This is a genomic window from Sulfitobacter sediminilitoris (assembly GCF_010667575.1).
Taxonomy (GTDB): domain Bacteria; phylum Pseudomonadota; class Alphaproteobacteria; order Rhodobacterales; family Rhodobacteraceae; genus Sulfitobacter; species Sulfitobacter sediminilitoris.
On sequence record NZ_JAABNT010000008.1, the window covers coordinates 1 to 56,450 of the forward strand.

Here is a 56,450-nt window from a genome sequence, read left to right on the forward strand (position 1 = left end):
TCTCAACTCGACCCAATTTCAAACTCAATCGTGCCGCCGCTCTTGCTGAGTGGCGCGGTCTCGGCGTGAATTAATGGACAGTGCCACTGTCCTTGCAGAGACGAGTTCGAATTGGTCTGACAGCACCCATCTGTGCCGTACCTTTCAAGACACCCGCGCATCGCATCGAGGTTCAGATTGACCAAATGCCTCTGGCACTTCGAACTCAACAAATCTGGCAAGTGCCACGGCACAAAAAAAGCGCCCAAGGGGCGCTCTAATCCACTTTATTTGGGGCAGGGTTACCCGCCCCAGCTGCGCACAACACCGCAGTCCATGTGAACGAAGTTGGAACCGGAATAACGTCCGACGCCGCCGCCCTGACAGGCAATTGCAGCCTTTGCCATTTGGTTCACCGACCGCGTGGAAAGCCGCAGATCAGCCGCTTGACCGCGCATATGAAGGGAATTCTTCGCCACACCACGAGAGCGGGAGCGCAGCATCGCGTTTGTTTTTGGGCTCCGGTAGCCGGACAGCAGCATGTAGGGTTCATTCACGTCGAGCAGGTTATGAGCAGCTGCCATGATGTCCACAGTGCGCAGATCGATGCTTTTGACACCGTCAGTGCGCCAGTCGCGCATGAAATAGTTGACCTCTTTCACAGCATCTTTGATGTACTGTCCTTCGATCCAGTAGATCATGTCGATCCGCTCGCCCGTGCGGCCAGAATACATCTTGATCCGTCGGATATCGCCGCCGCCACGAAGAAAGCCTGCTGCGTTCGAAAAAGTAGGAGCTGCTGTTACTGCTGTTGCTGCGAATGCGCCAAGAAGCGCGCGCCGGGTCATCCCCGTGGAGCTTTTGCCAGTCATGTGATCGTCTGTCCCGTTTCTGCCTGTTTGGCGTCTGCCTGTGACTGTGATGTTACACAGCCATGTAATCTCTCGTCCCCGGATGCGAAGGGTTATGGCATAGCCCGAATCGTCAACCAACCCTTTAATCTGTTGGGTTCCATGAATATGCAATTTTAGGCAATTTTCTGCTCAAAATACGCTCATGCGTTTAAGTCACGGTTAAAGATCAGGTGTTGTTTTGGCATCAGGTACGCAAATGTTCTTGCTTTGACGTCATTGTTATTGGACTCATCCGATCCCCGTACTGAAAAATCGGTAGCATAGACCACGTTGCGAACGGTGAATTTGAATGCGGTTTTTGGTTTTGTTGCGCCTCATGGCGCTCATCATGATGCTTGGCGTGTCGATCGGCGCAAGCCTTGTGCCGTCTGTAGCGCAAGCGCAGGTGACCGCGTTCAAACAGGCCGTGGCCGAGGCCGCCTCTAGAGATGAAGACATCGCAGCTTTCTACCGGCAGAACGGCTTTGCCCCGCTCTGGACCGGTCCGGGTGAGGTTGACCGGGAACGCCGCGCGCAGTTGATGCGGGCCATCAGAACTGTCTCTGATCATGGGCTACCCGTCGCTCGTTACGATCCTGATGCATTGATGAACATGCTGGCATCCGTGCGCACGGCCCGTGACCGTGGTCTGGCCGAGGTCGAGTTGAGCCGCGTTTTCCTGCAATACGCCGGTGACATTCAGACCGGTATGCTGATCCCCAACCGAATTGACCGTGCGATGGTACGTGAGGTTCCTTATCGTGATCGGACTGGATATCTCACCGGGCTCAGCACCGCCCAGCCTGCGTCCTTCTTTCGTGCGCTTCCTCCGACCAGCATGGAATATAATGCGTTGATCAAGGAAAAGGTCGCGATGGAGCGGCTGCTGCACGCCGGTGGGTGGGGGCCGACGGTCCCTGCAAAATCGCTCAAGCCGGGTGACAGTGGAAACGCGGTGATCGCTCTGCGTAACCGTCTGATCGCGATGGAATATCTAGAGCGGACCAGCACACGCACCTACGATGCAGATGTTCAGGCTGCTGTACAGCAGTTTCAGATCGATCACGGTTTGAACGATGATGGCGTCGTTGGTGCCGCAACCATGCAGCAGATCAATGTCAGCGTAGAAAAGCGACTGCAATCGGTGCTTGTGGCCCTTGAGCGCGAACGCTGGTTCAACACGGAACGGGGCAAGCGGCACGTCCTTGTAAACATCCCCGATTTCTCGGCCAAAATCATGGATGATGGCAAGGTCACCTTTCAAACCCGCTCTGTCGTTGGGGCCAACAAGGAGGACCGGCCGACGCCTGAATTCTCGGATGTGATGGAGCATATGGTCATCAATCCAAGCTGGTTTGTGCCTCGATCCATCGCGACAAAGGAATATCTGCCAGCGCTCAAGCGCAACCGAAATGCCGCGGGCCATATCCAGATCACGGACAGCCGTGGGCGGGTGGTCAATCGGGGTGCCGTAAATTTTGCTGCCTACAACGAGCGGAACTTCCCCTTCGCGATGCGCCAGCCGCCCAGCCGGTCCAACGCGCTGGGTCTGGTGAAATTCATGTTCCCCAACAAGCACAACATCTATCTGCATGATACGCCGGCCAAGAGCCTTTTTGCCCGCGACGTACGCGCGTTCAGTCATGGGTGCGTTCGTTTGGCGCAGCCATTCGATTTTGCCTATGAACTGCTCAGCAAGCAGGAAGCTGATCCCAAGGGGTACTTTCAATCTGTCTTGCGTACCGGGCAAGAGACAAAGGTCGATTTGAATGAACCGGTGCCGGTGCATTTGATCTATCGCACCGCCGTGACAAATGCGCGGGGTCACACCGAGTACCGGGCGGATGTATACGGACGCGACTCAAAGATATGGGATGCGCTCAGCCGGGCAGGGGTGGTCTTGGGCGGCGTTCAGGGTTAAATCTCGCCGCACACCGTGAAGGGGTGCTGCAATGTCCTATACGATTGCCGAAATTGCCAAAGCGCTGGGAGCGGAAGCTGTCGGTGATACGTCCCTGGTTATTGCAGGTGCCGCTGAGCCGCAGAGCGCTGGACCCGAAGACCTGGCTCTTGCGATGAGCCCTAAGTATGCGGAATCACTGGCTGAGGGCGCGGCACAGGCCGCGATGCTCTGGGTCGGGGCGGATTGGCAGGCGATGGGGCTGGAAGCGGCCATCATTCCGGGCCGTCCGCGCTTTGCGATGTCTGGCCTGACCCGCATGTTGGATGCGGGCCAGGGCTTTGCACCGGGCATCCATCCGTCTGCGATAATCGACCCTGATGCGGATCTGGCTAATGACGTCAGTGTTGGCCCTCTTGCCATTATCTCTGCGGGCGCACGGATTGGCGCTGGTTCCGTCATCGGGCCCCATTGTTTTATCGGTGAGGACGTCACGCTGGGCGAAGGGGCCTATCTGCGCGAACAGGTCAGCATCGGGGCGCGGGTCACGATTGGCAAGCGGTGCATCATTCAACCCGGTGCACGGATCGGCGGGGATGGATTCTCCTTCGTGACCGCCGAGCCATCCGCTGTCGAGGCCGCGCGGGAAACACTGGGTGATCAGGGCGACACGAAAGCGCAGCCTTGGATCAGGATCCACTCACTTGGGTCTGTGAGCATTGGTGACGATGTCGAGATCGGGATGGGCAGCACCATCGACTGCGGCACGATCCGGGACACAACCATTGGGAATAACACCAAGCTCGATAATCAGGTGCATTTGGGTCATAATGTCAGCGTTGCGGACAACTGTCTGCTCTGCGGGCAAGTCGGTATCGCGGGTTCTGCCCAGATTGGCAGCAATGTTGTCCTGGGTGGCCAGTGCGGCGTCAGTGACAATATTTTTGTGGGCGATGGGGTCATCGCCGGCGGCGGCACAAAGCTGATGTCAAACGTCCCGGCGGGCCGCACCATGCTGGGCTATCCCGCCACACAGATGGACAAACAAGTGGAGCAGTACAAATTGCTGCGCCGCTTGCCACGCCTGTTGCGCGAATTCGCTGAACTACGAAAGGCTGTTTCCAAACCTGACGAGGATGACTAAATCAGGCGCAGAACGACAGCTTAGGACAGGCCCATGAGCATCAAGGATCAGGTCATCGCAATCATTGCTGAACAGGCTGTGCTGGAGCCTGAAGACGTGACGATGGACAGCACGCTGGAAAGCCTTGGCATCGACAGCCTCGGACTGGTTGAGAGTATTTTTGCCATTGAAGAGGCGTTCGACATCACCGTGCCTTTCAATGCAAATAAACCGGAAGACTCTGATTTTGATATCTCATCAGTGCAGAGCATCATCGCGGGTATAGAACGCCTGAAGGCAGCACAGGGTTAAGCAATGAAGCGTGTCGTGATCACCGGCGCGGGCACGATCAACGCGCTAGGCCTGTCGGTGCCCGACACTCTTCAAGCGATGCGCGAAGGGGTTTGTGGCATTGGTCCCTTGGACATTCGGGATGTTGAACGTCTGCAAATCCAGATTGGCGGCCAGGTCAAAGGATTCGAGGCTGAAGGCCGCTACAATCGCCAGCAGATATCGCTGTATGATCGGTTCACGCAATTTACGCTCGCGGCCGCAAAAGAGGCGATCGAGCAATCCGGTCTGACGTTCTCGGGCGAGCTTTCCGCCAGATCCGGTGTGGTGCTGGGCACGGCGGGCGGCGGGGTGTCGACGTGGGATGACAATTACCGCGCCGTCTATGAAGAGGGAAAGAACAGGGTTCATCCCTTTGTTGTTCCCAAGCTGATGAACAATGCCGCAGCCAGCCATGTCAGCATGGAATGGAACCTCAAGGGGCCATCGTTTACCGTCTCAACCGCCTGCGCATCGTCAAATCATGCGATGGCACAGGCTTTTTCGATGGTCCGTTCCGGCATGGCGCCCGCGATGATCACCGGTGGATCGGAATCGATGCTATGCTTTGGTGGCGTAAAGGCCTGGGAAGGGCTGCGCGTGATGAGCCGTGATGCCTGTCGTCCATTTTCCGCCAACCGCAATGGTATGGTGCAGGGCGAAGGGGCGGGGATCTTTGTCTTTGAGGAGTTTGAACGCGCCCGAAAGCGCGGTGCCGATATTCTTTGCGAAATCGTTGGTTTTGCGATGTCATCCGATGCCAGCGATATCGTCATGCCGTCCAAAGCCGGGGCTGCACGCGCGATTTCAGGCGCGCTGCAGGATGCGCAGCTGAACCGCGATGAGGTCTGTTATATCAACGCACATGGCACTGGCACCGCAGCGAATGACAAGACGGAATGCGCTGCTGTTGCGGATGTCTTTGGGCCGCATGCGGATAGGCTCATGATCTCTTCAACAAAGTCCATGCATGGTCATCTGATCGGTGGTACGGGTGCAGTCGAACTGCTGGCCTGCATCATGGCAGTGCGCGATGGTGTGATTGCACCCACCATCGGCTACGAAGAACCTGATCCGGAGTGTGCCCTTGACGTGGTGCCCAATGAGGCCCGTGAGGCCAAGGTGAACGTGGCTCTCAGCAACGCTTTCGCGTTCGGCGGTATGAACGCTGTCCTTGCACTGCGAACCGCGCCATGAAAAAGGCCGCCAAATGTGGCGGCCTTTTCCAATTTCGGCATTTCGCGGTTCTTATTGCTCGACCACTGAAACCTTGTCGTAGCTGGCAGTGAAGCCTGACAGAGACAACGAAAGCTTTACCTGCTGATCAGGCGCAAGCGCCGGGACGATCGTAATGACGGCCTCTTTTCCGCGTTTGAAGGCGGCAACATCTTCGGCGGTGAGACCCAGTCGTGCATAACAGCCAACCGGATTACAGAACGCATAGGGATACCGCCGCGCTTTACCACCATCTACAGCAACGGTCAGTTGCTGGGGCAGGGAGGTTTCAAGCGGAACCACGATGGTTGCGCCGGCTTTGGCCTTGCCGCCATCGGGCAAACGGAAAAGGGAAATTTCGGCTACAGGTGCGCCCTGACCATCGTCCAAAAGCTGGTACATCTGGCAAGGGTCGGTTTCAGTGTCGGTTTTGATGCACCGCATTTCCCATGCACCGATCACTTCCTTGGTGTAGGGTTTGCCCAGTTCAGGATCTGCGTCCGCATCTTCGCCAAGGCTCAACTGGTTTTCAATCTGGGTGGCAGCGCCAGCCTGCGGCGTCGCCTCTTCAGTTGCTGTTGCTGTCTGGGCCGTCACCACCTGGGGTGCCATCAGGGCGAGTGCTGCGCAAAGCGGCCAAGCGGTAAAAAACTTGCTCATGTCAAATCCATGTTTGTTGCTTTAGCGCCGTCTACCATGCCGTCGATGCAATGTCAGTGTCGATCCACAATATTTTGATATCTGGGAGGCAAAGAGCCGCCTATGATTTTGGAGATAAATTCAGGCACCAAAAAAGAAAAAGAGGACGCTGTGCATCCTCTTTCCCAAATTTATTCTCCCCGTCGAACTGGGCCGACTTATGCCGTAACGTTACGAAAGCTGATGCAAGGGGTCAACCGTAAAAGTACTAATAAAAACAATAAGATAACTATTGAGCCGACGCGCCAGACCCGTTGAATGGAAAAAGGGCCGCACCCAAAGGCGCGGCCAGTCTGACAGGGAGGAAATGCCCCGGGGCGCAAAAGGACATATGCATCCGGGGCAATTAGACTATGGCATGCAAAGGTTAACTTTGTATGCTCAGCCAGAATTGAATGTTGACACCGCCGGAGAGGACCACGCGTGACCAAAGACATCTTTATCGGAGGCGGTGGCGAGGATTATGCCACGCAACAATTTCTCAACATCGGATACGCTAACCGGCACGGCTTGGTGGCAGGGGCAACCGGCACCGGCAAGACGGTCACGCTGCAAATCTTGGCCGAAGGGTTTTCTGCGAAGGGCGTCCCGGTTTTCCTGTCTGACGTGAAGGGTGACTTGTCCGGCCTCGCGAAATCCGGAAGCGCCGATCACAAACTGCACGAGGCGTTTACCAGTCGCGCTGAGAAGATTGGTTTTACCGATTACACCTATGATGCCTTTCCCGTCACGTTTTGGGACCTTTATGGCAAACAGGGTCATCCCGTGCGCACCACGGTGTCCGAGATGGGCCCTTTGTTGCTGGCTCAGCTTCTGGGTCTGACCGAAGCGCAGGAGGGCATTCTCAACATTGCTTTCCGTGTGGCCGATGAAGACGGTTTGCCGCTGCTTGACCTAAAAGACCTGCAAGCGCTGCTGGTTTGGATTGGGGAAAACGCAAGAGATCTCACACTGCGGTATGGCAATGTTTCGGCAGCTTCTGTCGGTGCGATCCAGCGGCGTCTTCTGGTGCTCGAAAATCAAGGCGCTGCGGACCTTTTTGGTGAACCGGCACTGGCACTTGAAGACCTCATGCGAACGGACGCGGACGGGCGTGGTGTGATCAATATCCTTGCCGCTGATCAGTTGATGGGCGCGCCAAAGCTTTACGCGACTTTTCTGCTTTGGCTGTTGTCGGAACTCTTTGAGGAACTGCCAGAAGTGGGCGATCCGGACAAACCCAAACTGGTGTTCTTTTTTGACGAGGCACATCTATTGTTCGATGATGCGCCAAAGGCGCTGGTCGACAAGGTTGAACAGGTCGCGCGCCTTATCCGCTCCAAGGGTGTCGGCGTGTACTTCATCACTCAGAACCCCGCTGACGTTCCCGATGACATTCTTGGTCAGCTTGGCAACCGGGTTCAACACGCCCTCCGGGCTTTTACTGCCAAGGATCGCAAGGAATTACGGATGGCAGCCGAAACCTACCGCGAGAACCCGCGCTTCTCGACTGAAGAAGCAATTCGCGAGGTTGGTGTGGGCGAGGCAGTCACATCATTCCTTCAAAAGAAAGGTGTGCCGGGCATTGTGGAGCGCACGCTGGTTCGACCTCCATCGTCGCAACTTGGCCCCATTGATGTTTCTGAACGCGAAGCCTTGATGGCCCAATCGGAAATGGCAGGGAAATACGAAAAGCGGCTGGACCGCGAAAGCGCGTTCGAGATACTGCGCAAACGCGCCGATCAGGCCGCCGCCGAAGCCGCCAAGGCAGAAGCTGAAGCCGAGGCCGCCGAAACCCCGATGCTGCGCGAGTTCAACAATGCCCGACGCTATGCAGGCAAGGGCGTTCCTCGCTCGACCTCTCGCCCGACGCGGCGGAAATCAGAAGAAGGTTTTGGCACTGCCATGGCGCAAGTCGTTATCAAGGAACTCAAAGGTACGACCGGTCGCCGGATCGTGCGCGGGATACTTGGGGGCCTTTTTAGAGGCCGCTGACAGAACCAGACAATAAAAGGGGGGCACCAGGCCCCCTTTCTTTTTGGGTGAGGATAGTTCTCGCATCGCCTGCGGCAAACGCGCGCTGGGGAGATCGGGTCTACTTTTCCGGGATCAGACCACGCGGACTAAATCGCAACACCAGCAAGAGCACGAGCCCCATGGTCAACAGTCGCATATGCGCCGCTGACTCAATAAGGTGCTCTTTGAGCGGTGACCCTTCGGCCATCCCGGACGTGATGGCATTCATCAGCCACAGGCCCATCGGTTCCACCTGTACCCAAAGGAACCAGATCAGGAAGCCACCCAGCACAGCGCCAAGGTTGTTGCCTGATCCGCCGACGATCACCATCACCCAGACAAGAAAGGTGAACCTGAGCGGCTGATAGGTACCCGGCGTAAGCTGGCCATCCATCGTGGTCATCATCGCTCCCGCGATCCCGCAGATCGCAGAACCAAGGATAAACACTTGCAAATGCCGTGCGGTCACGTCCTTGCCCATTGCTTCGGCGGCAACCTCGTTGTCGCGGATCGCGCGCAGCATGCGGCCCCAGGGCGAATGCAAGGCACGCTGCGCCATCCACATCAGGATCAGCAGAACGGCGGCGAAGAGGATGATATACAGGAACTTCACCCACAGCGTCGAGCTTTCCACCGGATCAAAACCAAGACCTGCTGCACGCTCCACGAAGGCCGCGCTGTTCTGAAGATCAATCTCGTATGGCACAGGGCGCGGTACCCCGATCACGTTTTTCACACCACGCGTCAGCCAGTCCTCGTTTTTCAAGACGGCAATAATGATCTCGGCAATGCCAAGGGTCGCAATCGCCAGATAATCCGATCGAAGACCCAGTGCGGTCTTGCCAATAATCCAGGCCGCAGCCGCCGCGAAGAGCCCGCCGACAGGCCAGGCGATAAGCACCGGCAGACCCAAACCGCCAAGGTAGCCGGTCTGGGCAGGGTTAATCTCTTCGATGCGCTCAACCGACGGATCCAGAAGACCACGGAACAAAAAGAAGCCTGCGACCAGAACACCGATCACCGCCAGTGTCCGCAGCCACCCGGCATCCATGCGCTTCATCACGAAAATCGCCAGCAAGATTGTCCCGGCACCCAAGAGTAGCGCACCCAAAACGCCCCAGCCGCCAGCGGCAAAGGCCCCTTCGGTGGGAGGCATCCCTACCAGCACGGCCGCCAGTCCCCCCAAGGCGACAAAGCCCATGATGCCAACGTTAAAGAGACCGGCAAAGCCCCATTGCAGGTTCACCCCCAGCGCCATGATGGAAGAGATCAGCCCCATCGCGATGATCAGCAAGGCCGAGTTCCAGCTTTGCTGGAAGCCCACGCTCATGATCAGCAGGGCGACGGCTGCAAAAAGTAGCGTATTTTTCAGTGTATCGTTCATACCGCTTGCCCCTTAAATAGACCCGTGGGCTTGAACAAAAGCACGATCAGCAGAATGACGAAGCTAACCGCAAATTTATAATCGGTGCTCAACAGCTGGACGAGCCCGCTGGGTTCAAGCGATTCAGGCATCAGGTAGACCAGTATCTTCTTCCATGCGTAGGTGATCGTCACTTCCGAAAAGGCGATCACAAAACCGCCTGCGATGGCACCAACTGGATTGCCCAATCCGCCAACAATGGCGCTGGCAAAGATCGGCAGAAGAAGCTGGAAGTAGGTGAATGGTTTGAAGCTCTTGTCGAGACCGTAAAGGACGCCTGCAATGGTCGCCAAAGTCGCGACGATCATCCATGTGATCATCACCACCCGCTCGGGGTTGATGCCCGACAGCAAGGCCAGATCCTCGTTATCGGAATAGGCGCGCATGGATTTGCCCGCGCGGGTCTTGTTGAGGAACCAGAACAGCAGGATCACGACGATGATAGCCGTGACGATCGTGATGCCTTGCGTTGTCTTGAACGACAGGCCTTCATCCAGACCCGTGGCACGTTTGAATTCACGCGCAGATATGATGAACCGCTGGCCGTCAAAAAAATTCTGGTCATCCGCGCCAATGATAAAACGCGTCACCCCGTTGTAGATAAAGGTAATACCCAGCGAAACAATCACGAGGATCACCGGCTTGGCTTTCTTCACCCGGTAGAACTTGTAGACGGCCCGGTCGGTGCCCAGAAGCAGCAGAATGGCGAAGGCGATACCGAAGGGCAGGGCAAGCAGCGCAGTGGGCAGCGGCCTTAGCGAGATGCCCCAGCTTTGGAACAGCCAAGTGACCAGCACCGTGGCCATCGCCCCCAGCGCCATTGTGTCACCATGGGCGAAGTTTGAAAACCGCAGGATGCCATAGACCAGCGTCACGCCCAATGCGCCAAGCGCAAGTTGAGAGCCATAGGCGACACCGGGGACAAACACGTAATTCAGAAAGGCCACGATTGCATTGAGAAGATCCATGTTCTTAGCCCCCCAGGAAGGATTTGCGGACTTCAGGATCGGCCAGAAGTTCCTTGCCCGTCCCGGTATAGGCATTTGCCCCCTGCACCAGCACGTAGCCTTTGTCTGCGATTTCAAGCGCCTGCCGTGCGTTCTGTTCGACCATCAGGATCGGAATGCCTGTGCGCGCCACCTCGATAATCCGGTCGAAAAGTTCGTCCATCACGATGGGCGACACACCCGCCGTCGGTTCATCTAGCATCAGCACCTTGGGCTGCGTCATCAGCGCGCGACCCACGGCGACCTGCTGGCGCTGGCCGCCCGAGAGTTCACCTGCCGCCTGCAAGCGCTTTTCCTTGAGGATCGGGAAAAGGTCATAGACCTGCGCCATGGTATCGCTGAAATCATCCGTGCGGATGAAGGCCCCCATTTCAAGGTTTTCCTCTACCGTCATCGACGTGAATATGTTGGACGTCTGCGGGACAAAGCCCATTCCCTTGGCCACACGCGCCTGCGGCGAAAGATCAGTAATGTCCTCTCCATCAAGCTTCACATGGCCCTGACGCATATCGAGCATGCCAAACACCGCCTTCATGCCCGTTGACTTCCCAGCGCCGTTTGGCCCAACGATCACGGCTATTTCGCCCTGATCCACCGCAATGGTGCAATCGTGCAGGATGTCCGGCCCGTTGCCGTAGCCTGCGGTCATGTTCTCCCCAATCAGGAAGGGGCCGCCGGGGGCAGGGCGGGTTTGTCCGCTTCGTTGCGGTATCTCGCTGCCCATCCCTTTGGGATTGGCGATTGATACGTCCTTGTTGCCGCGGTCGCCGTAGGGATCGCTCATATTAGGCCTCTTTTCTTCATTCTGTCGCCACTCGTGTCTGGTCGGGGCTGGCGCAGGTTGTCTCGTCAACGCAGGCGTCACGCAGCATGGTCAAAACCGCATAAGACTCTGCATCGATACTGTCCCATTCAAGATTGCGCGGCCCGTCGAGCCATAGCATGATCCGGGCGTCGGCAACTTCGGCAAGCATCACGGCACTGACCGTTTCCACATCATCGTAGCGGTCCCGCTGGAGCGAGCGAAAGGCTTTGCCCGCCGGTAACTCCAGAACGTCCTGTTGTTTCACGGCAAGCGGCGCGTTGCCATCCGCCTCGACCAGTTCGGAATAGGTCACAAACTGCTCTTGTAGCGTTGTGAGTTCGTCCTTGATTTCCGACCCCGGCCAGTCCTCGGTGAAGTTCAGGATATAGTCATCCAGCAAAAGCGTCGCCCCGTCGCCATAGGGATCCCATTTGGCGTCAGACCATGCGGTGTCTCCGGCGCACATCCAGATGTTTTCAGACAGCTGATGGCAGGCAGACGCCGTTTGGGGTAGGGCAAGGGCCGTGGCCACAACAGTCGCGTAGACCAGCGGCCTCATGCGCCCACCTGATCCTTGTTCTTCAGGCCCGTGCCAAGATAGGCCTCGATCACCTGCTCATTGGCCTTGATTTCATCCAGCGTGCCGGTGGCCAGCACGCGGCCCTCGGCCATACAGATGACCGGATCGCAGAGCCGTCCGATAAAGTCCATGTCGTGTTCGATCACGACAAAGGTATAGCCACGTTCCTTGTTCAGCCGAATGATCGCGTCGCCGATGGTATTGAGCAGCGTACGGTTCACCCCCGCACCCACCTCGTCCAGAAAGACGATCTTGGCGTCGACCATCATCGTCCGGCCCAGTTCCAGCAGTTTTTTCTGCCCGCCCGAAATCTGGCCCGCCTTTTGCTCTGCCAGATGTTCGATCGTCAGGAACTCAAGCACCTCGTCTGCTTTTGCTTTGAGCGCGCGTTCCTCATCAGCAATCCGCTTGCGACCGAACCACGTGTTCCAGAGCGTCTCACCCGATTGCCCGCCGGGGACCATCATCAGGTTCTCGCGGCAGGACATGGAATGAAATTCATGTGCGATCTGGAAGGTGCGCAGCAGCCCCTTGTGAAACAGATCGTGCGGCGGGATGCCGGTGATCTCCTCACCATCCATGTAGACCTTGCCCGATGTTGGTTTAAGAACACCTGCGATCACATTAAAAAGCGTCGTTTTTCCAGCACCATTCGGTCCGATCAACCCGGTGATGGAGCCCCGGTCGATGCTCATGCTTGCCCCATCTACCGCGTGAAAGCCGCCGAAATGCTTGTGCAGATCGTCGACAACGATCATGTGCTCCGCTTCGTGCACCATCAGTCCCATCCCCGTCTCTGGCGCATTGGCCAGCTGATCATTTCGATCTTAATTCTTGGTCTTTATGCCAAGACAGCCCGCACGAGGGCGGGCTGTCTCAATCTCACAGCAGAGCCTTACTTGAAACCGATGGTTTCGTTCTTGCCGTCTTTTACTTCGATCATGCGATATGTACCGGCAGATTCACCGGGGCCGATCAGCTCAACAGCAGAAGCGCCGACGTAATCGACATCTGTGCCTGCCTTGATCAGCTCAAGTGCCTTGGCCAGCTCACCTGGATAGATTTTCTCACCCGGAGCATTCGCAACTTCAAGGATCTTGTCCTTGTAGGCCGCCGGATCGGTGGAGCCTGCCGCCTGCATCGCCATCATGAACAGCGCTGCCGCGTCGTACCCTTCGGGTGTATAGGGCGATGTGCCGTCAAAGCCCTCGGCTTCGGCCATGGCTGTGAAGGTCTCGATACCGTTACCCTGCGAACCGGCGATCTGACCGTAAGAGCCATCAAGGTCCGGACCGATTGTCTTGGGCAGGTTTTCACCGATCATGCCGCCGGGCAGACCGAAAGTATCCCATGCGCCCGCATCCAGCGCGGATTTGATGATGCCGGCACCACCCTGGTCAAGGTAGCCCGCGACAACCAGCAGGTCACCGCCAGCAGATGCCAATGCGCCGACCTCGGCAGAGTAGTCCGCCTTGCCGTCTTCGTGCGCTGCTACGATGGTCACTTCGCCTCCAATGGCCTTGAAGGAGGATTCAATCGCATCCGCCAGACCCTTGCCGTAGTCGTTGTTGGTGTAGGTCAGCGCGATGGACTTCACGCCACGCTCCTGCAGGATTTCCGCCATCACTTCGCCTTCACGGGCGTCGGAAGGGGAGGTCCGGAAGAACAGGCCGTTGTCTTCCATGGTGGTCAAGCCGGGGGATGTCGCGGAGGGCGAAATCATGACCATGCCGTTGGGGATCGCAACGTTCTGCAGAACCGCGCCTGTCACACCGGAACAGTCCGCACCGACGATGCCGGAGACGCCTTCGGCGATCAGACGCTCAGCAGAGGCCACGGCCACACCGTTGTCGATACAGGCCGAATCCGCACGGATCGAGGTTACTTTCGCGCCGTCCAGCAGCATGCCGCTGTCGGTTACTTCTTTCATTGCCATTTCGGCACCGGCCGCCATGGGGCCGGTCAGCGATTCAATCGGACCGGTAAAGCCGAACAGTACGCCAAGCTTGATGTCTTTCGCGTGGGCATCGGCAAGTGCGCCGGATGCCATCAATGCTGTGGCCGCAGTGGCCATAAGCAGGTTTTTCATGTGGTTCTCCCTTGTTGGAACTTGATGTTCGCGGCGGAGGGTAAGCGGCGATTTGCCAAAAGAAAAGAGGTTTTTAGAGGCTCAATCAGGCTCATAACAGGGCTTTGAACACCTGATTGTGGTAAATCCGAGCGTTAAGGTTAGATTTCCTGCATGAACGTCCGTTACCGGGAGAAAAAGAATGCGAATTTCGACAAAGTTCACCAATGTCCTGCTGGCGGCAAGTACTGCCTTGATGATGGCCTGTGCGGCAGCAGCACAAGAAAATTGGCAAATTCAACCGGTGGGTACGGGGCTTGATACGCCGTGGGCTGTCGCGCCGCTACCAGAAGGGGGCGCGCTGATCACCGAACGTGATGGTGATCTGATCCTGCATAAAGATGGTCAAAGCGTAGCGATCGGGGGTGTTCCGCGGGTGGCCGCGCAAGGGCAGGGAGGTTTGCTGGACATCACGCTCGCGCGTGACTTCGCAAGCTCGCGGAGGCTCTACCTGACGTATGCCAAACCGCAATCTGGCGGCGGCAGTGGCACCGCGCTCGCTCGGGCTGAATTCCCGCAAGGTGACACCCGGTTGCGCAACGTGCAGGAGATATTCGCCATGAAACCCGGCAGGAGTGGCGGGCGGCATTTTGGCTCTCGGGTGGTCGAGGCCCCGGACGGTACGCTGTATGTCACCATTGGCGACAGGGGCGACCGACCAGCAGCGCAGGACCTATCGCGCCACAACGGCAGCGTGATCCGGGTCGCTACAGATGGCAGCATTCCGCGCGACAACCCCTTTGTGAACAGCGATTTCGCCTTGCCCGAGATCTGGTCATATGGCCATCGCAACCCGCAGGGCGCCGGGCTTGATCTGCAAGGCAATCTTTGGGTGGCGGAACATGGTGCGCGTGGCGGAGATGAGGTGAACGCGGTGCGCAAAGGGGCCAATTTCGGCTGGCCGGTCATTTCATATGGCCGACATTATTCGGGGGCCAAGATCGGCGAGGGCACGCGTAAGGAAGGCATGGAGCAGCCGGTGTTCTATTGGGATCCGTCCATCGCTCCTTCAGGTCTATTGGTCTATTCCGGCAGAATGTTTCCCCAGTGGCGCGGCGATATGTTCGTGGGGTCGCTGAAATTTGACTATATCATCCGGTTGTCCGGCAATCCGCTGCGTGAAGTCGAACAGATCAAGACGGCGGAGACATCAAGGGTACGCGATATTGTCGAGGCTCCGGATGGCTCCATCTGGTTCGTGTCCGAGGGACAGGGGGCGGTTTACCGGATGTTTCGGTAAGTCGCTTCGCGAATGCGGCGAAGGTCGGCTTCGAGTCCTCTTTACCGCGATGCCGTGACGTAGCGAACGTCTGGTATCCGTATACCGATGAACAGTTTCTCGTTAACTTCGACCTTCGACAGCGAACAAATCACCGCATTCCGAGCTGTCTCAATATAGCTGGTATCCCCGTGTATAAGCGAAAGGTTCATGCCGCCCTCGATTAGAATCATGACTTGCTGTGCAACCGCAGACGGATTGTCCAAACCGGTTGAGGCAAATCGATCCAAAAGCCAGTTCTCGATGTTCATTTTATGGGAATGTGCCGGGTGACGTGCCGGGTGACCGGGCATGTCAGCAAGCTCTGCAGCAATCCGAGAGCAACCCGAGCACAACAAATGCCTCCCGTCGGCCCATTTCTTGATCTCACGAAAAAGATGGTCAACCATGCGAACAGGATACTTTGCGGCGAACCGCAAACATGTGTCGGCGTCGTGATCTTTGTAAGACAAAAAACGCAGTGTTGCATCTATTGTGAAGAGCGGCATTTGGGTTCTATCCCTCACCGCAAAGCGACCCAAGAAGCCCGCCCTTTCGCCCTACGCAACAAACTATTCTTCCGGAATGCCGAGCGTGCGTAGGTATACCGCGATGTCTTCCAACGCCTGCGCGGAGAATACCATTGCTTCCTTGTACCGTTTGATGGTCAGGTCGGGATAGGACTTTAACATCGCATCCCTAGAGGTTTCCGCCTCAACTACTCGACCGGCAGCCAAGAGCGCGGGTGCGAGATTACGATGGATCCAAAAGGCATTGGGCCGCTCCATTAAAGCACGCAGGTACAGGTCGGCAGAAGCGTCGAAGTCACCGGAAACTTGATGTGCAGCGGCCATGCCGACGAGGTTGTTGAAATTCATTGGATCAAGAGGGCTCAGGCGCATGGCATGTTCGAAATGGCCAAAAGCTGCAGCGGGCCGGTCGGCGTAGACCTCCAGCCAGCCCAATCTGCTGAGCGCCCAGGCGGAATTGGGGTCAAGTGCAATTGCGCGTTCCAGCAAGATGCGTGCGGTCCCGTAGTTACGTGCAAATGTGTGCACCACGCCCAGCACCGATAGGATCAGAGGGTCATCCCCCGATAGCCCGGCGGCTTTTTCCGCCATCTCCAGGCCGCGGGCCTTGACGGCCACAATGTCATCGGACCAGTTATAGACCGAATGCTGCGACCAGCACCAAGCCGACAGCGCCAATGCCAAGGGATAGTCAGGATCAATTTTCAGAGCATTCTCAAGCAATTCCAGAGCCATGGCGGATTCTTCCTGCTCTTGCATCCAGACATGACGCATCGCGCGCATGGCATAATCGTAGGCCCCCATGTCATGCGGGCGTTTGCGTAAGGCGCGGTCTATCTCGGCCCGCTGGATCGACGGTTGCAATGCGCCTGCGACCTGTTCCGTGATCCGGTCCTGCAGATCGAACAACTCGCTGTCCGCACCATCGTATTTTTCAGCCCATAGGTGGGCACCGGTTGTCGTTTCAATGAGCTGGACGGTAATCCGCAGTTTCCCGCCGGCGCGCTGAACTGACCCTTCAAGTACATAACCAACGCCCAATTCACGACCGATGTCGATTACGTTCATGTGCCGACCTTTATAGGCAAAGGCGGAATTGCGGGCGATGACAAAGAATGACCGGATCCGCGACAGGGCGGCTGTCAGCCCTTCAACCACACCATCGGCAAAATAGTCCTGATCGGGGTCGCTGGACATGTTGTCAAAGGGCAGAACCGCGATTGAGGGTTTGTCGGGCAAGGCCAACCTGTGCGGCGTATCGTGGGTTTGGGTATTCGGCCAGCGGAACACGCGGACCTTGCGCACAATGTTTTTCAACACCCGTTCGCCAACATCTGCAAACTCGATGTCGACCTTACCGTTCACATGTTCATGAGCAGTGGCGCTCAGTGCGACGCCACCGGGGGTACACACTTCCTGGATACGCGCGGCAACGTTAACTCCGTCGCCGAAAATGTCCGTTCCTTCAAGGATCACGTCGCCCAGATTGATCCCGATGCGCAAGGCAACCGCCTTTTCGGGCGGAATATCGGCATTAAAGCTATGCATCTGTTCCTGTATCGCAATTGCGGCACCGACCGCATCAACAACACTGGAAAAGATTATGATCGCCCCGTCTCCCATCAGTTTCACAATCCGTCCCTGATGGCGCAACACCTGAGGCGAAACGATGTTTTTCTGCAACCGCTTGAGTGTCGCCAGAGTGACTTCCTCATCCGCACCCATCAGACGGGAAAAGCCCACAACATCTACAGAGATGATCGCCGCGAGTTGCCGTTGGGTGCGCCGTGTGGACATTTGATATGTTCCCTATTCATCAACGTATTGCAGTTTCAGAAGTCGCTTCTATCGAGACCTGTCTCCAGGCAGCGCGGATCGCCGATGTGGCAATTGAGACATCCTCATCGGCGATGGCACCGGAAATCACAGAGATCCGCATGACCCACTCACCGCGCCAAGTCGCGCCTGCAACAAAGATGATACCGTCCGCAACCACGCGGTCCATGACGGCTGCAGCCAGTACCTTTCGTCGCTCAGCGCCATCGCCGTCATGGCCGAAACGCAAGATGACCTGATTGAGGACGACATCGTTCATCACCAGAATGCCCGGCACCTGTGCCAAGTCCGCTGCGATCCGGCGGGCCAGCGCACAGTGCTGACGAACCATCGCGGCAACGCCACTGCGCCCCAGCGATCTGAGCGCGGCCCAGGTGGGAAGACCACGTGCCCTGCGTGACAACTCGGGCACCAGATAAGATGGAGCTCTGTCACTCGCCTCCCTCGCAGGCAGGTAGCTGGCCGAGATGGCCATGCTACGCTGGAGCGCATCTGCATCGCGGACGATCGCATAACCGGAATCGAATGGGACCTGCAGCCATTTATGCCCGTCCACGACCCAGGAATCCGCTCTCTCGATACCATCGGTCAAGGTTCTCAGGTCCGGCACGGCGCGCGCCCAAAGCCCGAAAGCTGCATCTATGTGTAGCCAGGCACCATTTTCTTGTGCGATATCTGCCAGAGTTGCAAAGGGATCAAAGGATCCGGTGTTGATCTGCCCTGCCTGCGCGATGATCAATTTCGGACCCTCGCAGGCCGCACAGCGACGGGCCAGGTCGCGGGCCAGCATCCGGCCTTGATTGTCTGTGTCCACGCGTACGACGCGGCGTTCACCAAATCCCAGATAGCGCAGGGCCGACAGGACTGAAGCATGCACATCATCACTGACGAAGACATGCACCTGAGGTGCGCCAAAAAGCCCGTCAGCTTCGCAATTCCACCCATCGCGACGGAGCAACGCGCCGCGCGCGGCGGCGAGTGCCGCAAAGTTGCCTGCGGTGGCTCCGGTGACAAATCCCACGGCAGCCTCACGCGGCAGATCCAGGATCTCCAGCAACCAGCCTGCCGCGGTTTCCTCGACTGCCGCAGCCGTCGGCGTTGCCGAATGCATCGCCGCATTCTGGCCCCATGCCGACGCCAGCCAATCGGCCGCGACACTCACCGGGGAAGAGGCGCCCATCACCCACCCAAAGAACCTGGGGTGGGTGATGGGCATCAGGCCGACCTCGCCAAGGTCGGCAAGCTCATTGATCACATCGCAATCCGGCGTACCGGTCTCGGGCAAACGCCCCGCGAAACGCGCGCGCATCTGTTGGTAGTCCAGCTGTGGCTTTACCGGCTGATCCGCAACCGAAGACCTGTACGCCACAGCCCGCTGATACGCGACTTCAAAAACATCCATGACAGCTTTGCTCACTCCAGTTGCGCGTCTGGTGTGGACATCGAGATGGCAAGCTCTTCGGCATCCATGTCCTCGGCGATGTTTTCAAACATCGGAGTGCTCAGATACCGCTCGCCGGTGTCCGGCAACATGCACAGGATGACAGAGCCAGCCGGAGCCTTTTCAGCAACGGCCAAAGCCACGGCAAAGGTGCCTCCTCCGGAGATACCGGTAAAAATGCCCTCTTTCTGGGCAAGGTCTTGCGCGCACTTTATTGCATCTGGGCCAGCGACGGGGATCAATTCGTCATAATATCCGCCCGTCACAGCCTCCTCCAGCACTGCGGGGATAAAGTCAGGTGTCCATCCTTGAATGGGATGCGGTTCGAATGCCGGGTGACTTACGGCAGGTGCGTTGTTGGTCTCGCGTTCTTGCGCATGACCACTTCCCAACAATTGCGCGTTGGCAGGTTCGGTCAGGATGATCTTGGTTTCAGGCCGCTCTTTGCGCAGCACCCTTCCGATACCGGAAATCGTGCCACCTGAACCATAGCCGGTTACGAAATAGTCCAGAGCCGATCTGTCGAAATCCGCGACAATCTCGCGACCCGTGGTCGCTTCGTGAATGTCAGCATTGGCGTCTGTCTCGAACTGTGAGGCGAGAAACCAGCCATGTTCCTTGGCCAGGGCAGCGGCCTTTTTGTACATGCCCACACCTTTCAGGGCCCGGGGTGTCAACACAACCTTTGCCCCCAGCATCCGCATCAGACGCCGCCGCTCAATCGAAAAACTGTCTGCCATGGTGACTACCAGCGGATAGCCCTTTTGCGCGCAAACCATGGCCAAACCAATGCCGGTATTGCCGCTGGTCGCTTCAATGACCGTCTGGCCCGGCTTGAGGGTCCCGGACCGTTCAGCCGCCTCGATGATGTTTACCGCAAGCCGGTCCTTGACCGATCCGGCCGGGTTGAAGGCTTCTGCCTTCACATAGACCGTCGCGCCCTTTGTCGGGATATTGTTGACGCGGATCACAGGTGTGTCCCCGATCGTCTCCAGCACGCTGTCAAACAGTCGGCCGCGCCCATGTGTGGTTCGGATGCCTTGCTTGTGTTCCATTGGTCATTTCCCTGTTGTGAGATCGCCGATTGATCAATCGACCGTGGCAGTTGATTTCGTGGTCCGTTCGGAGCAACAGACCGAGCGTTGGATGATATTTACCTTACAGATCGCTGCGGGACTTGCTTGAGGGCAACTTGAGTTTTCCGTGGTTTTTGGTGCAGTTGGTAGTAAGCATGACATATGCGTTACCGCTTTGACCCTTTCACTTTGGACGTTGCCCGCGGGTTGCTTCAGTCTGCTGGCCAGGACATCGCGATCGAGCCGCGAGGCTTTGCGCTGTTGGCACTCCTGGTCGCGAACAACGACAGGATCGTGACCAAGGATGAGATTGTTGCGGTTGTCTGGGACGGGCGGATCGTGTCAGATGCCGCAATTGCCACAGTGATCAAGACGACGCGAAAAGCCCTCGGTGACGATGGGTTGGAGCAAAAATTCATCCGCACGGTGCGCGGGCGGGGCGTGCGGTTTGTCGGAGCAGTTACTCCAAGTGTCCCTGCCGAGGTGCGCCAACCTGAAACAGCGCCTGCACCATCGGCGCTGGTAGCACCCTCATCGCGTCCGTCCCTTGCCGTCCTGCCCTTTCGCATGGTGGGGTATTCCCAAACCTTCAGCGCAATTTCTGATGCTATACCGGCAGAGTTGATTTCATGTCTGTCGCGCCTGCGCTGGCTGACCATAGTTTCACGTGGCTCTACGTTTCGTTTTCGCGATAGCGAGACTGATCTGGCGGCGGTCCACTCTGCACTTGGGGCCAATTACTGCCTGACGGGGCTGGTTGAAATTTTCGGCGCCGTGATCGCGGTTTCGGTCGAATTGTCAGACACCCGGAGCAAGTCCGTCGTCTGGAGCGAGCGTTTTTCAGGCACGATCAGCGACGTCAACGAGACCAGAAATGACATTGTGACCCAATTGATCTCGGCACTTGAACTTTATGTTCCGCTCAACGAGGCGAAACGGGCGCGCTTGCGTCCCCCTGAAAATCTTGATGCCTGGAGCATTTATCATCTGGGCCTGCAGCACATGTACCGGTTCAACAAGGCTGATAATCTGATCGCAGCCAGCCATTTTGAAAAGGCCACGCTTCTGGATCCTGACTTTGCCCGGGCCTTTGCCGCGCGGTCGTTCACCAGCTTTCAAAACGCGTTTCTCAAGTACAGCGCCGATGTGGCCGCGGAAACCGACAACACGCGCCGGTTCGCCGAAAAAGCCGTAGAGTTGGACGCGATGGACCCCTTTGCAAACTTCACGCTTGGCCGTGCGCATTGGCTCAGAAGTGACCCCGAGGCCGGGATGCCCTGGATTGATCGCGCGATTGAGCTGAGCCCGAATTTTGCGCAGGGATTTTATGCGCATGGCTGGGGCGACGTGATGGCGGGACGCGGTGCCGAGGCGCTGCAGCGGCTTCAAAAGGCCATTGCCCTCAGTCCGTTGGACCCGTTCTTGTACGCTATGCAAAGCGCCTGCGGTCTGGCCTATTTGCAGATGGAAGACTACGAAAACGCCGTGCTCTGGGCTGAGAGGGGTGCCCGCGCTCCGGGATCTCATTTTCTCATCGGAGCCATTGCAGCGATGATCTGTCAAATCAACGGTGACGACGAAAAGGCCTCCCATTGGGCAAAGACGACGAAAAACCGTAGGTCTGATGCCTCTGTGGCGATGTTCTTCGACGCCTTTCCGTTTGAAGATCAACAGATGCGATCTCAGATTACTGCTGCTTTGCTCTCGGTTGGGTTCCAAGCCGACTAAACCGCAATAATCTAAACCTTTCAGCCCATAGAAGGTGCACCTTGAGAAGGGACAATAACGTGCTCCGAACCCAGATAGCTCTAAACCAATAGATCCGCCGCTGAATAGTGATAGCTGCCATTGGCGCAGGTGCAGCGAAATGGCGCTTCGTCCGCGTTGCCGACACTGGCGCATCTTGCCGCGAAGGTCGGGAGTGAGCCCATAGCTACATCGAAAGCTTGACTGAGCAGATCGTCTGCAGCTCACGATTGGCAATCTGCACAACCCTCAAACTATCGATTTCTGCAATGATGGGAAGAGTTCCTATTGACGCTAAACTTACATCTTCCAATTCAGAAAGATTGCTGTTTGCACCAACAGTCATATGCGGACGAAAAGGAATATCAGTATCAAATTCGTCGCTGTGCGGGCCTTCATATAGGTCACGATGTAATGCTGTAAGCTGCTTGGCACCTTTGGTACATAAGAGAGAAATTTTATGGACTTTTTCAAAAGGGTCGTAGCATATCTCACTTTTCGAAAACTCAGTAGAAATCGCTGAAGTCTTTGAAGCTACCTGATCGCAGATCGCCGCAATCTCTTCGGGAGACGATTTCCGAACTCCAAACACGAGTGTTATGTGGGGGGCTACAAGTTGCGCTCTTTCAGGCTCGTGCGTCTGGCGAAACGCAGCAAGGGACCGCGAAATCTTCGCCTCAAGTTTTGGGTACGCCAGTACATAGATCATCCGACGAGTTTCGGGTATCTGCACTCAATCCTCAAGGTCTGCTCCGTCCGGATGCTGTTGAAAAAGTTGGCCGGGGATTTCGTTTGAATTGATGGGCAAACGGTTTCTGCCCTGCTCTTCACACGGGATTTGGTCTGAGCTTGGCAAGTTTGCGAAGGTTCTGGACTGTTGCTGCGAGGTGGAACTCATCTTTGGCGCCGTTTGGCCCCCTAAGGCGGAGGCGGTCGAGGCCGATGATGCGTTTGAGGTGGGCAAAGAGCATCTCTACCTTCTTTCTCGCGTAGCTTGAGGCGACATAGGCATCGGTCTTCGCGATATCCCGTGCTTTTTGGCGGGCGTCTTCATGCCTGGATCGGGCGATCTTCCGGGTCGCCTGGTTGGGCGTGCATCTGGGCTTCAGCGGACACGCAGCGCAATCCTGTTTCCGGGCATAGTATTTCTTGACACCATCCTTGCCGAACGCCGGTCGTCCCTTTGAGATATTCCGCCAGTACGGCCTCAGTTCCTTTCCGCCGGGACATTTGTATGCATCGGTGTCGGGATCGTAGGTGAAGTCGGTGGCAGGAAACGCGCCGTCCTTGCGCTCGGACTTGTCGAAGACCGGGATGTGGGGTTCGATGCCTTGCTCTTTCACAAGCCAGCCGAGCATCTCCGCCGCACCATAGGCTGTGTCTGCGGCCAGCATCCATGGGTGCAGGTCGAAACGATCCTGGGTTCTCACCAGCATGTCGCGCACGGCCCCCACTTCCGCCTGCCGTATCGGCGCAGTCGCTTCGACATCGACGATGATCGCATGATCCAGATCGACAAGGTAGTTGGTGCTGTATGCAAAGAAGGGCCTGTCTCCGTTGGCGCCAGTCAACCGCGCGGCCGGGTCGGCGGGCGAGATCGCCTTCGGCTTTACCGGTGTCGCCGCGCCAAAGGCCGCATCGTCGAGCGTGTCGAGGTATTCCTGCGTCGCCCGGTTTGCCGCATCTGCTGCCGACCAGTCCGAGAAGTCCACCTTCGTATAGCGGCTTGCATCAGCCTTGATGAGCGAAGCATCTGCTCCGAAGCTCTCGCCGCCGACCAGTCCCTCGGCAATGCAGCGCGCCAGAACCTGCTCGAACAGATGCCGGAAGAGGTTGCTGTCCCGGAAACGTCCGTGTCGGTTCTTAGAAAAGGTGGAGTGATCGGGCACTGCGTCCGTCAGATCGAGACGACAGAACCAGCGATGCGCAAGGTTCAGATGCACCTCTTCACAGAGTCGCCGCTCAGACCGGATGCCAAAGGCGTAGCCGACGATCAGCATCCGGATCATCAGTTCCGGGTCGATCGAGGGTCTGCCTGTCGAGCTGTAAAACGGCGCGAGATGCGCACGCATGCCGCCAAGCGCGACAAACCGGTCGATCGACCGCAAAAGGTGATCTGGCGGCACGTGGTCCTCGAGTGAGAACTCGTAAAACAGCGCGCCCTGCGCCACCTGCCTCGGTCCCATCATCGCCAGACCTCCCTTGCCTCAGGGCAAGTGAATCAGCCGATCACGCAACGCTCAAGCAGAGTTTTTCAACACTATCTCCGCAATGCTGACCTTGGAAATTTGCAAATCCAGCGCGCGTTTCAGATCGAGAGCCGCGCCGCGTGACTGCCGCGCTCGCGATAGGGCGTCGTCTCGTAATGTGCACGGTAGCATTTTGAGAAGTGGGAAGGCGAAGCAAATCCGCAGGCCAGTGCGACGTTGATTACGCTCATATCTGTCTGCATCAGCAGGTTGCGCGCCTTTTGAAGGCGCAGTTCCATGTAATAGCGCTTGGGCGAACGGTTCAGATAGCGGCGAAACAGTCTTTCCAACTGCCGCGTGGACATCCCGACTTCCTTGGCCAACAATGAAGGACTGATCGGCTCTTCTATGTTGTTCTCCATCATCTGGATGACCTGTGACAGTTTCGGATGGCGCACGCCGATGCGCGTCGGCACAGACAGGCGCTGGGTGTCCTGGTCGGTGCGTATCGATGAATAGATCAGTTGATCCGCCACCGCGTTGGCAAGTTCTTCGCCATGGTCGTCTGCGATCAGCTTGAGCATCAGATCGATCGACGATGTCCCGCCCGCGGTTGTCAAGCGATTGCCATCGACGACAAAGACCGACTTTGTCAGGTCGACCTCCTGAAACTCCTCGGCAAAGCTATCCTGATTTTCCCAGTGGATCGTCGCCCTCTTGCCGTCCAGCAACCCTGCCTTGGCAAGCGCATAGGACGCTGTGCAAAGACCGCCGACGACCAGCCCCTTACGCGCCTCCCGGCGCAACCAGCCCAGCATCTTTTTGCTCGTGGCCTCCTGCACATCCATGCCGCCGCAGACCATGATCGTATCGTCGCGGTTCAATTCGCCCATATCGTGATCAAGTTGAAACAGCGTACCGGCTGAACAGGCTACGGTACCGCCGCCTTCACCCATGGTGGTCCAAGAGTACAGCTTCTTTCCGCTCATCCTGTTGGCGATCCGCAAACTATCGATCGCTGTCGCAAAACACATCAGGCTAAACTGGTCGAGCAGGACAAAGACAAAACGGCGGGGCTTGTCTGTATCTACAGGGATACGTGTGGCTGAGCGCGGCGCAGACATCGCGGCGTCCTTTGTTCTTGTTCTTCTTAAGTCCCAAAGTCCGGTCACTTTGAAACATGACCTAAACCTTGCTCACGCCCGTGGGGCCGCGTCAAGAGGCGGTAAAAGGGTTCTGGTCACCGGACACGGCCTTTTGTATAGAGATAGCCCTGATAGCGCTGACAAGCAGCGCGCCGACCGGAGTACAGAACAATGAGCACATGGAGCAAATCAAGCTGGCGCGACAAACCGCGGATCCAGATGCCTGATTATCCTGATCAAGCCGCCCTTGAGGCCGTCGAAGCGCAATTGGCACGGTATCCGGTTCTGGTCTTTAGCGGCGAGGCCCGTCGCCTGAAAAAGCATCTGGGCGCTGCCAGCCGCGGCGAAGCGTTTTTGCTGCAGGGCGGCGACTGTGCCGAGAGCTTTGAGCAATTCAGCTCGGACGCGATTCGAGACACCTTCAAGGTGATGTTGCAGATGGCCATCGTGCTGACGCACGGGGCGAAGGTCCCTGTGATCAAGCTGGGGCGCATGGCAGGACAATTCGCCAAGCCGCGTTCTGCGCCCACAGAGACGGTCGATGGGGTGGAATTGCCCAGCTACCGTGGTGACATCATCAACGATCTGGACTTCACGGCGGATGCCCGAATTCCAAACCCCGAAAAAATGCTGCGCGCCTACACGCAGGCGGCTGCCACGCTGAACCTGTTGCGGGCCTTTTCAACTGGTGGTTATGCGGACGTGCATCAGGTGCATGGATGGACGCTGGGCTTCACCGACAATGAGAAAGCTGAAAAATACCGTGAGATCGCGAACCGCATCTCCGATACGCTGGACTTCATGTCTGCCGCTGGCGTGACATCGGATACTGCGCATACGCTGTCATCGGTCGAATTCTACACCAGTCACGAGGCATTGTTGCTGGAATACGAAGAGGCGCTTTGCCGGCAGGACAGCATGACGGGGAAGTGGCTTGCCGGGTCCGGTCACATGATCTGGATCGGGGACCGCACACGTCAGCCTGATGGCGCACACGTGGAGTTCGCCTCGGGCGTGCTCAACCCCATCGGCCTCAAGTGCGGCCCCAGCATGACGAGCGATGATCTGAAAAAACTGATGGCGAAACTGAACCCTCAGAACGAGGCAGGTCGCCTTACCCTGATCGCACGGTTCGGTGCAGGATCGGTGGGTGAGCATTTGCCGCGCCTGATCAAGACGGTGCAGGAAGAAGGGGCCAACGTGGTCTGGACCTGCGACGCGATGCACGGGAACACGATCAAGTCGTCATCTGGCTACAAGACGCGGCCGTTTGAGAGCGTCTTGCGTGAGGTCCGCGAATTCTTTGGCGTCCATGCGGCTGAGGGGACAATCCCCGGCGGCGTGCATTTCGAGATGACCGGCCAGGATGTCACTGAATGTACCGGCGGTGTCCGGGCAGTGTCAGACGAAGATCTCTCGGACCGGTATCACACCGCCTGTGATCCACGTCTGAATGCAAGCCAGTCGCTCGAATTGGCCTTCCTTGTTGCCGAGGAGCTGACCGCGCGCCGTGAAAAACAGTCTGCCAAGGCAGCAGGCTGAAGTCACAGCCAGAAGAAACACGCGCCGCCAAAGTACCTTTGGCGGCGTTTTCTTGTCTCAAGCAAATTAATTCCGGTGTTTTCGGAGCTTAGTCTTCGGACTTGATCAATCGAAGATACGTTGGACGCCGTTTGGGATCTTTCGGCGCAAATGGCGCCTGACCTTCTGACATTCCCGCTCGAGGGACATTGGTCAGTGGCGGCAGCCCGACTGCGGGACTGGGCCGGGTCGCAGGCATAGGGGGCTGACCAGCGGCAATGTTCAGCACTTGCTTCGACGTGATGTCGAACCGGCGGGGGGCTGGTCCGATCTCGCCTTTGCTGACGAAACATCCCAGCACCCGACTTACATCGCCTAAGTCGCTTTTCAGCGGTAACAGGAGCATCCTCGCCTCAAGCCGAGTGCGATCAGGTCCGTCGGAGGAGGCAAGGTTGAGCGTGCCGATGGCCGGGGTCTGAAAAACGACTTCAAGCAGGTCGGATACACTGGCCCGTGCGGCCGGCATAAAAAAGGCAGTCAGCGGCATGCCGCGCGCCTCCATGCCCATCACGTCGTTCAGATGACTGCCCGCGATGCGCAGGCGGGCAATGCCGGGTGCAATGCGCTCAAGGATAAACGCGTTTTCGAGGGCCTGTTCGATGCCCCGTGGGTCAATGTCGGATCTTTTGGGCAGCAGCCGGGCACCACGCACGGCTTCCCAATAGGCTTCGACCTGCGCGATGGCAGCATATCCGGTTTCTGGCTGGTAGTCTGACATAGCAACCACATTCTGCGCGTTATGAGGGTAGTTGTCCATGAGCTGTGATCCTTGCCTTCCGATGTGCGGAGCATGCAACGACCCATCAAATGATTGTCGCATCGATCCCGACACCTGCACCGCCCCCACGCCGCATCCTTAGCAAGGACTTAATACCACAATTTTGACGCATTTCGCCTTATTTCCGAAACTGTGGTTAATCCCGTCCGGGGCTTGCCCCGCTTGGGTGTTTCACCCTATTGCGAAGCCAGCACGCACGAAGGATCGAGCAAAATGATCAAATCTATGACAGGTTTTGCCTCTCGCAGTGGGGCCAAAGCCCCCTTCAGCTGGGGCTGGGAGCTGCGCAGTGTGAACGGACGCGGCCTTGATCTGCGCCTTCGGGTGCCGGATTGGGTTGAAGGGCTTGAGGCCGGTTTGCGCAAAAGGCTCGGCGCCGCTGCCGCACGGGGCAACATCACCTGCAATCTGCGTCTGAACCGTGAAGAAGGTGGCGGCGGGCTGGAGTTGAACGAGGATCAGCTGCAAGCTTTGCTGGTGGCGCTCCAACAAATCGAAGCGCGTGCAATGGATGCGGGTGTGTCGCTTGCACCATCCAAGGCCACCGATATTGTCACCATGCGCGGTGTGCTTGAGCAGTCCTCAGCGGAGGAGGACACCGCACCGCTTTGCACGGCGTTGCTGGCTGACTTCGAAGCCGTGATAGAAGACTTTGATGCGATGCGCGCCCGCGAGGGGGCCGCCCTTGCCGATGTATTGAGCGCGCAACTGACAGAGGTGGAGGCGCTGACATCAGAAGCCGCAGGCCTGTTGGATCAGCGACAGGCCGATATGGCCGCCAGCCTGCGCACTAATCTGTCGCGGATCTTGGACAATACTGATGGTGCAGAGCCTGACCGGGTCGCGCAGGAATTGGCGCTGATTGCGGTAAAGTCGGACATTACCGAAGAGATTGACCGGCTGACCGCCCATGTAAGTGCTGCGCGTGAGTTGTTGGGCCAAGGTGGTCCGGTGGGTCGCAAGCTCGATTTTCTGATGCAGGAATTTAACCGCGAGGCAAACACATTGTGTTCAAAGGCGCAGAATAAGGCGTTGACGCGCGTTGGCCTTGCGCTGAAAGCCGTCATCGACCAGATGCGTGAGCAGGTTCAAAATGTGGAATAAGCCATGACCCCCCCCCAAGCTGACCGACGCGGCCTTCTTATCATTCTCAGTTCCCCGTCCGGTGCGGGTAAATCGACCCTTGCCAGACGGTTGATGGCCTGGGACGAGACTCTGCAATTCTCTGTGTCCGCAACGACCCGAGAACCGCGCCCCGGAGAGGTGAACGAGAAAGACTATTTCTTTGTGGGCGAGGCCGAGTTCCGCAAATGGGTGGCGGAGGGCAGGATGCTTGAGCATGCCCATGTGTTTGGCAATTTCTATGGCTCTCCGCAGCCGCCTGTAGAAACCGCCATCGAGGCCGGGCGCGACGTGCTTTTTGACATCGACTGGCAAGGTGCACAGCAAATCCGCAACTCTGCGCTGGGGCCTTATACCCTGTCGATCTTTATCCTGCCGCCTTCGATAGCCGAGCTGCACCGCAGGCTGGTAAACAGAGGGCAGGATGATGCTGAAACGATCGCCAAGCGGATGCAGAAAAGCTGGGATGAGATCAGCCATTGGGACGGTTATGATTATGTTTTGATCAACGATGATCTGGACGAGACCGAAGAGAAATTGAAAACTATCATCAAAGCCGAAAGGCTCAAATTCGCTCAGCAACCGCGGCTGTCTGATCATGTCCGCGCTTTGCAATCCCAGTTCGAGGACCTCACATGACCGTATATTCTTTGGGCGATGCCCAACCAACCATCGACGAAAGCGCCTGGATCGCGCCAGACGCCAATGTGATCGGCAACATCGTGCTTGAGGCAAAGTCTTCGGTCTGGTTCGGGTCGACCTTGCGGGGTGACAATGAGGTCATCCACGTGGGAGAGGGCAGCAATGTTCAGGAAAACTGTGTTTTCCACACGGATCAGGGTTATCCGCTAACTATCGGCAAGAACTGCACCATCGGTCACAAGGTCATGCTGCACGGCTGCACCATTGGCGACAACAGCCTTATCGGAATGGGCGCCACTGTTCTGAACGGGGCCAAGATCGGCAACAACTGTTTGATCGGGGCTGGTGCGCTGATCACGGAGAACAAGGTGATCCCGGATGGATCGCTGGTGATGGGATCGCCAGGCAAGGTCGTGCGACAGTTGGATGAGAAAGCGATCCAGATGCTGACGGGCAGCGCACTGCATTATTCTGAAAATGCCGCCCGGTTCCGGCGGGATATGAAGCCTATTTAAAGGATGCCAGACCGCGCCCTTTTGCCAGACATTCTGGCTGCGCTGCCGCTGCCCGCACTGGCGATTGATCGCAATGAACGGATCGTTGCCATCAATGATAAGGCGCAGTCTTTGGTCGCGACCGGTGCGGTTGGACGCCATTTCGTGACCGTCCTACGGCAGCCCACTCTGGTTGAGGCCGTTGAAAACACGCTTCAGGATGGAAAGCCGCGCCGAGCCGCGTTCTTGGCAGGCGATGTGGGCAAGGAACTGACCTTTGACGTGACTCTGCGCATGGTTGAGGCCACCGGCACGCTGATCCTCAGTTTTCAGGATATCACCCACGAAGCAGAAGCGGGCCAGATGCGGAGGGACTTCGTTGCCAACGTCAGCCATGAGCTGCGCACGCCGCTCACTGCCTTGATGGGTTTCATTGAAACCCTGAGTGGCCCGGCAAAGGACGATCCTGCCGCAAGGGAGCGGTTTCTAAACATCATGTCTGGTGAAGCGGAGCGGATGAACCGGTTAGTGGGCGATTTGCTTTCGCTCAGCAGGGTCGAGGCCGAAGAACGCATCAAGCCGACAACGTCCGTGAATCTCACCGATATCCTGACGATCACCTTGCGCAATCTGAACCCGCTTGCCGTTGATAACGATGTAAAACTGGTAGCTGAATTCGGCACTGACCCCCTGCCGCTTCGTGGCGACCCGGATCAGTTGCTTCAAGTTTTCACGAACCTCGTCGAAAATGCGATCAAGTATGGTGGCAAGAACAACACCGTCGAGATCAAAACGGAAACCAGTCTGCGTGACCCGGCTCTCCGCGGTCCGGCTATGCGGGTTTCAGTTGTCGACCATGGTCCGGGGATTGATCCGGTGCACCTGCCACGCCTGACAGAGCGATTCTATCGCGCCGACAGTCACCGCAGCCGTGCGCTCGGTGGTACTGGGCTGGGCCTCGCCATCGTGAAACATATCCTGAGCAGGCACCGTGGAAGGCTGAAAATTATGTCAGAACTCGGCAAAGGCGCGTGTTTTAAGGTGATTTTGCCGCTGGATGGTGCGGAGGTCTGAAAAGATTTCCGCAAATTGCGCTCAATTCTGCGGCTGTCATAAAACTGTAACGTACCTGTCACAAAAGCACAGCACGCCGGACCTAGATGGGCTGCAAGATCACCATGGGGGTGATTGCCGAAATTCCAATGACAGGAAACATCATGTCACTGACAAAACTCACCACTTCCGCGCTGGCCATTGCGGCCATGTCTGCCACAGCCGCCGCCGCGCGCGACCAGGTGCAAGTTGCCGGTTCTTCAACCGTTCTGCCCTACGCATCCATCGTCGCCGAAGCATTTGGTGAAAATACCGACTTCCCGACGCCTGTCGTGGAATCGGGCGGTTCTTCCGCGGGTCTCAAGCGCTTTTGTGAGGGCGTGGGCGAGAACACCATCGACATCGCAAACGCCTCTCGTGCGATCCGTGAAAAAGAGATCAAGGCTTGCGCGGAAAACGGCGTGACCGACATCATCGAAGTGCGTATCGGCTATGACGGCATCGTCTTCGCATCGCAGATTAACGGCCCTGCGTATACCGCGTTCCAGCCTTCCGATATCTTCAACGCGATTGGTGCCAAGGTTCTGGTGGACGGCAAGATCGTTGACAACACGTACAATGCCTGGTCCGAGTTCAATAGCGATTTTCCGAATGCAGAAATCGCCATGTTCATCCCAGGTACCAAGCACGGCACCCGCGAAGTCTTTGAAGACAAGGTGCTGCTGAAGGGTTGTGAAGACACCGGTGCGATGCAGGCGATGATGGACGCAGGCATGACCGAAGACGATGCCGAGGACGCATGCCTTGATGTGCGTCAGGACGGCAAGTCCGTGGACATCGACGGTGATTACACGGAAACGCTGGCACGGATCGACGCGAACACCGACGGCATAGGCGTGTTCGGCCTCGCGTTCTACGAGAACAACCAGGACAAGCTGAAAGTTGCGACAATGGGCGACGTGTCGCCGTCGACCGAAACCATCGCGTCTGGTGAGTACCCGGTGTCACGTCCGCTGTTCTTTTATGTCAAGAAAGCACATATCGGCGTGATCCCAGGCCTGAAGGAATTCGCGCAGTTTTTCGTTGCTGATGAACTGGCTGGCCCTTCCGGTCCTCTGGCCAACTACGGCCTCGTTTCGGACCCAGAGTTGAGCGAGACACAGAAAGCCGTTGCAGAGGAAAGAACGCTTGGTGCTGGTTCCTAAGTCTGGCATCTGCCTGATCTGATTTATGGGGGCGGCTCAGCGTTGCCCCCGGTTCTCATTCCGGACAAACGTCCAACTGTTGCGGGGGCGACATGCCGCTTTTCTGGCTTTTCATCATCGTATTGGTCATTGCCTTGCTTGGCTATTTTGCCGGACGGATGCGCGTCATGCAGGGTGCAGGCGGTGACCGCCGCAACATGCATTCCCTGCCGTCCTATTATGGTGGCAACGTTGCTATCAAGGGAGCGGCACCGGCATTGTTGCTCATGCTGCTTTGGATGCTGATCCAGCCTTTCTACGTCAATTACACCGTATCGAACCAAATACCGGACAGCGCCATCGCTGACAGTTCCTCACGCAACCTTGTTCTGTCCGAGGTGCGGCGCACTGCCAATGGTCTGGATTTGGCTGTTCAAACCGGTGCTTTGACCTCTGATGATGCCAATGACGCACAGGCGAACATTGCTGATATAACGGCGGCACTGAAAGAAGCGGGCGCTGTCCTGACATCGGATATCACACAGCCTGTTCTGAGCGCCGCGCAAAGCTACCGCAGCATGAATGCTACGGGCTATACCCTGATGTCGGTCGCGGTCATAATCGTTGCGGTACTGGGCGTTCGTTGGGGGCTGCGCGAGGCGAGGCCTGAGTTCCGCGCCCGCAATGTCGTGGAACAGGCCGTTCGGTGGCTCCTGATCGCCGCTGCATCTATCGCAGTGCTGACGACGCTTGGAATTGTTTTGTCGCTGGTTTTCAACACGATTGAATTCTTTCGGCTCTATCCGGCTGTGGACTTTTTCTTTGGCACCAACTGGGCCCCCAGCTTTTCCGGACGCGGTGGCAGCTCTGACCTTGGTGTTATCCCGCTGCTCTGGGGCACGTTCTATATCTCGATCGTGGCGCTCGCCGTGGCGATCCCGATCGGATTGTTCGCGGCGGTTTATCTCTCGGAATATGCAAGCCATGGCGTCCGGTCCGTGGCAAAGCCGCTGCTGGAGATACTGGCGGGTATTCCCACCATCGTTTACGGTCTCTTCGCCTTGCTGACAGTTGGACCCTTGCTGGTTTCGGTCTTCGGACGCGACGGTCTGGGCATCATGCAGGCGGGGACCGCAGTTGTTACTGCCGGTCTGGTGATGGGCATCATGCTGATCCCCTTTGTCAGTTCATTGTCGGACGACATCATCAACGCCGTGCCACAGGCTCTAAGGGATGGATCCTACGGTCTGGGTGCCACCAAGTCAGAGACGATCAAACAGGTCGTGCTGCCCGCCGCTTTGCCGGGCATCGTCGGGGCCATCTTGTTGGCCGCATCGCGTGCCATCGGTGAGACGATGATCGTGGTGCTGGGGGCAGGGGCTGCGGCGCGGCTTTCCCTGAACCCGTTCGATGCCATGACCACGGTCACTGCCAAGATCGTCAGCCAATTGACCGGCGATGCTGATTTCGCCAGCCCCGAAGCCCTCGTGGCCTTCGCTCTGGGGATGACGCTGTTTGTCATCACCCTGGCACTGAACATTTTCGCGCTCTTCATCGTGCGCAAGTACCGGGAGCAATATGACTGATGTCTGATGCAAGCCTCACCAGCGGTGCTGCACCCACCCGAGCCAAGAAATCACTCATGGCGGTGGACGTACGCACCCGCAAACGCAATGCAGCCGAAAAACGGTTTCGGGCCTATGGCATCGCCGCGATTGTAACCGGGATGTTCTTCCTGATCGTGCTGGCGGTTTCAATCGTGCGCTCCGGGCTGCCGGCGTTCTCGCACACTGTCGTTAGTGTTGAATTCAACCTGACCGAAGAACAGTTCGCCGACGCGGAAAGCCAATTGTTCAAGACCAAGGCATACGAAGCTTTGCTCATTGAGGAAATTCGTTCGGCTTTGGTTGCGCGTGGGCTTGATGTCGAATTTGACAGTGACGCCATCGCACGCCTGTTGGGCAAACCGGGCGGCACGCTGCGCGAGCATTACCGCGCCAACGAGCAAGATTTGGGGCAACCGGTGCGTTTTGAGCTTGCTGCAGCCTCACGGGTCGATGGGTATCTGACAGGGCGCGTAACCCGCGACACCCTGCAGGACAGTCGGTTTCTGCAGGGATCGGACCTCGACCTGATCGATGCACTCGTCGACGCGGATATCATCACGCGGGCGTTCAACTGGAACTTCATCATGGGTGCCGATACTGGCGTCGACAATCCGGGCGGGGCCGGGATCGGGGCGTCTGTCATCGGCTCGTTCTTCATGATGCTGGTGGTTCTGGTCCTGTCGCTGCCAATCGGCGTTGCCGCCTCAATCTATCTTGAGGAATTTGCCCCTCAGAACCGGTTTACCGACCTCATCGAGGTGAATATCTCAAACCTTGCAGCAGTGCCTTCAATCGTTTTCGGTATTCTGGGCCTGGCGGTCTTCATCCAGTTCATGCAGCTTCCTCAATCGGCGCCGCTGGTGGGTGGTCTGGTGCTGACGTTGATGACCCTGCCAACGATCATCATCTCAACCCGCGCATCGCTTAAATCCGTGCCACCGTCGATCCGTGATGCGGCGCTTGGGGTGGGGGCATCCAAGATGCAGGCGGTGTTCCACCATGTGCTGCCGCTGGCGATGCCGGGCATCCTGACGGGCACGATCATCGGTCTTGCGCAGGCATTGGGGGAAACGGCTCCGTTGCTGCTGATCGGCATGGTCGGTTTCGTGGCCCGCGGGTACCCTGATGGCGTCATGTCGGGCTTTGTCGATCCGAACTCGGCGATGCCTGCACAAATCTACACCTGGGCGGCGCGTGCCGACGCCAGCTTTTACGAGAAAGCATGGGGTGGCATCATCATCTTGTTGCTGTTCCTTTTGACCATGAACATCATAGCGATCATCTTGCGGCGCAAGTTCGAGCGGCGCTGGTAGGACCGGGCTCATGAAAGACACTTTTATTGCGGAGAAAGACGTGGACCAAAAAACCGTGAAAATCGCGGCTCGCGACGTGCAGGTCTGGTACGGCGACAACCACGCCATCAAAGACGTGAACGTTGATATTGAGGACAAAACCGTCACGGCGTTCATCGGACCGTCTGGCTGTGGAAAGTCAACTTTCTTGCGTTGTATCAACAGGATGAACGATACAATTGATATTTGCCGCGTCACCGGTGACATCCGCATTGATGGCGAAGACATCTATGACCGCAAGGTCGATCCGGTGCAGTTGCGCGCCAAGGTCGGCATGGTGTTCCAAAAGCCGAACCCTTTCCCAAAATCGATCTATGACAACGTGGCCTACGGCCCGCGCATTCACGGGCTGTCCCGCAACAAGGCGGAACTGGACGAAATCGTGGAGCGTGCGCTCAAGCGCGCCGCGATCTGGAACGAGGTCAAAGACCGCCTGACTGCACCCGGCACTGGTTTGTCTGGTGGCCAGCAGCAGCGCCTGTGCATCGCCCGCGCCGTTGCAACAGAGCCGGAAGTCCTGCTGATGGACGAGCCGTGCTCTGCTCTTGACCCGATTGCCACCGCGCAGGTGGAGGAATTGATTGACGAACTGCGGCAGAACTATTCGGTCGTGATCGTCACACATTCGATGCAGCAGGCTGCCCGGGTCAGTCAGAAGACAGCCTTTTTCCACCTCGGCCATCTGGTTGAATTCGGGGAAACGGACAAGATATTCACCGCCCCCGAAGACGAGCGGACGGAAAGCTACATCACAGGCCGTATTGGATAATATCATGCCAGATCAACACATTGCATCTGCGTTCGACCGTGATCTTGAGGCCGTTCAGGCCCAGATCATGAAAATGGGCGGTATGGTCGAAGACGCGATCCGCCTTGCTGCCAAATCGCTTGAGACCCGCGACGAGGAACTTGCACAGAAAGTCCGGGGTGCGGACCGTGCGATTGACGCGCTTGAACTTCAGATCAACGAAAGCGCTGCACGTGTCATCGCGCTTCGCGCGCCCACGGCCATTGACCTGCGTCTGATCCTGAGCGTGATCAAGATCAGCGGCAATCTTGAGCGCATCGGCGACTACGCAAAGAACATGGCCAAGCGGACCGGCGTTCTGGCCACATTGCCCACGGTGAACGACAGCGCCGGTGCAATCCGTCGTATGGCGCAGGCGGTTGAGGGTATGCTGAAGGATGCCTTGGACGCCTATATCCGGCGGGACGCGGAACTGGCGATGGATGTCATCGCCCGCGACGAAGATGTCGATCAGATTTACAATGCGTTGTTCCGCGAATTCCTGACCTTCATGATGGAAGACCCGCGCAACATCACCGCCTGCATGCACCTGCATTTCATCGCCAAGAACACCGAACGCATGGGCGATCACGTGACGTCGATTGCTGAACAGGTGGTTTATCTGGTGACGGGCGAACACCCCGATGAATCGCGGCCGAAGGCGGACCAGACTTCGATCGTGGCAGAGGAATAGGCTGATGTCTGTAACTCAGCCCCACGTTTTGTTGGTTGAGGACGAGCCAGCGCAGCGCGAGGTGCTGGCGTACAATCTGGAGGCTGAAGGCTATGCCGTCAGCCGCGCAGAGAACGGCGAAGAGGCGATGCTACAGGTCGCCGAGATCACGCCCGATCTGGTCATACTCGATTGGATGATGCCGCTGATGAGCGGGATCGAAGTGTGCCGCCAGCTGAAAACCCGTGATGACACCAAGAATATCCCGGTGATCATGCTCTCCGCCCGGTCCGAAGAAGTGGACGCGGTGCGCGGGCTTGAAACGGGGGCCGATGACTATGTCGTCAAACCGTATTCCCTACGCGAGTTGATGGCGCGTGTGCGTACGCAGTTGCGCCGGTCCCGCCCGGCTGCAACTGGTGAATTGCTGATCTATCAGGACATTACACTCGACCCGGAGCGGCACCGGGTGACGCGGGGCGATCAGGAACTCAAGCTTGGTCCAACTGAATACCGACTGCTGGTCACCTTGCTTGAAAAGCCGGGCCGGGTCTTGAGCCGCGATCAATTGCTTGATCTGGTTTGGGGCCGGGACATCTATGTTGATACGCGGACCGTTGACGTTCATATCGCACGCTTGCGCAAGGCGCTGACCCAACACGGTGGGGACGATCCCATTCGTACCGTGAGGGGCGCGGGATATTCCCTAGGCTGATCCGGCGCCAGCAGATCGTTGTGATTTTGTTTCCTCTCCCATCGCTGCTGCGCTACCACTTGGGAGCCAGCAGCGGAGGAATTCATGGCCGACATCACGGTATTTGCAGCGAAAAAGATCATCACCATGGACCCCAACAGGCCCGAAGCCACCCACGTGGCCGTGTCTGAGGGGAAGATCCTCGCCGTGGGCGGCGCGGATTGCGCCGATGCCTGGGGGCAGGTGACGCACGATGACAGCCTTTCAGATCATATCCTGATGCCGGGTTTCGTCGAAGGGCACGCGCATATGATGGCGGGCAAGATGTGGGATTTTGCCTATGCAGGCTATCATGATCGGATTGATCCCAAAGGCACCCTTCACAAAGGGATGACCACCATAGACGAGGTGATCGCCCGTCTGAAAGAACGTGCCGCTGCGTTGCCACCGGGTGAGCCGTTGATTGCCTGGGGCTTTGACCCGATTTTTCTGCCGTCGGAGCGGCTGAACCGCCATCATCTGGACGATGTCGCCGCGGACCGGCCGATCGCGGTGCTTTTCTCGAATTTTCATCTGATGTGCGTGAACTCGGCGGCGCTGGAACTGGCGCAGTATTCGGAACAGAGCAATATCGAAGGGGTCATCAAGGGAGACGATGGGCAACTGACCGGGGAACTGCAGGAAATGGCGGCCATGTTCCCGGTGATGCGGCGGGTGGGCCTGGATTTCAGAACTTTGTCTCAGGGTGAAGACGCATTGCGATCCTACGCCGACGTGTGCCGCAGGGCCGGTATCACGACCGTAACGGACCTGTATTCGTCTATGGAGGAAGAAGATCTGGATGTCATGCTGCGTGTAACATCAGCCCCTGATTTCGGCATTCGTATCGTCCCGGCCCTTGGGGCCACGGGACAGCAGCCAGAGGCGCTCGCCGCGCGCGCACTCGCGCTCAAGGCCAAATCGACGGACAAGCTGCTGCTTGGCGCTGTCAAGCTGATGACCGATGGCTCGATCCAAGGATGGACCGGACGTGTTAAATGGCCGGGCTACGTGGGTGGACAGCCCAATGGCATCTGGAATTCCACGCCGGAAGAGATTTTCGCGCTGTGCGAAGCGATGCAGAAGCACGGGGTGCAGATGCACATCCACGTCAACGCTGATGAGGCCTCGGAGGTGTCGCTTGATGCGTGTGAGGCGGCGGCGCGCAAACATCCGTGGCCGGGGGCACGCCACGTGTTCCAGCATTGTCAGATGATGGGACCGGACCAGTTCGCCCGTGCACGGGAACTGGGGATCTGTACCAACCTTTTTGCCAATCATATCTGGTACTTTGGGGATCAGCACGTTGCCTTAACGATCGGGGAGGATCGGGCAAGCCGGATGGACGCTGTAAGGTCTGCCTTGGACGCTGGGGTGAACGTCGCCATCCATTCGGACGCGCCGGTGACCCCGATGGGGCCACTATTTACCGCATGGTGTGCTGTCAATCGCAAGACGATGTCTGGCCGGACCCTTGGGGAGGCACAGAAGATCACCGTAGAGGAGGCCTTGCGTCTGATCACGCTGGGCGCTGCCTTCACACTGAAACTGGATGATGAGATTGGCAGCATAGAAACAGGAAAGATCGCTGATTTCGCCATTCTGGGAGAAGATCCGCTGAGTGTCGCTCCGGACGCGCTCAAGGACGTGCCGGTTCTGGGTACGGTGTCGGGCGGACGGGTTCTTTTGGCATGAACCAACTGCCGCTGACGGTTATCAGCGGGTACCTCGGGGCGGGAAAAACCACCCTGATCAATGCCTTGCTAGCCGATCCTCATGGGCTCCGCCTGATGGTACTGGTCAATGATTTCGGTGCCATCAATATCGACAAGGCGCTGATCGAGGCCGAGGATGAGAACGTCCTTGCGCTGACAAATGGCTGCGTGTGCTGTACCATGGGCGCTGATCTGTTCATGGCGCTGGGTGATGTGCTGGACCGCACTCCGCAGCCTGATCATCTCATTATTGAGGCAAGCGGCATCGCAAACCCCAAAGCCATCGCGAACACCGCCATCGCTGAGCCTGATCTGCGTTACGCGGGGATTGTTACTCTGGTTGACGCGTTGAATATCACAGATCTGCTGAGCGATGCTTTGGTCGCACCACAGGTGCACGAACAGATTGCGGCGGCAGATCTGTTGATACAGACAAAACGGACCGATAGGGATCCTCAACTTGACGCTCTTTTCATCAAGAACGGCTTGCAACTGCCTGAAATAATTGAGCCAAATGTCATCTCTCTACTGACCTTGGATGTCAGCGCGCCAAAGACAGGCCCAACTGAGGCACGTCATCCTGACTACGTAAGCTGGCATCACCGCTCAACCGACATCATCGCCCATGACCGGCTGATTTCTGCGATAGCACATCGACCGGAGGGGCTTTACCGAGCGAAAGGATACGTTCGGACGGAACAAGGCAGCTTTGCATTGCATATTGTCGGCAATCATTCAGACCTTGGCCCCGTGTCTGAAGTATCTCGAACCGAGGTCGTCGGACTTGGGGTCGGTCGCCGGATTACGCGTGAAGACATTCAGAACTGGTGGCTGCAGTCTGTCGCATCTTCGATTTGATCGGTTGAGCCTGATTAAATCCAATGAATTTGTGCCGGTAGGAGATGGCTTAATCCTGCATTCATTCTTCTGATCCATATGTGTCGGCATCGGCCTCACGCATTGCCCGTTCGGCTGGTGTATTATGAGCAAAGCGGGAACGCGAAATGCACAATGACGCAGGGCCCCTGCCTTTGCAGAATATCCATTACGTTAAAAAGAAGGTCGTGATCGTTGACGATTCACGCACGATAAGGGGATTGCTGCGGATCGTTCTGGAACAAGACTCCCGGCTTGAGGTCGTTGGCGAAGCCGACAGCGCGGCAACCGCGCGGGAGGTGATAAAGCAGACAGACCCGGACGTCATCACACTTGATATCGAAATGCCTGGCATGAATGGACTGGCCTTTCTTGAAAAGCTGATGTTGCTGCACCCGATGCCGGTTGTGATGATATCCAGTACCACGCAAAGCAATTCCGAAGCGACAATCACAGCGCTGTCTCTGGGGGCGGTTGACTGTATTTTGAAGCTAACATCCGCTGCTGATGAAGGCGCTTGTCGGGAAATTTCCCGCAGGGTTTTCTCTGCGGCTTGCAGTACCGTACAGGTTTTGAGCAAGGCACCTGCCATTCCACCCTCACCGCTAAGCCAGAAAGCCAAGTCAATGCCGATCATCCTGATCGGGGCCTCCACGGGTGGGGTTGCAGCACTTGAATGCGTATTGGCGGATTTACCTGCAAATGGTCCGCCTGTGGTCATCGTACAGCATATGCCAGGGGCGTTTCTGGTCAGTTTCTCCCAAAAGCTGAACCGGCAGTTGCCTCAGGATGTCGCCCTTGCCCGCGAGGATGAGCTGTTGGGTTATGGTCAGATCAGGCTGGCCCCCGGACTTGGCCGACACACTGGCGTGAACAAGTCTTCGGGTCGGTGGCGGTGCCGATTCTCTACGCCCTCGGAGGGTGATTTGCATTGTCCATCCGTAGATGCCCTTTTTCAGTCAGCTGTCCCCTTCAGCCGGGATGTGGTTGCCGTGATACTCACCGGACTGGGGCGTGATGGTGCCGATGGGATGCTGAACCTGAAGCAGTCAGGCGCCCTGACACTGGGTCAAGATGCGGACAGTAGCGTGGTCTACGGTATGCCACGTGCTGCATGGGAGGCCGGTGCGGTGCGCGAACAATTGCCGCTGTCTCAGATCGGCGCGGCCACCAACCGCGCTGTTGAGGAGCACGCCAAGCGATCAAGGGGCAGGGACTTATGAATCAACCTCGTCTCGTGATCACTCAGGGTGAGTATTGCACAAGTGCGGACCCGAACGCGACCATCTCGACCCTATTGGGGTCATGTGTTGCTTGTTGCCTTTGGGATCCTGTCGCCGGGGTTGGTGGCATGAACCACATTCTGCTTGCCGCAAGATCCAACAGTCCGGCCACGGCTTCAAACCTGTTGGGCATCAATGCGATGGAGCTGCTGATCAATGACATTCTGAAGCTTGGTGCATTGCGCAGTCGTCTGTTATCAAAGGCCTTTGGCGATGCGCAGATGGTCACCGGGTTGTCTGATATTGGGCCTGAAAACTGTGCCTTTGCTTTGGAGTATCTTGAAAGCGAAGGGATTGAATGTGTCGCAAAATCGCTTGGTGGCAACTATGCACGGCAGGTCGTTTTCACGCCTTCGACTGGTGCCGTGCGCGTCAAGGCCCAGCAGCGCCTTGAGGTCGAGGCACCGCCTCCGCCGGCGGAGCCTTCTTCAGGCAATGGGCTTGAGTTGTTCTAGATTTGCTTGCTGGTCTGGGTGACGGGGCTGGCCGACCTTTGTTAAAACAGATCGACGTCGCCGATTGCCGCCCGATTCAATGGTTGCACGTGTTGCGGCGCGGATGCGTTCAGCAAATGTTTTGTCGCATCCAGCCGCAGTCTGGAGGCAATATCGAGAGACATTGCTCCTGTGCAGTCTTGCGACAGCAAATGTGACAAAAGTGCCAAGTCTTCGAGCGACTGACGGATGAAATCCAATCGTTGCAATCTGGTGATCCCAGCGGATGGCTTTGTTAATTCAGCCCCCAATTCCTCACCGATCACATGCTCGATGGCGTGCACATCACTTGCCAATACGTCCAGCTGATCAGACATCCGGCGCATCAGGTCTGGCAATGATAATGCGGTTGAACCTTCGCTAATCAAAGCCTGCCGACCACGGCCTCAATACAATTACGTAGGTCATCGGGTTGAAATGGCTTTTTGAGGTAGTTGTTCATCCCCAGTTTCTTGCCGTGATCAATGATTTGCTGTTCCGCCCGCTCGGTGATCAGCACGAAACCAACCTTCTGTGTTTTAGGGGACGCGCGCAGATAGTGCAGCAATTGCAGGCCATCCATTTCCGGCATGTTATAGTCCGAGATTACAAGATGTGCGGGTTTGCTGGCCAGTGCATGCAAAGCCTGCTTGCCGTTCTCGGCTGTGGCAACATTGCGCACGCCAAAAGCGTCCAAAGCCTGTGTGATCAGGCCGCGACTGGTCGACATATCATCCACCACCATAATTCGAATTTGATCGCGCAGTGCCATGGGTAAGCATCCTTGAAAAAGAGAAAGTCTTGTTTGGAACGGTCTTCAGCGCACTTAAGGCGCTTGCGGTCGGTAAGTTGTCGGACCTGTACACTCGAAACCAAAGGTGCCGGGCTCTGAAATTCGCTCCGAATGACCAAGAAATAGAATCCCGTCAGGGGACAGAGCTTCACGAAAACGTGGCCAAAGGCGGGACTGGGTCGCGGCGTCGAAGTAGATCACCACGTTTCTGCAAAAGATCACATCGAAACGCTTGGTCATTGGCCATGCTGACAGCAGGTTCAATTCATTCACGCGGATCATATCCGATAGAATTGGACGGACTTTGTAATGGGGCTCGGTATCGTCCGAGTGGTCCTTAACAAAGTACTTCGTCATCATCCCTTCGGGTACCCCGCGCATGAACCGCTCAGGGTAGATGCCGTTGCGCGCAAATTGAACCACTTCGGGATCGATATCCGTGGCAAGAATTCTGATGTCCAGTTTCGCAGCGTCTGGGGTATGCTCCAAAAGACTGATGGCGGCAGAGAGGGCTTCTTGGCCATTGGAACAGCCCGCCGACCAGATCCGCATCGCGCCACCCGCGCGCAAGGCAGGAAGCCTGTTTTCGAATTCCTGAACCAACGTATCGAAGTGATGATTTTCCCTGAAAAAGTGGGACACATTTGTTGTCAGAGCAGAGATCAGATGCCGTCGTTCTGCCTGTCCTGCTTCTGATCGCAGCAAATCGCTGTAAGCGGTGAAGCTGGATAACCCCAGGTCTCGCAACCGGTGCCGGAGCCTAGATCGGATCATCGAGCTTTTTTCTTCAACCAGAGTTAAGCCGCTTTCGCGGTATGCAAGATCTGCAATCGCGCGGAAGCTTGCCGGGTCCAGTTCTGCTGAGCCGTGTACCTCTGAATTCATGCCGCAACGCCTTCAAGCACGTTGATGGTTGAGGCCAGATCAAGGACGCGGATCATCCGCTCATCTATCAAGGTAAGCGCGCTGACCACTGCTTCCGCAATGTCCGAGGATAGTTCTGGCGGGGGCTGCATGTCTTCTGGTGACATAGCCACGATGTCAGATACGGCGTCGACCAAAAGCCCGGTCATCGTCTCTTCCAGCTTGACGACAATGATCACGTTGCGCGCGTTCTGCTCGCGCTTTGGCAGGCCCAAACGCGCCGAAAGGTCCATCACGGGCAGGACGGTGCCGCGGAGGTTGATGACGCCCTTCATGTAATGGGGGGCATGGGGCAGGGGGGGTGCGTGGGTCCACCCCCTGATTTCCCGGACTGACAGGATATCGAGGGCGTATTCCTGCTCGGCGATGCGAAAGGTCAGCAGTTCAATGCTGTCGGGTCCTGTCTGTGTGCTCATGCGGAAAGACCTTCTGACGAATAGGCGGGGGAGGTGCGCGGCATGGGGCCAGCGTTTGCGATGATGTCTGAAGGATCAAGGATCAGGGCAATTTGGCCGTCACCCAGAATGGTCGCGGCAGCGATGCCCGGAGCGCGGTGAAAACTGTCATCCAGCCCCTTGATCACGACTTGTCGCTGGTCCTGGATATTGTCGATCACCAGTGCTGCTCTGCTTTCATCCTCTTGGGCGGTCAGCAGGGCAACGGAGCCTTCGAAATCTGTCACCGGCTCCCGGTAACCCAACGCGTGCCCTAGATCGAACAGGGGCGTGAAGCCGCTGCGAACCTCGATTACATTATGGCCGGGCCGCAGCATTTTGACGCCCTCATTCTCAAGGGTGAGTGTTTCGACAACAAGGTTGAGCGGCAGGACGAGTGTTTCTCCGGCCACCTCGACCACCATGCCATCAAGTACGGCAAGCGTAAGGGGGAGCGAGATTGAAAAGGTGGTGCCTTTTTCGGGTTCAGACGTGATGGTAATGCGCCCGCCCAAAGCCTGAATGGCCGTACGCACCACATCCATCCCAACGCCACGGCCTGACAGGTCAGAGACTACGGATGCAGTTGAGAACCCCGGCAGGAACAATAGGTTATCTATTTCGCTATCACTGAGGTTTGCGTCGGGTGCGATCAATCCCTTGTCGATTGCGATCTGCAAAACTTTTGGGCGGTTGATGCCAGCACCGTCATCCGCGATCTCTATCACCACACGGCCCGACCGGTGCGCGGCCGTGAGGTTCACACGCCCCTGCGGTTCCTTGCCTGCTGCGATACGGTCGTCCCGGGATTCAAGTCCATGATCGACCGCATTTCGGATCATATGTGTCAATGGATCAGCCAGCCGTTCAATCACGGTCTTGTCGACTTCGGTCGCCTCTCCGAATATTTGCAAGCGTACGTCCATGCCGACCGCAGCAGAGGCCTCGCGCACGATCCGGGACATGCGCTGAAAGAGTGATTTCACCGGCTGAGCCCGGATCATCATCACGGAATCCTGGATGTCTCGGGTCAGCCGCTGGAATTCCTCCAGACCGCTCATCGCGTCGGAATGCGGCGAAATTCCTGATTGTTCAGGGCTCTGGCTGAGCATAGCCTGATTGATCACCAGCTCACCTACGAGATTGACAAGCCGTTCAATCCGGTCGAGATCGACGCGGACGACGGATTTGGCGGCAGGGGCGGCCGCTGGCTTTGCCGACTTGTCTTTGACCGGAGCTCTTTCTGCTGGCGTTGTCTCTTCTGTCTGCTGTTCATACGCCAAAGATGCCGGCGCACTTTGTGGGGCAGGAAAAGGAGCGCTGCGAGATTCTGGCGGTGGTCCAAGCGTTTCAGGTGGCGTGATTTCCGGCAGATTATGAGGGATGTCCGAGTGATTTTGATCCGCATGCGCAGGACCATTCCCCGCAGCGATTTCAAGCGTGCAGAGCCCCTCGACAAATTCGAAGATGGATCTTATTTCCCCTTCGTCAGCGTCAGTAGCAAGGTTGATTGTCCAGCTTAGATGAGGCAACTCTGGCGTCAGGTCGGCCAAGTCAGGTAGTTCGGAAGCGTCACAAACTACTTGGGCTTCACCCAGATCCCCCAGATTTCGCAGCAATAAAGATGGTTCGTTCCCGGTCTCAAAAAGTTCTGCTTTGGGGGTGAAGACGATCGTGTAAGTCTCAGAGGCACTGTCATTTTCAGTGTTGAAGTCTGGTGGTGGCGGTAGGTCATCAAGCGAAGGGAACGCGTCACTGTCTTCGCTGACGTCGTCTCCATTCAGATCAAGATCAAGCGCCAACCCCATTGGTTGAAAGTCAATATCTTCCTCGGCCGCCTCCTCTTCAGGCGGGGTGTCTCCCAGAAAGGCATCCAGTGCTTCGAGCAGTTGAACGGTTTCTTCTTCAGGCAAGGGCGCCTCATCGCGGCTGATCCGGACAAGATCTGATAAGTGGTCGGCTGCCTGGAAAAAGACCTTCAGCGCGTCGGGGTCGACCAGCAGACGGCCTGCGCGCACTTCATCCAGAACGGTTTCGTACCGGTGGGCAAACCGTACCAGCGCTTCAAGGCCGAATGCGCCTGCACCGCCTTTTATGGAATGAACTGCCCGAAAAACGATGTTGATGGTTTCGGGATCATCCTCACCTTCATCCATCATTTGCAAACCGTCTTGCAGTGCTTCAAGCAGTTCCTCGCATTCGATAAAGAACGAAGCGCGGATTTCGGCCATTGGATCAGTGGTCATGACGCGTCTCTATCCTGCAACCATCTGAAGCGCTTTGACCAGTTTTTCGGGGTCAAATGGCTTCACGATCCACCCGGTCGCCCCGGCTTCACGCGCCCGCTTCTTCAGCTCGGGGGCGGCCTCTGTCGTAAGCATAAGAATGGGGGTTGAGCGGTGTTTGCTTTGATCACGCACTGCGTCAATAAAGCCGAAACCATCCATTCGCGGCATGTTGATGTCCGTGATGATGGCGTCCGGTTCAATCCCGCTCAGGACTTCAATTCCGTGCACACCATCGTCGGCGGTGTGAACGGTGAACCCCTCAGGAAGCAAAGCCAGTTTGATCAAGTCGCGCATCGTCCGGCTGTCGTCTACTGCAAGTATTTCAAGAGTCATACGCTGCCCTCCGCCAAGCTTTTGGGCGTAAAACCCATTGATTTCAGCTGTGCCAAAACGGTGTCCGGTGCATTGATGATCTGGAAAGATCTGTTTGCGGCCTTGGCGCTGCGGGCTGCGGCGATAAACACCTGCAGGCAAAGGGCACCGATCATCGTCACCTTCTCAAGATTTACGATGACGTCATGATCTGCGACAGACTGAAGCTGATCGTGAAGAGCAGACGCAGCTGTCAAATCCAGCTTACCTTCGGGCATCACGGGATCAGTCATCAGACATCGCCATCGGCAAGGAACAGGCAGGGGTCATAGAAAGGCTCCGCATCTGGTTGGATGCGCAGGTTCTAGGGGGAGGCCCGTTAATTCTGAGTTACTGCGTTGCTGTCTGTGAGCACTTTTTGTGCCGCAAGTGCGGAATGTCAAAAAGGGGCCTGCATTTTGCAAGCCCCCTTAACGATGCTTTGTCAGGTCGCTGTGTTATCCGCGGCGGCGTCCACCGGTGCGCCCGGCACGGCCACGGCCTTCCTGACCGGCTTTCGGAGCGACCTTATTGAACTTGATCCATTCGCCGCCATGCGGGTCCCGGTCAAACAGGAAGTTTGCGGCGCGGATCGCTTCCATTTCCTTGCCGGGCCGCGGCTTGGTAGAGCCGAGCCCGAAAAGCTGCACGAATACTTCGTCGTCCATGCCTTCGGGCAGCACAACACCGAGCGCATCCAACTCCGCTTTCTTTTCAGCAATCTTGGCCGCGTTTACCGGCAGGGCCACCGGGTTCATGATGGCCGAAGTCATCCCGGCACCCATTGCCATCGGCAGGAAGGCATTGTTGATGCCATGGCGGTTGGGCAAGCCAAAAGAAATGTTGGATGCACCGCAGGTAGTATTCACACCCAGTTCCTCGCGCAGGCGGCGTACCAGCGTAAAGACCTGATGGCCTGCGGTGGCCATGGCCCCGATTGGCATCACCAAAGGGTCCACCACGATATCATGGGCGGGGATGCCAAAATCGGCGGCCCGTTCCACGATCATTTTCGCCACGGCGAACCGGACATCCGGGTCTTCAGAGATGCCAGTATCATCGTTTGAGATGGCGACAACCGGCACGTTGTATTTCTTGACCAGCGGGAGAACCAGCTCCAGACGCTCTTCTTCACCTGTGACAGAGTTGAGCAGCGGACGACCTTCGCAGGCTTCCAAACCTGCCTCAAGTGCGCCTGGCACTGAGCTGTCGATGCAGATCGGTGTGTCAGTGACCGCTTGCACACGCTTGATCAACTCCGGCATCAACATCGGCTCGACAAAGTTATTGTCGGCATAGCGGGGATCTTCGGACATCTTGTTCGAGAACACCGCACCAGAGTTCACATCCAGAACGGTGGCACCCGCATTGGCCTGGGCGACGGCATCAGCCTCTACACGAGAGAAATCGCCGCGCTCCAGCTCTTCGGAAAGGATCTTGCGACCCGTTGGGTTGATCCGCTCACCGATGACGCAGAACGGCTCATCAAAGCCGATCACGGCGGTTTTGGTTTTGGATTCGATGATGGTGCGGGTCATTTCAGGTCCTTGGTTCAGGCGTTTGCAGGAACGGCAGAGGTGCCGCCGTTTTCAATTGCCCAGTTGGCGTTGGTCTTGATCCCGCCAAGCGGGAAGAAGTGCACGTTGGTGATGTTGAAGTCGGGGTTCGCGGCCTTGTGTAGAGCCAGTTCCCGGATGACGTCGGTTGGCTCGTAGGGCAGCAGCAGCTTGGTCACATCCATCGCGCGTTTCTGCAGCACTTTCAGTGACGGGCCCACGCCGCAGGCAATGGCGAATTTGATCAGGGTCTGCAATTTGGCAGGACCGGCGATACCGATGTGAACGGGCAGGGAGATCCCGGCTTCTTTCAAGCTGTCAGCCCATCCGATGATTGGCTTGGCGTCGAATGCGAACTGCGTCGCGATCGCCATCTCGGCATCGGTGCGGGTCTGGAAGTCGTTCTTCCATTTCAGCGCAGCGTCGACGTTCGCGGTGCCGGTTGCGTCGATATCGCGGTTTCCCTCAGGGTGGCCTGCCACATGCAAACGGGTAAACCCTGCCTCATCAAAAAGCCCTGTTTCCATCAGTTGCATGGAATCGCTGAACTCACCGAGAGGCTGCGCCACACCACCGGCCAGCAGCAGCCCCTGGCGCACGTCCGCTTCGCCCTGATAGCGGGCGATCCAGTCGGCCAATGTCGCGCGGTCCTTGATGATCCTTGCGGGAAAGTGCGGCATAACCTTGTAGCCGTCGGCATTTAGTCGTTTGGCTGTGGCGACCATCTCCTCGATGGGCGTGCCTTCGATATGAGCGATGTAGACGCGGGTGCCTCCGGGCAGCAATGCGCGGAAATCCTCGACCTTCTCGGCGGTGCGGGGCATTACCTCGATGGAGTAGTCCTTCAGTAGGGCTTCAATCTCTGCCCCTGCAATCGGGGCGGCAGGGGCTTCCTTGCGGCGGAAATTCAACAAAGCCATGATGGTATCCTTTATCATGTGGCTCCGGGCCTCAGGCCCAGCCGTCGTTTGCAATCAGCGCTTTTATGCGCTCACGGTCATATTCTGCGTCCAGACGGGCCGCTTCGGCGTCTGCCACTGCGTCTGGTTCTCCCTCGACGGGAAACGGCTCTGCTTTGCGCCATTCAGCAAGATAGGCATCCGTATCCTCGGCCCCCACTTTCATTGCCGCCCGGTCAATTGCCTGCTCAAACCGTTCCGGCAGTTGCCGCTTTGATCCGCGCCGGCCTTTGCCAACGATGACCTGAGCGGGGATGTCGCGCCAGTAAACGATTGTGACGTCGGGCATTGGAGTGATTCCTCGGCTTTGCTTTCAACGGTGTCTAACGGGTGAGGCGTCTGGCTCAGTGCCGTTTTTCGACCTGCGGGACTTCATCCGCGACGTCCCTTACCTAGCGGAGCCGGTGACGGCCTTTAAGGGGTCGGAAGGGTCAAAATATTCAACATCGTCGTGAGGTGCAGCGCATGCTTGCCAAATGCAGGCTTCGACTGACTACGACCAGCGGCTTGCTCTTGGCAGCACGCCTGAAGACCTTGCTTTTTGAGTTTGATATGTGCCTTTCGCAGATCCACGGCGGGCTTCGGCGGATGTCCTCAACAGTCTTAGACACGGCACAGGAAATGTCTCTTGCGCGATACATCGTCTGCGTTAGCCGAATGATGCCCCCTGTGCAGGTTTGATCCTGCAATATCGCGCCACCTATCTGGCATTCCGATTTTCGCCTTCCTGCAACACCTTGGCGCTTGCGCGAACCCCTTTCCGCCACTACCTTAAGGTCAACTCGATATGAAAGGCGCGAACCATGGCGCCACAGCGTCCCAAAGGTGCGGGCGCGCTCGACAAGGACAACATACCGGCTCTGAGCCCCGCGCCAGTTCCGTCCAGATCGTCCGAGCTATATGCGGCCCTCGATCTGGGCACAAATAGCTGCCGCATGTTGATCGCTCAGCCCAAGGGGAGCGGTTTTCACGTGGTAGACAGCTTCTCGAAATCCGTCCAATTGGGGGCGGGGCTTGAGAAAACCGGGCGATTGTCGCGCGGATCAATGGCGCGTACCGTTCAGGCATTGCGCATCTGTCAGCAAAAGCTCAAACGCAACAAGGTCAGTCGTATGCGGCTGGTCGCAACCGAAGCCTGCCGTCGCGCACTGAACGGCGAAGAATTCATGCGCCGTATTCAGCGCGAGACTGGTCTGCGGCTAGATATCATCAAACCGGAAGAAGAAGCGCAGCTTGCCGCGATTTCCTGTGCGCCTCTGGTCAACCGCAAGACTGAAAACCTGTTGGTGGTGGATATCGGCGGTGGTTCAACCGAACTGGTATGGATCGACATCTCGAAAGTACCCAAGAGGGAACGCGCACAAAGTATCATGCGCCTGCATTCCGGGTTCAAGCAGGCCGCGTCAGACGTGCCATCCGCAAAAGTGGTCGACTGGATTTCAGTGCCTCTTGGGGTCGCAACATTGCGCGACCAGTTCAACGACGTCGAAGACGATGCGGCCCGCTTTGCGCTGATGAGTTGGTTCTTCGAAGAAAATCTTCAGGATTTTACTCCGTATCAATCGGCCCAGCCGCAAGAGCGGTTTCAGATTGTCGGGACTTCCGGCACCGTGACTACGGTCGCGGCGAGCCATTTGGGACTGAAGCGGTATGACAGGACCAAGATCGACGGGTTGCGCATGACATCCGAGCAGATTGACAAGGTGATCCATTCGTATCTGGCGATGGGTCCGGGAGGTCGGCGTGCGGACCCCCGGATCGGGTCGGACCGCGCGGCCCTGATCATGTCTGGTGCGGCCATCCTGCAGGCGTTGATGCGCTGCTGGCCAACCGACCGGATGAGCGTCGCAGACCGCGGTCTGCGAGAAGGATTGCTGTATGCACAAATGAGCGCGGATGGCGTATTGGAAGAGGGGGTCAGCTGATGACCAAGACACCGACAGGTAAAAACACGTCCGGACGTGGGCAGCGTGAACTCAAGGTCAAGGTCAAATCCGCCCGTGGCCGCAAGCTGAGTTCGACCCGCTGGTTGCAACGGCAGCTGAACGACCCCTATGTCAAACGGGCGCAGGCCGAAGGCTATCGCGGGCGCGCAGCCTACAAGATTATGGAATTGGACGACAAGTTCCGCTTCCTCGTACCTGGTGCCCGGATCGTGGACCTGGGTGCGGCCCCCGGTGGCTGGTGTCAGGTCGCGGTCAAACGCTGCAACGTGCTGGGCGAGCGTGGCGGCAAGGCTGTTGGTACCATTCTTGGGATCGACCTGCAGGAAATGGAACCAATTGCAGGTTGCGAATTGCACCAACTCGATTTCATGGAGGATGACGCAGACCTCAAGGTCAAGGAATGGCTTGGCGGCAAGGCAGATGTGGTGATGTCCGATATGGCGGCCGCGTCTTCGGGGCACAAACAGACCGACCACTTGCGTATTATCGCGCTTTGTGAGGCGGCTGCTTACTTTGCCTTTGACGTGCTGGACGAAGGCGGCACTTTTGTTGCCAAGGTGCTGGCCGGTGGCACGGAGGGCGATTTGCAAAAGCTGCTCAAACAGCGTTTCACCAAGGTGGCCAACATCAAACCACCGGCGAGCCGGTCTGACAGCTCTGAAAAGTTCGTCGTCGCCACCGGTTTCCGTGGCGATACTGACGACTGATCCGATTTACCCGTCCTTAAAATGTGAGGCCTAGTGTGCCGTCGCACGCGGTGGCTGACGCCGCAAGTCTCACATTCGAAGGAACTCTCATGCTCAGATCAACACTCTTCGCCCTTTCCGTGCTGGTGGCGCCCGTGGCAAATGCCGCCGATGTTCCCCCGGCGATGTCTCAGTACATTTACGATGACCTGATGACCTGGATTAACGACACACGGATTGTCGCAGCCGTCACGGCACAGAACAGCCAGACCAGCCGCCTCAGTCAGGATGACATCATCGCCCGCGATAATGCCTGGCGCGCCGAAGTCGGGCAATCCAGCACGCCGATGATCGACGGTGTGCTGAACGCGCCGCTGTCAGCGTTTTTGCGGGAACACCTTGAGAAATCGGGTGGCCGGATCACCGAGGTTTTCGTCATGGATGGCAAAGGGCTTAATGTTGCAGCAAGCGGTGTCACGTCGGACTATTGGCAAGGAGACGAGGCAAAGTTTCAGGAAACGTATTCCAAGGGCGCAGGTTCTGTTTTCATTGATGAAGTCGAACTGGACGAAAGCACCCAGACCTATCAAGGTCAGGTGTCCTATGCGGTGACAGATCCGGTCAGCGGCGCTGTTGTTGGCGCGATCACCGTGGGTTTGGACGCAGGCGCGTTCTTTTGATCCACTGACCGATTGAAAAAGGGGCGGTCCGCCGGGCCGCCACCCTCTGCTGTTCAGGCTTGGCGTCACCTGGTGTCATGTTGAGCGATCGCACCGCACGGGTGATCATCTGAGCCGCCGCAGCGTCGTCAAGATATTGCGCCGACGCCGCCTTGGCCTTTTCCGCCGGGCGCTGGCCCATCTGCTCTTGCCGCAAAAGGGCAAAGAACTTGGCGTGGCGTGTTGTCCCAAATCTATCAACGTTATCCATAAAGGCGCGGTCTTTCTTGGTAAGGCCGCTGAATTCTCAGGAAATTATGGCCCGACCAAGACGGTCAGGGGGCCATTTGGGGATATGCTCCACGAAACCGGCCGCGCAATCTGACGTTCTCTGACGTTCTCTGACGTTCTCTGGCGGTGTGCCGGCCGCGCATGTCATGGTCATGCGGGGGTCTTTGCCCAACATCAATTTCGGTGCTAAGCTTCCCCCATTAGGGGCCCAAGACCTCTCAAAACGCCTGATTGGGAGCTGGTTAATGTGCAACGACGTAACGAGTGGCACTGCAGTACCGACCGTACTCATCGACAATGATCGCACGCGCGTGACCGAATGGCGGTTCGCGGGACAGGGTGACAATACCGGTTGGCACCGCCATGAGTATGACTACATCGTGGTTCCAACGGCGGACGGCGTGCTTGAGATCTTAGATGCAGAGGGCAACATCACCCAATCAGAGTTGAAGACCGGAGTCCCCTATTTCCGCCAGAAAGGCGTCGAACATGATGTGATGAACGGCAACGACCGCGAATACGCTTTTGTCGAGATCGAGCTCCTCGAACCCTCAACGGCATGACCTTGTTTCCGACCGTACCCCATCCAAAGTTTTGCGCGCATTTCGCCAAGAAAACGAAAGGTACTCAGATCATCTTTTCCAAAGACAAGGGGGTAATCCGGACCGGATGACCATCCTGATAGGGTAGGACTATGGAATTCTCGACCGCCAATTGCAGCGCCACGGACAAAAACCGGATCTGGGCCCAGACACTGTCTGAGACCTATTTCCCGTTGTCTGCCGAATGTCACAACGTGTCAGAATTTGAAGGAACGCTGAGTTCATGGTCCCTTGGTATCCTTGGGCTCTCGCAGATGGAATGCGATGGCGTATTGTATCATCGCAAGCGGTCTCACTTTGCGAATGAAAAAGACAGCAGCCTGTTGATTACCATCCCTCACAAAGGCGACGTTCATTTCAAACAGGCGTCGCGGGACACCAGATGCGGCCCGGGTGGTTTTCTGGTTGAGCGTGGCGACATGCCTTATGAATTCTGGCACGGCAAACGCAACAAGCTTTGGGTGCTCAAGGTTCCAACAGCAAGTGTTCGGTCGCGGCTGGGTGCGACTGACCGGCTTGGTTCGCTGACCTTTGATGGCACCACGGGTGTCGGAGCCTACTTCATGGGGGCGGTACGCAATACCATCGAATGCATTGATGAGATCAACAGTGCTGGGCGCGATATGGCGGGCCAGCATCTGCTGGAGCTGTTGTGTCTGTCGATGCGCAGCGATGACCGTATTCTGGACAGCCACTCGTCGACCATCCGGGCTGCGCATCTGCAGCGCGCTGAACAGTTTATTCGGGACAATCTGGCCAATCCGAACCTGAATTCGCAGCTGGTCGCGGAATCCTGCGGGATATCGCTGCGATATCTGCAACAGCTTTTTGCCGAGAATGATCATTCAATCGTGGGATACATCCGCGACAAAAGGCTGACGCGCTGTGATGAGGCGCTCAAGATTGCGAACGACACGTCGACCGTTGCCCAAATCGCCCACAAGTGGGGGTTTTACGATCATGCACAATTCTGCAAACACTATCGCAAACGCTTTGGCTGCACGCCAACTGACACCCGCCGACAAAGCCGCAGCGACGCCATAACCGGGGGGTGATCCCCAACTAATCTAGGACGTCTCACGCTGAAGAACCTCCCTTTTCGGAGGCATGGCTTTGCTGTGCTTTGCAACTTGGGGATAACAAAAGGACAGGGAAAAATGACCAAGACAAGGGTTGCCGTCGATGTAGGCGGCACATTCACCGATGTGTGCATCATGGACGAAGACACAGGTGAAATCCGTATCGAAAAGACCCCTTCGACCCCTGATGATCCAATGCGGGCGATTTTGACCGGGGTCACGGAGGCCGATATCGATCTGGCAGATGTGACGATGTTTTCGCACGGCACCACGGTGGCGACGAACGCATTGATCACACGCAGGCTGCCGCGCACCGCGATGGTCTGCACCGAGGGATTTCGCGATGTTGTCGAAATCCGCCGATCGAACAAGGAAGACCTCTGGGATACCTACAAGGACGTCGCCAAACCCTATATCCCGCGCCGTGACCGGCTTACGGTGACCGAACGCATAGATGCGGCAGGCAAGGTATTGCAGGAACTGGACGAGGATCAGGCGCGCAAGGTTGCCGAAATCCTAAAAAAGCGTGGCGTTCAGGCGATTGCCGTTTGTTTCATCAATTCCTACGTCAACGGCCAGAATGAACGGCGCATGAAAGAGATCCTCCAAGAGGTCATGCCGGATGTGCACATTTCCATTTCGTGCCAGATCATGCCGGAAATCTTCGAGCATGAGCGATTTTCAACAACGATGGTGAATGCCGCTGTGTCGCCGGTGGTGGTTGATTACGTATCGCGCCTCAGTGACAAGCTGTCGGACGGGGGGTATTCGCGCGATCTGCTGCTTCTTCATTCAGGCGGTGGTGTCATGACACCTGCCAGCGTCAAGGATTTCGCGGCGCGTCTGGCAGGATCGGGCATTGCAGCTGGTGCCATCGCCAGCCGTTTCATCGGCAACCTGTGCGGTTATGAGAATTCAATCGGCTTCGACATGGGCGGCACCAGCACGGATGTTTCCTTGGCCTATCAGGGCGAATCGACCGTTACGAAAGACTGGTACATTGAATTTGGTTACCCGATCCGGTTTCCCAGCATTGAGGTGCTGACTATCGGAGCCGGCGGCGGATCGCTGGCATGGAAGGACGAGGGCGGCAGTCTGCGCAACGGACCACAGTCTGCGGGTGCCAACCCCGGACCCGCCTGCTACTCGAACGGAAACGAGGTGGCCACGAACAGCGATGCAAATGTGGTCTTGGGACGTTTGGGTACCAGCCTTGCCGGGGGGGATATCCAGCTTGATGCAGCATTGGCCGAAAAGGCGGTGCGGGACACGGTGGCTGAACCATTCGGGATGGAACTGCGCGCTGCGGCCGAAGCCATCATCGACGTGGCCAATGCCAATATGGCCAACGCGGTGCGCCTGCTGTCCATTGCTCGGGGATATGATCCGCGTGACTTTGCACTGGTTGCTTTTGGCGGGGCAGGGGCGTTGCATGGGGCTGCGGTGGCCAAGGAGCTTTCGATCCCGGTTGTCATTGTGCCACCAAACCCCGGCGTGACTTCGGCCATGGGCTGTCTGCTGGTCGACATTCAACACGATTTCTCGGACAGCTTTATGGCAGATGCTGCCTCGACCAAGCCCGAAGACCTTGAGGCTGCGTTCAGAAAGATCGAGGAAGAGGCCATTGCCCGCTTGCGACACGAGGGTGTGGCACCGGAAAATACCGTGCTCCAGCGCACGGTCGAGATGATGTATCAAGGTCAGTGGCGCTCGCTTGCGGTGCCAGCCCCGGCCAAGATCACCAGCACAAGCGACCTGATCGAAGGTTTCCACAACCAGCATGAGCGTGAATACAATTTCCGCCGTGAGGACGCCCCGGTCAGCGTGTTCCGGGTTGGCGTGAAGGCGACCGGTGTTGTGCCCAAGGCCGAACTGCCCTCGCACCAGGTCGTTGTGCACAGGCCCGAACCCACAGGCCAGCGCGACGTGTGGTTCAATGGCAAGGCAAACACGTCTGATGTCTACGATCGCGCCCTTTTCAAGGCTGGGGCCGAATTCACAGGTCCGGCGATTGTCGAACAGGTGGATTCAACCGTTCTGGTCCCACCGAACGCGACCGCTGCCGTCGATCAATTTATGAACATTCTTATCCGCGTGAAGGATTGAGCCGTGAACACTACAACACCACAGGAACTGGACCCGGTCACATTCGAGGTTCTCAAAAATTCATTCATCACGTCGGTCGACCAGATGGCCGAGCAGATGCTGCGGACATGTTATTCCTTTGTGAT

At 57.2% G+C, this 56,450-nt stretch carries 56 protein-coding genes (1 of these 56 running past the window's edge); 29 read left to right on the plus strand and 27 right to left on the minus strand.

Annotated features, from left to right (window positions below):
- Window positions 1-281: 281 nt before the first annotated feature.
- Window positions 282-851 carry a YcbK family protein gene (locus tag GV827_RS13350; RefSeq protein ID WP_164354315.1) on the minus strand — a complete coding sequence of 190 codons (570 nt, stop codon included), beginning with the start codon at window positions 849-851 and terminating at the stop codon, window positions 282-284.
- A gap of 331 nt (window positions 852-1,182) precedes the next feature.
- Here GV827_RS13350 and GV827_RS13355 point away from each other — a divergent pair, with 331 nt between their 5' ends.
- Genes GV827_RS13355 through GV827_RS13370 form a run of 4 tightly spaced genes read left to right on the plus strand, consistent with a single transcriptional unit; the run spans window position 1,183 to window position 5,422 of the window.
- Window positions 1,183-2,793 (plus strand): L,D-transpeptidase family protein, encoded by a 1,611-nt coding sequence (locus GV827_RS13355; RefSeq protein ID WP_164354316.1) that lies wholly within the window; start codon window positions 1,183-1,185, stop codon window positions 2,791-2,793.
- A gap of 31 nt (window positions 2,794-2,824) precedes the next feature.
- A complete protein-coding gene (gene lpxD, locus GV827_RS13360) occupies window positions 2,825-3,916 on the plus strand; it encodes a UDP-3-O-(3-hydroxymyristoyl)glucosamine N-acyltransferase (protein WP_164354317.1) in 1,092 nt (363 codons plus the stop codon).
- Between the two features lie 33 nt (window positions 3,917-3,949).
- Window positions 3,950-4,207 (plus strand): acyl carrier protein, encoded by a 258-nt coding sequence (locus GV827_RS13365; protein WP_164354318.1) that lies wholly within the window; start codon window positions 3,950-3,952, stop codon window positions 4,205-4,207.
- A gap of 3 nt (window positions 4,208-4,210) precedes the next feature.
- Complete coding sequence (locus GV827_RS13370; protein ID WP_164354319.1) at window positions 4,211-5,422, plus strand: beta-ketoacyl-[acyl-carrier-protein] synthase family protein; 1,212 nt, start codon at window positions 4,211-4,213, stop codon at window positions 5,420-5,422.
- Between the two features lie 51 nt (window positions 5,423-5,473).
- Here the strand turns inward: GV827_RS13370 and GV827_RS13375 are convergent, their stop codons facing one another.
- Entirely contained in the window at window positions 5,474-6,100 is a 627-nt protein-coding gene (locus tag GV827_RS13375; RefSeq protein WP_164354320.1) for an invasion associated locus B family protein, read from the minus strand.
- Window positions 6,101-6,562: 462 nt separating this feature from the next.
- Here GV827_RS13375 and GV827_RS13380 point away from each other — a divergent pair, with 462 nt between their 5' ends.
- Window positions 6,563-8,113 carry a helicase HerA-like domain-containing protein gene (locus GV827_RS13380; protein WP_164354321.1) on the plus strand — a complete coding sequence of 517 codons (1,551 nt, stop codon included), beginning with the start codon at window positions 6,563-6,565 and terminating at the stop codon, window positions 8,111-8,113.
- 100 nt (window positions 8,114-8,213) lie between these two features.
- Here the strand turns inward: GV827_RS13380 and GV827_RS13385 are convergent, their stop codons facing one another.
- From GV827_RS13385 to GV827_RS13410, 6 genes are all read right to left on the minus strand, one after another.
- Window positions 8,214-9,518, minus strand: coding sequence for a branched-chain amino acid ABC transporter permease (locus GV827_RS13385; protein WP_164354322.1), 1,305 nt, complete (start codon window positions 9,516-9,518; stop codon window positions 8,214-8,216).
- Entirely contained in the window at window positions 9,515-10,525 is a 1,011-nt protein-coding gene (locus GV827_RS13390; RefSeq protein WP_164354323.1) for a branched-chain amino acid ABC transporter permease, read from the minus strand. Before GV827_RS13390 ends, GV827_RS13385 begins: the two co-directional genes overlap by 4 nt.
- A gap of 4 nt (window positions 10,526-10,529) precedes the next feature.
- Entirely contained in the window at window positions 10,530-11,348 is an 819-nt protein-coding gene (locus GV827_RS13395) for an ABC transporter ATP-binding protein (protein WP_164354324.1), read from the minus strand.
- A gap of 16 nt (window positions 11,349-11,364) precedes the next feature.
- A complete protein-coding gene (locus GV827_RS13400; RefSeq protein WP_164354325.1) occupies window positions 11,365-11,928 on the minus strand; it encodes a hypothetical protein in 564 nt (187 codons plus the stop codon).
- Window positions 11,925-12,707 (minus strand): ABC transporter ATP-binding protein, encoded by a 783-nt coding sequence (locus tag GV827_RS13405; RefSeq protein WP_164354489.1) that lies wholly within the window; start codon window positions 12,705-12,707, stop codon window positions 11,925-11,927. Before GV827_RS13405 ends, GV827_RS13400 begins: the two co-directional genes overlap by 4 nt.
- Window positions 12,708-12,844: 137 nt before the next feature.
- Window positions 12,845-14,038 (minus strand): ABC transporter substrate-binding protein, encoded by a 1,194-nt coding sequence (locus tag GV827_RS13410; RefSeq protein ID WP_164354326.1) that lies wholly within the window; start codon window positions 14,036-14,038, stop codon window positions 12,845-12,847.
- A gap of 235 nt (window positions 14,039-14,273) precedes the next feature.
- On the opposite strand from GV827_RS13410, the gene GV827_RS13415 reads away from it, so the two are divergent.
- Complete coding sequence (locus tag GV827_RS13415) at window positions 14,274-15,317, plus strand: PQQ-dependent sugar dehydrogenase (RefSeq protein WP_235930365.1); 1,044 nt, start codon at window positions 14,274-14,276, stop codon at window positions 15,315-15,317.
- A 41-nt stretch (window positions 15,318-15,358) separates the two neighbouring features.
- Here GV827_RS13415 and GV827_RS23400 read toward each other — a convergent pair whose 3' ends face one another.
- The 4 genes from GV827_RS23400 to GV827_RS13435 form a co-directional block, all read right to left on the minus strand.
- Window positions 15,359-15,508, minus strand: coding sequence for a hypothetical protein (locus GV827_RS23400; RefSeq protein ID WP_204325886.1), 150 nt, complete (start codon window positions 15,506-15,508; stop codon window positions 15,359-15,361).
- A 399-nt stretch (window positions 15,509-15,907) separates the two neighbouring features.
- Entirely contained in the window at window positions 15,908-17,662 is a 1,755-nt protein-coding gene (locus tag GV827_RS13425) for an adenylate/guanylate cyclase domain-containing protein (protein ID WP_164354329.1), read from the minus strand.
- A 19-nt stretch (window positions 17,663-17,681) separates the two neighbouring features.
- Complete coding sequence (locus GV827_RS13430; protein ID WP_164354330.1) at window positions 17,682-19,103, minus strand: pyridoxal phosphate-dependent decarboxylase family protein; 1,422 nt, start codon at window positions 19,101-19,103, stop codon at window positions 17,682-17,684.
- Between the two features lie 11 nt (window positions 19,104-19,114).
- Window positions 19,115-20,197 carry a PLP-dependent cysteine synthase family protein gene (locus GV827_RS13435; RefSeq protein WP_164354331.1) on the minus strand — a complete coding sequence of 361 codons (1,083 nt, stop codon included), beginning with the start codon at window positions 20,195-20,197 and terminating at the stop codon, window positions 19,115-19,117.
- 183 nt (window positions 20,198-20,380) lie between these two features.
- Here GV827_RS13435 and GV827_RS13440 point away from each other — a divergent pair, with 183 nt between their 5' ends.
- Window positions 20,381-21,946, plus strand: coding sequence for a winged helix-turn-helix domain-containing protein (locus GV827_RS13440; protein WP_164354332.1), 1,566 nt, complete (start codon window positions 20,381-20,383; stop codon window positions 21,944-21,946).
- A 205-nt stretch (window positions 21,947-22,151) separates the two neighbouring features.
- Here GV827_RS13440 and GV827_RS13445 read toward each other — a convergent pair whose 3' ends face one another.
- From GV827_RS13445 to GV827_RS13455, 3 genes are all read right to left on the minus strand, one after another.
- Window positions 22,152-22,673 (minus strand): 2'-5' RNA ligase family protein, encoded by a 522-nt coding sequence (locus tag GV827_RS13445; RefSeq protein WP_164354333.1) that lies wholly within the window; start codon window positions 22,671-22,673, stop codon window positions 22,152-22,154.
- Between the two features lie 118 nt (window positions 22,674-22,791).
- Window positions 22,792-24,153: a transposase gene (locus GV827_RS13450; RefSeq protein ID WP_164354334.1), complete on the minus strand. Its 1,362-nt coding sequence runs from the start codon at window positions 24,151-24,153 to the stop codon at window positions 22,792-22,794.
- Between the two features lie 119 nt (window positions 24,154-24,272).
- On the minus strand, window positions 24,273-25,277 hold the full coding sequence (locus GV827_RS13455; RefSeq protein ID WP_164354335.1) for a GlxA family transcriptional regulator: 1,005 nt from the start codon (window positions 25,275-25,277) through the stop codon (window positions 24,273-24,275).
- Between the two features lie 192 nt (window positions 25,278-25,469).
- Here GV827_RS13455 and GV827_RS13460 point away from each other — a divergent pair, with 192 nt between their 5' ends.
- Complete coding sequence (locus GV827_RS13460) at window positions 25,470-26,840, plus strand: class II 3-deoxy-7-phosphoheptulonate synthase (RefSeq protein ID WP_164354336.1); 1,371 nt, start codon at window positions 25,470-25,472, stop codon at window positions 26,838-26,840.
- Window positions 26,841-26,928: 88 nt separating this feature from the next.
- On the opposite strand, the gene GV827_RS13465 is transcribed toward GV827_RS13460, so the two are convergent.
- A complete protein-coding gene (locus tag GV827_RS13465) occupies window positions 26,929-27,636 on the minus strand; it encodes a PAS domain-containing protein (protein ID WP_164354337.1) in 708 nt (235 codons plus the stop codon).
- Window positions 27,637-27,870: 234 nt separating this feature from the next.
- Here GV827_RS13465 and GV827_RS13470 point away from each other — a divergent pair, with 234 nt between their 5' ends.
- From GV827_RS13470 to GV827_RS13535, 14 genes are all read left to right on the plus strand, one after another.
- A complete protein-coding gene (locus GV827_RS13470) occupies window positions 27,871-28,761 on the plus strand; it encodes a YicC/YloC family endoribonuclease (protein WP_164354338.1) in 891 nt (296 codons plus the stop codon).
- Between the two features lie 3 nt (window positions 28,762-28,764).
- Window positions 28,765-29,418, plus strand: a complete 654-nt coding sequence (gmk, locus tag GV827_RS13475; protein WP_164354339.1) for a guanylate kinase — start codon at window positions 28,765-28,767, stop codon at window positions 29,416-29,418.
- On the plus strand, window positions 29,415-29,936 hold the full coding sequence (locus GV827_RS13480) for a gamma carbonic anhydrase family protein (protein ID WP_164354340.1): 522 nt from the start codon (window positions 29,415-29,417) through the stop codon (window positions 29,934-29,936). Before gmk ends, GV827_RS13480 begins: the two co-directional genes overlap by 4 nt.
- Before the next feature lie 3 nt (window positions 29,937-29,939).
- Window positions 29,940-30,989, plus strand: coding sequence for a sensor histidine kinase (locus tag GV827_RS13485; protein WP_164354341.1), 1,050 nt, complete (start codon window positions 29,940-29,942; stop codon window positions 30,987-30,989).
- A gap of 143 nt (window positions 30,990-31,132) precedes the next feature.
- Window positions 31,133-32,173 (plus strand): substrate-binding domain-containing protein, encoded by a 1,041-nt coding sequence (locus GV827_RS13490; RefSeq protein ID WP_164354342.1) that lies wholly within the window; start codon window positions 31,133-31,135, stop codon window positions 32,171-32,173.
- A gap of 92 nt (window positions 32,174-32,265) precedes the next feature.
- Window positions 32,266-33,738: a phosphate ABC transporter permease subunit PstC gene (gene pstC, locus GV827_RS13495; protein ID WP_164354343.1), complete on the plus strand. Its 1,473-nt coding sequence runs from the start codon at window positions 32,266-32,268 to the stop codon at window positions 33,736-33,738.
- On the plus strand, window positions 33,738-35,072 hold the full coding sequence (pstA, locus tag GV827_RS13500) for a phosphate ABC transporter permease PstA (protein WP_164354344.1): 1,335 nt from the start codon (window positions 33,738-33,740) through the stop codon (window positions 35,070-35,072). Before pstC ends, pstA begins: the two co-directional genes overlap by 1 nt.
- A gap of 10 nt (window positions 35,073-35,082) precedes the next feature.
- Window positions 35,083-35,880, plus strand: coding sequence for a phosphate ABC transporter ATP-binding protein PstB (gene pstB / locus GV827_RS13505; protein ID WP_164354345.1), 798 nt, complete (start codon window positions 35,083-35,085; stop codon window positions 35,878-35,880).
- 4 nt (window positions 35,881-35,884) lie between these two features.
- Window positions 35,885-36,592, plus strand: coding sequence for a phosphate signaling complex protein PhoU (gene phoU, locus GV827_RS13510; RefSeq protein ID WP_164354346.1), 708 nt, complete (start codon window positions 35,885-35,887; stop codon window positions 36,590-36,592).
- Window positions 36,593-36,596: 4 nt separating this feature from the next.
- A complete protein-coding gene (gene phoB / locus GV827_RS13515) occupies window positions 36,597-37,286 on the plus strand; it encodes a phosphate regulon transcriptional regulator PhoB (RefSeq protein WP_164354347.1) in 690 nt (229 codons plus the stop codon).
- 84 nt (window positions 37,287-37,370) lie between these two features.
- Entirely contained in the window at window positions 37,371-38,999 is a 1,629-nt protein-coding gene (locus GV827_RS13520; protein ID WP_164354348.1) for an amidohydrolase, read from the plus strand.
- Window positions 38,996-39,877, plus strand: coding sequence for a CobW family GTP-binding protein (locus GV827_RS13525; protein ID WP_164354349.1), 882 nt, complete (start codon window positions 38,996-38,998; stop codon window positions 39,875-39,877). Before GV827_RS13520 ends, GV827_RS13525 begins: the two co-directional genes overlap by 4 nt.
- 146 nt (window positions 39,878-40,023) lie before the next feature.
- Window positions 40,024-41,118, plus strand: coding sequence for a chemotaxis-specific protein-glutamate methyltransferase CheB (gene cheB / locus GV827_RS13530; protein WP_164354350.1), 1,095 nt, complete (start codon window positions 40,024-40,026; stop codon window positions 41,116-41,118).
- Entirely contained in the window at window positions 41,115-41,633 is a 519-nt protein-coding gene (locus GV827_RS13535) for a chemotaxis protein CheD (RefSeq protein WP_164354351.1), read from the plus strand. Before cheB ends, GV827_RS13535 begins: the two co-directional genes overlap by 4 nt.
- 41 nt (window positions 41,634-41,674) lie before the next feature.
- On the opposite strand, the gene GV827_RS13540 is transcribed toward GV827_RS13535, so the two are convergent.
- The 10 genes from GV827_RS13540 to GV827_RS13585 form a co-directional block, all read right to left on the minus strand.
- A complete protein-coding gene (locus GV827_RS13540; protein WP_164354352.1) occupies window positions 41,675-41,989 on the minus strand; it encodes a hypothetical protein in 315 nt (104 codons plus the stop codon).
- A 47-nt stretch (window positions 41,990-42,036) separates the two neighbouring features.
- A complete protein-coding gene (locus GV827_RS13545) occupies window positions 42,037-42,423 on the minus strand; it encodes a response regulator (protein WP_164354353.1) in 387 nt (128 codons plus the stop codon).
- Between the two features lie 54 nt (window positions 42,424-42,477).
- Window positions 42,478-43,329, minus strand: a complete 852-nt coding sequence (locus GV827_RS13550) for a CheR family methyltransferase (RefSeq protein ID WP_164354354.1) — start codon at window positions 43,327-43,329, stop codon at window positions 42,478-42,480.
- Window positions 43,326-43,784 (minus strand): chemotaxis protein CheW, encoded by a 459-nt coding sequence (locus GV827_RS13555; RefSeq protein WP_164354355.1) that lies wholly within the window; start codon window positions 43,782-43,784, stop codon window positions 43,326-43,328. The genes GV827_RS13550 and GV827_RS13555 overlap by 4 nt, the downstream gene beginning before the upstream one ends.
- The gene (locus GV827_RS13560) at window positions 43,781-46,048 is read right to left on the minus strand and encodes a chemotaxis protein CheA (protein ID WP_235930361.1); all 2,268 of its coding nucleotides are present in this window, start codon (window positions 46,046-46,048) and stop codon (window positions 43,781-43,783) included. The genes GV827_RS13555 and GV827_RS13560 overlap by 4 nt, the downstream gene beginning before the upstream one ends.
- Before the next feature lie 9 nt (window positions 46,049-46,057).
- A complete protein-coding gene (locus GV827_RS13565; protein ID WP_164354356.1) occupies window positions 46,058-46,423 on the minus strand; it encodes a response regulator in 366 nt (121 codons plus the stop codon).
- Window positions 46,420-46,695 (minus strand): STAS domain-containing protein, encoded by a 276-nt coding sequence (locus GV827_RS13570; RefSeq protein ID WP_164354357.1) that lies wholly within the window; start codon window positions 46,693-46,695, stop codon window positions 46,420-46,422. Before GV827_RS13570 ends, GV827_RS13565 begins: the two co-directional genes overlap by 4 nt.
- Before the next feature lie 204 nt (window positions 46,696-46,899).
- Window positions 46,900-47,979, minus strand: a complete 1,080-nt coding sequence (locus GV827_RS13575; protein ID WP_164354358.1) for a methyltetrahydrofolate cobalamin methyltransferase — start codon at window positions 47,977-47,979, stop codon at window positions 46,900-46,902.
- 14 nt (window positions 47,980-47,993) lie between these two features.
- Window positions 47,994-48,935 carry a methylenetetrahydrofolate reductase gene (locus GV827_RS13580; protein WP_164354359.1) on the minus strand — a complete coding sequence of 314 codons (942 nt, stop codon included), beginning with the start codon at window positions 48,933-48,935 and terminating at the stop codon, window positions 47,994-47,996.
- 13 nt (window positions 48,936-48,948) lie between these two features.
- A complete protein-coding gene (locus tag GV827_RS13585; RefSeq protein WP_164354360.1) occupies window positions 48,949-49,245 on the minus strand; it encodes a virulence factor in 297 nt (98 codons plus the stop codon).
- 514 nt (window positions 49,246-49,759) lie between these two features.
- On the opposite strand from GV827_RS13585, the gene GV827_RS13590 reads away from it, so the two are divergent.
- The 3 genes from GV827_RS13590 to GV827_RS13600 all read left to right on the plus strand — a co-directional run bounded on the left by GV827_RS13590 (window position 49,760) and on the right by GV827_RS13600 (window position 52,268).
- Window positions 49,760-50,881 (plus strand): Ppx/GppA phosphatase family protein, encoded by a 1,122-nt coding sequence (locus GV827_RS13590; protein WP_164354361.1) that lies wholly within the window; start codon window positions 49,760-49,762, stop codon window positions 50,879-50,881.
- Entirely contained in the window at window positions 50,881-51,609 is a 729-nt protein-coding gene (locus GV827_RS13595; RefSeq protein ID WP_164354362.1) for an RlmE family RNA methyltransferase, read from the plus strand. Before GV827_RS13590 ends, GV827_RS13595 begins: the two co-directional genes overlap by 1 nt.
- 89 nt (window positions 51,610-51,698) lie before the next feature.
- Entirely contained in the window at window positions 51,699-52,268 is a 570-nt protein-coding gene (locus GV827_RS13600) for a hypothetical protein (protein ID WP_164354363.1), read from the plus strand.
- Here the strand turns inward: GV827_RS13600 and GV827_RS13605 are convergent.
- Window positions 52,234-52,518, minus strand: a complete 285-nt coding sequence (locus GV827_RS13605) for a hypothetical protein (RefSeq protein WP_164354364.1) — start codon at window positions 52,516-52,518, stop codon at window positions 52,234-52,236. The two genes, GV827_RS13600 and GV827_RS13605, sit on opposite strands and share 35 nt — an antisense overlap.
- A gap of 265 nt (window positions 52,519-52,783) precedes the next feature.
- On the opposite strand from GV827_RS13605, the gene GV827_RS13610 reads away from it, so the two are divergent.
- The 4 genes from GV827_RS13610 to GV827_RS13625 form a co-directional block, all read left to right on the plus strand.
- A complete protein-coding gene (locus GV827_RS13610) occupies window positions 52,784-53,101 on the plus strand; it encodes a cupin domain-containing protein (protein WP_164354365.1) in 318 nt (105 codons plus the stop codon).
- Between the two features lie 131 nt (window positions 53,102-53,232).
- Entirely contained in the window at window positions 53,233-54,195 is a 963-nt protein-coding gene (locus GV827_RS13615; protein ID WP_164354366.1) for an AraC-like ligand-binding domain-containing protein, read from the plus strand.
- A gap of 102 nt (window positions 54,196-54,297) precedes the next feature.
- A complete protein-coding gene (locus GV827_RS13620; RefSeq protein WP_164354367.1) occupies window positions 54,298-56,325 on the plus strand; it encodes a hydantoinase/oxoprolinase family protein in 2,028 nt (675 codons plus the stop codon).
- 3 nt (window positions 56,326-56,328) lie between these two features.
- Window positions 56,329-56,450, plus strand: partial view of a hydantoinase B/oxoprolinase family protein gene (locus GV827_RS13625; protein WP_164354368.1) — the beginning only. Its footprint extends 1,840 nt past the window's final position; the window shows 122 of its 1,962 coding nt (coding positions 1-122); the start codon lies at window positions 56,329-56,331; the stop codon falls past the right edge of the window.

Bases quoted from the DNA above. Each gene is read 5' to 3' on its own strand.
- lpxD (WP_164354317.1), top strand. From the start codon at position 2,825: ATGTCCTATACGATTGCCGAAATTGCCAAAGCGCTGGGAGCGGAAGCT.
- GV827_RS13350 (WP_164354315.1), bottom strand. From the start codon at position 851: ATGACTGGCAAAAGCTCCACGGGGATGACCCGGCGCGCGCTTCTTGGC.
- GV827_RS13470 (WP_164354338.1), top strand. From the start codon at position 27,871: ATGATCAAATCTATGACAGGTTTTGCCTCTCGCAGTGGGGCCAAAGCC.
- GV827_RS13455 (WP_164354335.1), bottom strand. From the start codon at position 25,277: ATGTCTGCGCCGCGCTCAGCCACACGTATCCCTGTAGATACAGACAAG.
- GV827_RS13445 (WP_164354333.1), bottom strand. From the start codon at position 22,673: ATGATCTATGTACTGGCGTACCCAAAACTTGAGGCGAAGATTTCGCGG.
- GV827_RS13365 (WP_164354318.1), top strand. From the start codon at position 3,950: ATGAGCATCAAGGATCAGGTCATCGCAATCATTGCTGAACAGGCTGTG.
- GV827_RS13385 (WP_164354322.1), bottom strand. From the start codon at position 9,518: ATGAACGATACACTGAAAAATACGCTACTTTTTGCAGCCGTCGCCCTG.
- pstB (WP_164354345.1), top strand. From the start codon at position 35,083: ATGAAAGACACTTTTATTGCGGAGAAAGACGTGGACCAAAAAACCGTG.
- GV827_RS13450 (WP_164354334.1), bottom strand. From the start codon at position 24,153: ATGATGGGACCGAGGCAGGTGGCGCAGGGCGCGCTGTTTTACGAGTTC.
- GV827_RS13430 (WP_164354330.1), bottom strand. From the start codon at position 19,103: ATGGATGTTTTTGAAGTCGCGTATCAGCGGGCTGTGGCGTACAGGTCT.
- GV827_RS13415 (WP_235930365.1), top strand. From the start codon at position 14,274: ATGATGGCCTGTGCGGCAGCAGCACAAGAAAATTGGCAAATTCAACCG.
- GV827_RS13605 (WP_164354364.1), bottom strand. From the start codon at position 52,518: ATGGATAACGTTGATAGATTTGGGACAACACGCCACGCCAAGTTCTTT.
- GV827_RS13575 (WP_164354358.1), bottom strand. From the start codon at position 47,979: ATGACCCGCACCATCATCGAATCCAAAACCAAAACCGCCGTGATCGGC.
- GV827_RS13550 (WP_164354354.1), bottom strand. From the start codon at position 43,329: ATGAATTCAGAGGTACACGGCTCAGCAGAACTGGACCCGGCAAGCTTC.
- GV827_RS13400 (WP_164354325.1), bottom strand. From the start codon at position 11,928: ATGAGGCCGCTGGTCTACGCGACTGTTGTGGCCACGGCCCTTGCCCTA.
- GV827_RS13615 (WP_164354366.1), top strand. From the start codon at position 53,233: ATGGAATTCTCGACCGCCAATTGCAGCGCCACGGACAAAAACCGGATC.
- gmk (WP_164354339.1), top strand. From the start codon at position 28,765: ATGACCCCCCCCCAAGCTGACCGACGCGGCCTTCTTATCATTCTCAGT.
- GV827_RS13435 (WP_164354331.1), bottom strand. From the start codon at position 20,197: ATGGAACACAAGCAAGGCATCCGAACCACACATGGGCGCGGCCGACTG.
- phoU (WP_164354346.1), top strand. From the start codon at position 35,885: ATGCCAGATCAACACATTGCATCTGCGTTCGACCGTGATCTTGAGGCC.
- GV827_RS13520 (WP_164354348.1), top strand. From the start codon at position 37,371: ATGGCCGACATCACGGTATTTGCAGCGAAAAAGATCATCACCATGGAC.
- cheB (WP_164354350.1), top strand. From the start codon at position 40,024: ATGCACAATGACGCAGGGCCCCTGCCTTTGCAGAATATCCATTACGTT.
- GV827_RS13395 (WP_164354324.1), bottom strand. From the start codon at position 11,348: ATGAGCGATCCCTACGGCGACCGCGGCAACAAGGACGTATCAATCGCC.
- GV827_RS13600 (WP_164354363.1), top strand. From the start codon at position 51,699: ATGCTCAGATCAACACTCTTCGCCCTTTCCGTGCTGGTGGCGCCCGTG.
- GV827_RS13480 (WP_164354340.1), top strand. From the start codon at position 29,415: ATGACCGTATATTCTTTGGGCGATGCCCAACCAACCATCGACGAAAGC.
- GV827_RS13590 (WP_164354361.1), top strand. From the start codon at position 49,760: ATGGCGCCACAGCGTCCCAAAGGTGCGGGCGCGCTCGACAAGGACAAC.
- GV827_RS13370 (WP_164354319.1), top strand. From the start codon at position 4,211: ATGAAGCGTGTCGTGATCACCGGCGCGGGCACGATCAACGCGCTAGGC.
- GV827_RS13490 (WP_164354342.1), top strand. From the start codon at position 31,133: ATGTCACTGACAAAACTCACCACTTCCGCGCTGGCCATTGCGGCCATG.
- GV827_RS23400 (WP_204325886.1), bottom strand. From the start codon at position 15,508: ATGAACCTTTCGCTTATACACGGGGATACCAGCTATATTGAGACAGCT.
- GV827_RS13375 (WP_164354320.1), bottom strand. From the start codon at position 6,100: ATGAGCAAGTTTTTTACCGCTTGGCCGCTTTGCGCAGCACTCGCCCTG.
- GV827_RS13405 (WP_164354489.1), bottom strand. From the start codon at position 12,707: ATGATCGTTGTCGACGATCTGCACAAGCATTTCGGCGGCTTTCACGCG.
- GV827_RS13485 (WP_164354341.1), top strand. From the start codon at position 29,940: ATGCCAGACCGCGCCCTTTTGCCAGACATTCTGGCTGCGCTGCCGCTG.
- GV827_RS13585 (WP_164354360.1), bottom strand. From the start codon at position 49,245: ATGCCCGACGTCACAATCGTTTACTGGCGCGACATCCCCGCTCAGGTC.
- GV827_RS13595 (WP_164354362.1), top strand. From the start codon at position 50,881: ATGACCAAGACACCGACAGGTAAAAACACGTCCGGACGTGGGCAGCGT.
- pstC (WP_164354343.1), top strand. From the start codon at position 32,266: ATGCCGCTTTTCTGGCTTTTCATCATCGTATTGGTCATTGCCTTGCTT.
- GV827_RS13580 (WP_164354359.1), bottom strand. From the start codon at position 48,935: ATGATAAAGGATACCATCATGGCTTTGTTGAATTTCCGCCGCAAGGAA.
- GV827_RS13555 (WP_164354355.1), bottom strand. From the start codon at position 43,784: ATGAGCACACAGACAGGACCCGACAGCATTGAACTGCTGACCTTTCGC.
- GV827_RS13570 (WP_164354357.1), bottom strand. From the start codon at position 46,695: ATGACTGATCCCGTGATGCCCGAAGGTAAGCTGGATTTGACAGCTGCG.
- GV827_RS13410 (WP_164354326.1), bottom strand. From the start codon at position 14,038: ATGAAAAACCTGCTTATGGCCACTGCGGCCACAGCATTGATGGCATCC.
- GV827_RS13390 (WP_164354323.1), bottom strand. From the start codon at position 10,525: ATGGATCTTCTCAATGCAATCGTGGCCTTTCTGAATTACGTGTTTGTC.
- GV827_RS13440 (WP_164354332.1), top strand. From the start codon at position 20,381: ATGCGTTACCGCTTTGACCCTTTCACTTTGGACGTTGCCCGCGGGTTG.
- phoB (WP_164354347.1), top strand. From the start codon at position 36,597: ATGTCTGTAACTCAGCCCCACGTTTTGTTGGTTGAGGACGAGCCAGCG.
- GV827_RS13540 (WP_164354352.1), bottom strand. From the start codon at position 41,989: ATGTCTGATCAGCTGGACGTATTGGCAAGTGATGTGCACGCCATCGAG.
- GV827_RS13560 (WP_235930361.1), bottom strand. From the start codon at position 46,048: ATGACCACTGATCCAATGGCCGAAATCCGCGCTTCGTTCTTTATCGAA.
- GV827_RS13460 (WP_164354336.1), top strand. From the start codon at position 25,470: ATGAGCACATGGAGCAAATCAAGCTGGCGCGACAAACCGCGGATCCAG.
- GV827_RS13545 (WP_164354353.1), bottom strand. From the start codon at position 42,423: ATGGCACTGCGCGATCAAATTCGAATTATGGTGGTGGATGATATGTCG.
- GV827_RS13525 (WP_164354349.1), top strand. From the start codon at position 38,996: ATGAACCAACTGCCGCTGACGGTTATCAGCGGGTACCTCGGGGCGGGA.
- GV827_RS13465 (WP_164354337.1), bottom strand. From the start codon at position 27,636: ATGGACAACTACCCTCATAACGCGCAGAATGTGGTTGCTATGTCAGAC.
- GV827_RS13425 (WP_164354329.1), bottom strand. From the start codon at position 17,662: ATGTCCACACGGCGCACCCAACGGCAACTCGCGGCGATCATCTCTGTA.
- GV827_RS13355 (WP_164354316.1), top strand. From the start codon at position 1,183: ATGCGGTTTTTGGTTTTGTTGCGCCTCATGGCGCTCATCATGATGCTT.
- pstA (WP_164354344.1), top strand. From the start codon at position 33,738: ATGTCTGATGCAAGCCTCACCAGCGGTGCTGCACCCACCCGAGCCAAG.
- GV827_RS13535 (WP_164354351.1), top strand. From the start codon at position 41,115: ATGAATCAACCTCGTCTCGTGATCACTCAGGGTGAGTATTGCACAAGT.
- GV827_RS13565 (WP_164354356.1), bottom strand. From the start codon at position 46,423: ATGACTCTTGAAATACTTGCAGTAGACGACAGCCGGACGATGCGCGAC.
- GV827_RS13620 (WP_164354367.1), top strand. From the start codon at position 54,298: ATGACCAAGACAAGGGTTGCCGTCGATGTAGGCGGCACATTCACCGAT.
- GV827_RS13610 (WP_164354365.1), top strand. From the start codon at position 52,784: ATGTGCAACGACGTAACGAGTGGCACTGCAGTACCGACCGTACTCATC.